Raw genomic sequence first — 56,827 nt, 5'->3', positions numbered from 1 at the left:
GCTGCACCCGCTTGGCGGCGACCTGTACGGCATCGTCAACACCCTCAGCGGTCTCGGCATCACGGACGGCGGTCCGCACCCGGCTGCACTCGTCCAGCAGCCGTTCACCGGCGCCGCGACCCAGCAGTTCCAGCTGCGCCCGGTCACCGTGGCCAACGGCATCTACCGAATCCGCTCCGAGCTCGGCAAGGACCTGGACGTCGTCAACTGCCAGAGCCAGAACGGCGCCGACGTCCGCATGTGGGACCGCGTCGCAGGTAGCCCCTGCCAGCGCTGGCAGTTCACCGCGCTGGACGGCAACCTGTTCAAAGTCATCGACGGCAACACCGGCAAGGCCCTCGAGGTAGCCGGCTGTGTCACCACCAACGCCCAACCGGTGCAGCTCTGGGACTACCTGGGCACCGGATGCCAGCAGTGGCGCATCAACGCGCTCTCCAACGGTGCCTACCAGCTACTGGGCGCCGCCAGCGGCAAGTCCCTCGACGTAGCCGGCTGCAACCCGGCAGCAGGCGCCGACGTGATCATCTGGCCCTTCCACGGCGGCGCCTGCCAGCGCTGGTACTTCGATCCGGTCTAGGAGTTCGCAGCGACGTACGCGTCGATTTCTGCCGTCAGGGTGTTCTTCAGCGCGTCATCGGCGAAGGACACCCGGACGGCGGTCTTCGCCAGCTCGCCGGCGCCGGCGGCGTCGAGCTTGAGCAGTTCGGCGGCGACGGCGTACTCGTTGTTCAGGTCGGTGCCGAACATGGGCGGGTCGTCGGAGTTGATGGTGACGACCAGACCGGCGTCGACCATCGCGGGCAGCGGGTGGACGTCGTACGACGCGACTGCCTGCGTAGCCAAGTTGGAGGTGGGGCTGACCTCGAGCGGGATGCGGTGCTCGCCGAGGTAGTCGACCAGAGCCGGGTCCTGCATGGCGGAGATGCCGTGGCCGATCCGCTCGGCGCGCAGGACGCGCAGCGCGTCCCAGATGGTCTCCGGGCCGGTGGTCTCGCCGGCGTGCGGGACGCTGTGCAGGCCTTCGGCGATCGCCGCGTCGAAGAACGGCTTGAACTGCGGCCGCGGGACGCCGATCTCCGGCCCGCCGAGGCCGAACCCGACCAGACCCTCGGGCCGGATCTTCGTGGCGATCCGCAGTGTCTCCTCGGCCGCGGGCAGGCCGGACTCGCCGGGGATGTCGAAGATCCAGCGCAGCGTGATGCCGAGCTCCTTCTCGGCCGCCGTCCGGGCGTCCTCGATCGCCTCGCAGAACGCCTCGGCCGCCATCCCGCGCAGCACCGAGGTGTACGGCGTCACGGTCAGCTCGGCGTACCGCAGGTTCTGCGGCCCGGCCATCTCGCGGGCGATCTCGTAGGTGAGCAGGCGGACGTCGTCCGGTGTCCGGACCAGGTCCACGACGGTCAGATAGATCTCGATGAACTTCGCGAAATCGGTGAACTGGAAGTACGCCGCCAGCGCGGCCGGGTCGGCCGGCACCGGCGAGCCCGGGTGCCGGGCGGCCAGCTCGGCGACGATCCGCGGCGAGGCGGACCCGACGTGGTGGACGTGCAACTCGGCTTTCGGCAGTCCGGCGAGGAACTCACGCGTCACGGTCATGGCCGGGATCCTAGGGAGTCGGCGGCCGGAGTGGGAGGAAAGCTGACAATTCGCTGTCAGTTTGAGGCTGAGTGGAGCCCGATTGACGCGAAGGGCCGCGTGAGTGGCACGATTCGGTGCGTGAGTGAGCGCTTCGACTTCACCGGTGACGAACTGGCCCCCGCGTACCGCGCGGCCGTGGACGCGATCGAGGCCGGTGACCTGGTCGTCCTGCCGACCGACACGGTCTACGGCATCGCCGCGGACGCCTTCAAGGCGGACGCCGTGCAGCGGTTGCTGGATGCCAAGGGGCGCGGCCGGGACATGCCGCCGCCGGTGCTGATCTCGGTCGTCGAGTCGCTGGACGCGCTGGCCACCGACGTCCCCGAAGCCGGCCGCAAACTGTGTGAGAAGTTCTGGCCGGGGCCGCTGACGGTGATCTGCCACGCGCAGGGCTCGCTGATGTGGGACCTGGGGGAGACCCTGGGCACGGTCGCGCTGCGGGTGCCCGACCACGAGAACACCCGGGAGCTGCTGTCGCGCACCGGCCCGCTCGCGGTCAGCTCCGCGAACAAGAGCGGCAGAACCGCCGCCCTGGATGTGTACGACGCCGAGGAGCAACTCGGCGACTCGGTCGCCGTCTACCTCGACGGCGACGCGGTCACCGGCGGCGAGACGTCGACGATCGTCGACATCACCACCGACACGCCCCGCGTCGTCCGCCTCGGAGCCATCACCCTGGCCCAGCTCCGCGAGGTCGTCCCCGAGGTCGCCGCCGACGACGAGAAACCGGCCGAGGAGAAACCGGCCGATGAGAAGCCGGCCGACGAGAAGCCAACCGAAGCCGTCGCCGAAGCGTCCAAAGAAGAGCCGCCCAAAGCTGACGAGAAGCCGACCGATCCTGATGTGAGGCCTGCGGACCAAGGCCATGACTCCTAACCCCGCGCCTACTGCGCTGTACTCGGCACGGCACCTCGCCGCACGGGTACGAAGGGCACGATGCTCCGCATCGAACCCTCCGCCCCCGCACACCGATGCACCGCACCGAGCACATGCTCGCTACGGCGCGGAGTCAGGAGACATGGCCTAGTGCGCGAGTACCTGCTGGTCCTGTTCGTGGCGATGGCCACGACCTTCCTGCTGACCGGCGTGGCCCGGAAAGTCGCTCTTCGGTACGGCGCCGTGGCGCGGGTCCGGGCCCGGGACGTGCACAAGGTGCCGATCCCGTACTTCGGCGGGGTGTCCATCCTCGGCGGGCTGATCGCCGCGTTCGCGGTCGCCTCCAGCCTGCCGTTCCTCGGCGACAGCCTGCAGGTCGCGCACGACGGCCGGGCGATCCTGATCGGCGGCGCGGTGATCTGCGCGGTCGGCGTGATCGACGACCTGTACGAGCTGGACGCGATCACCAAGCTGGCCGGGGAGGTGCTCGCGGTCGGCGTGATGGTTGTCCAGGGCATCCAGTTGTACTGGTTGCCGCTGCCCGGCGGCGTGGTCTCGCCGTCCGCGGCGCTGCTCGCCGTGCTCACCGCGGGCATCCTGCTGGTCTCCTGCAACGCGGTGAACTTCGTCGACGGGCTCGACGGCCTGGCCGCCGGCGTCACCGCGATCGGCGCGCTCGCGTTCTTCACCTACTCGTACCTGCTGAACGTCGAGCAGGACCTCGACCGGGCGACGACGTCCACCCTGATCACGGTCGCGCTGGCCGGCGCCTGCCTCGGCTTCCTGCCGCACAACTTCTTCCCCGCAAGGGTTTTCATGGGGGACTCCGGCGCCTTGCTGATCGGTCTGATGCTGGCCGCGTCGACGATCAGCCTGACCGGCCAGATGGACCCGAACGCCGTCCCGTACGAGGTCGGCGGTTCGAGCCTGCTGCCCGCGCTGCTCCCGCTGGTGCTGCCGATCGCCGTCCTCGCGATCCCCGCGCTCGACCTGACGCTGGCCTACATCCGCCGGACCAAGGCCGGCCAGTCGCCGTTCGCTGCCGACAAACTGCACCTGCACCACCGGCTCATGCAGCGCGGGCACTCGCACCGCCGGGCCGTGCTGCTGATGTACCTGTGGACGATCCTGATCGCCTTCGGTGTCGTGGTCCTCGGCCTGGTCCTGACCTGGTGGACGGCGCTGATCGTGCTGGCCATCGCCGTCGCCGCGGTCCTGCTCACCACCGGCTCGCCGCGCGGTCTTCGGAAACCGCTCGCCAAGGTCTGATCCGGTCCGTCCGGGGACCAGACCACTGGGTCGTGTGGCCTACCGATAGTGTGTGCCTGTACAGCGGCAGGGGCCTCGTTTTGCTGACCACGCAGACTTTGTGCTAGTTTTCACAAGCACCAGCAAACAACAGCGATACCCCTGACCCCGCCCAACCCGACGACCTGGCCGCGAGACCTGGTCGCCAGCAGGACGGAACCACCAGATGGCTCCCTCGGCCCACAGCCCGGACGTCGCCGGCCAAGCTACCAAGCACCCGGCGCTCGCGATGCTGCGCGGCGCGCTGATCGCCGCCGTGGTCGTTGGTGTCAACGCGATCGCGATCTCCGCGATCGCCGTCGGGACGCCGGGCCTGCTCGGCGCGCTGCTCGGATTGCTGATGGTGATCGTCTTCTCCGGCGCCGGCCTGTTCGCGATGCACCTGTCCCGTAAGGCCGATCCGACCATGCAGCTGGCGGTCGCGATGGCGTCGTACACCGGCCGGATCGCGATCTTCGGCGGTCTGCTCGCGCTCGCGCTGAGCTCGGACAGCCTGGAGCGGCACGTGAATCTGACCGTGCTGGGGATCGTCGCGCTGGTCGTGATCATGGGCTGGATGGCCGGCGAGATCTGGTCCTGGTCCCGGCTGCGGGTGCCGATCTACGACCTCGACAACGAGGTCAACCGATGACCACGTCCAGTAACGGTTTTCGGGCTGTGACGGAGGTCGCCGGTACCGATGTGACCCGGCGTGTCGCGGGCTGGTACCTTTCGGGTGCCAATGAGCGAGCACAAGGATCCGAAGCCGACACCGGACACCTCCGGCGACGGCTGGCGGGTCCTGTCCTACTTGATCGGCGGTGTCCTGGTCTACGGGGGCATCGGGTTCGGGCTGGATCGCTTGTTCGGCACCCAGTTCCTGGTCGTGATCGGCATCGTGCTCGGTGCCGGGCTGACCATCTTGTTGTTGAACTTCCGGTACGGGTCGAAATCCTGATCCCTGCCGGGTCTGACGTTGTTGACCGCCATGCCCTGAGCCGCCCTGCCCTTTGCCACAAGGCGTCCGACTTGAGCACGACGCGAGAGGAGACCCGGTGATTGCCGGCGTTCCGACCGAATTCACCCCGCCCGGTCCCGGGAGCTTCGAGACCCCGCCGATCATCCACGGCGTGGAATGGTTCACCAAGCCTGTGCTGGTGGCCGCGCTGAGCGTTGTCGTGATCATCTGGTTCTTCTGGGGCGCGTCCCGTAAGGCCGCCGTGGTCCCGAGCAAACTGCAGTTCGCCGGCGAGCTGGGCTACAACTTCGTCCGCAACTCGATCGCGCGCGACGCGATCGGCAGCAAGGACTACATGAAGTACGTGCCCTATCTGACCGGGCTGTTCTTCTTCATCCTGCTGAACAACGTCGCGGCGACGATCCCGCTGATCCAGTTCCCGACCTTCAGCCACATCGGCTGGGCGTACGTGGCCGCGATCATGAGCTGGGTCATCTACAACGCGGTCGGCATCAAGAAGAAGGGCCTGTTCGGCTACTTCAAGCACCAGACGATGCCCGCCGGCGTGCCGGCCTGGCTGATGCCGCTGATGATCCCGATCGAGTTCATCTCGAACATCATCGTGCGGCCGGTCTCGCTGAGCCTGCGGCTGTTCGCGAACATGTTCGCCGGTCACATCCTGCTGCTGGTGTTCGTCCTCGGCGGCGAGTACATGGTCTTCGAGTCCGGCAGCATCGCCCTCGGCGGCGTCGGCATCCTGACCTTCCTGATGGGTATCGCGATCGCCGGGCTGGAGCTGTTCGTCCAGTGCATCCAGGCCTACATCTTCGTCGTGCTCACCGCGCAGTACATCGGCAGCGCCATCGCCGACGAGCACTGATCAGCACCACCCCACAGACCCGTAGTAAACGGAAACCCGGATAGCCCCTATCCGTACTGAAAGGAAACACCGGAACCATGGTTACTCAGCTGGCCCTCGAACTGGGCGGCAACATCGCGGTCCTCGGTTACGGCCTTGCGGCCATCGGCCCCGGCGTCGGCGTCGGTCTGATCTTCGCCGCTGTCATCAACGGCACCGCGCGGCAGCCGGAGGCCCAGGCCAAGCTCCAGTCCATCGCCTGGATCGGCTTCGGTGTCACCGAGGTTCTGGCGATCATCGGTATCGCTCTGGCGTTCGTCTTCCGCGCCAGCGGCAACTGATCCACTCCTCTGACTGACAGGACCTAGACATGACGACGTTGGTGCTACCGCTGGCCGGAGCGGGCGAGGAAGTCAACCCGCTGCTGCCCCACACCGCGGAGATCATCTTCGGTTTCGTCTTCCTGATCCTGCTGGCCATCGCCTTCGCCAAGGTTGTCGTTCCGAAGTTCGAGAAGGCGTACGCCGATCGGACCGCGGCGATCGAAGGCGGGATGAACGAGGCCAAGCAGGCCCAGGCCGAGGCGAAGGCGGCTTTGGAGAAGTACAACGCGCAGCTGGCCGAGGCCCGCTCGGAGGCTGCGAAGATCCGTGAGGACGCGCGTGAGCAGGGTGCGCAGATCATCGCGCAGATGCGGGAGCAGGCGAACGCCGAAGCCGAGCGGATCGTCACGCACGCCCGCACGCAGATCGACGCCGAGCGGTCGCAGGCGGTCGCCGCCCTGCGTAGCGAGGTCGGCACGATGGCGACCACGCTGGCCGGTCGCATCGTCGGGGAGTCGCTGGAGGACGAGGCCCGGCAGCGCCGGACCGTCGAGCGCTTCCTGGCCGACCTCGAGGCGTCGGAGTCGGCCCGCGCGGCCGTCGGAACGGACGGCTGATGCGCGGCGCATCGAACGAGTCACTCGCCCGGGCCCAGGAGGCCCTGGCGAGTGCCGCCGTCACCGAGGGGCTGGGCGCCGAGCTGTTCGCGGTCGCCCGGCTGCTGGACGGAACGGGCTCGCTCCGGCGGGCGCTGACCGATCCGGCCCGCTCGCGGGACCAGCGCGGCGCGCTCGTCCAGCAGCTGTTCGGCGGCAAGATCTCCGCCCAGGCGCAGGAGATCCTGACCGTCGCCGTGGCCGGCCGCTGGGTCAGCGGCCGCGATCTCGGCAACGCGCTGGACCAGCTGGGCGTCGAGGCCGAGGTGGCCTACGCCGACGGCCGGCGCAAGCTGGACGACGTCGAGGACGAGCTGTTCCGGCTGGAGCGGATCGTCGCGTCCGAGCGTGGTCTGAGCGACAAGCTCAGCGACCGCAACATCCCGGTCGCCGCTCGTCAGGAGCTGCTGGCCGGTCTGCTGCGCGGTAAGGCCGACGCCGTCACGGTGCGGCTGGCCGAGCGGGCGGTCGACGGCCGGGGCCGCGGTTTCGCGGCGTCCCTGCGTTCGTACCAGGTCGCGGCAGCCGCCCGGCGCAGCGCGAGTATCGCCACCGTCCGGGTCGCCACCGACCTGTCCGAGGCCGACCGCACGCGGCTGTCCGCGGCGCTGGCCCGGCAGTACGGCCGGGAGATCCAGCTGAACGTGATCGTCGACCCCAAGGTCGTCGGCGGCGTCCGGGTGGACATCGGTGACGAAGTGATCGACGGAACCATCGCGGCCAGGCTCGACGAGGCGCAGCGGCGCATCGCGGGCTGAACCCCCTTAACGACACAACAGCGGCGCTAAGGGCGGGCAAGCCACTTAGAGCCACAACAGGCCAGCAAGGGTCAAGGAAGCAGGAAACGCACAATGGCTGAGCTCACGATCAGGCCGGAGGAGATCCGGGACGCCCTGGATCGGTTCGTCACCGACTACCAGCCGGCCGAAGCGGCCCGCGAAGAGGTCGGCACCGTTATCGACGCCGGTGACGGTATCGCGCACGTCGAGGGTCTGCCCTCGGCGATGACCAACGAGCTGCTCGAGTTCGAGGACGGCACCCAGGGCATCGCGCTGAACCTCGATGTCCGCGACATCGGTGTCGTCGTGCTCGGTGAGTTCGGCGGGATCGAGGAGGGCCAGCAGGTCCGCCGGACCGGCTCGGTCCTGTCGGTCCCGGTCGGCGAGGGCTACCTGGGTCGCGTCGTCGACCCGCTGGGCAAGCCGATCGACGGCCTCGGCGAGATCACCGGGATCGAGGGCACCCGTGCGCTCGAGCTCCAGGCGGCCGGCGTCATGGACCGCCAGGAGGTCCGCGAGCCGCTGCAGACCGGTATCAAGGCGATCGACGGCATGATCCCGGTCGGCCGCGGTCAGCGCCAGCTGATCATCGGCGACCGCAAGACCGGTAAGACGGCGATCGCGGTCGACACGATCATCAACCAGAAGGCCAACTGGGAGTCCGGCGACCCGAAGAAGCAGGTTCGCTGCATCTACGTCGCGATCGGCCAGAAGGGCTCGACGATCGCCGCCGTCCGCGGCGCGCTCGAAGAGGCCGGCGCGATGGAGTACACCACCATCGTCGCCTCCCCGGCGTCCGACGCGGCCGGCTTCAAGTACGTCGCGCCGTACACCGGCTCGGCCATCGGCCAGCACTGGATGTACCAGGGCAAGCACGTCCTGATCGTCTTCGACGACCTGACCAAGCAGGCCGAGGCCTACCGCTCGATGTCGCTGCTGCTGCGCCGCCCGCCGGGTCGTGAGGCCTACCCGGGTGACGTCTTCTACCTGCACAGCCGCCTGCTCGAGCGTTGCGCGAAGCTGAGCGACGAGCTCGGCGCCGGCTCGATGACGGGGCTGCCGGTCATCGAGACCAAGGCCAACGACGTCTCGGCCTTCATCCCGACCAACGTCATCTCGATCACCGACGGCCAGATCTTCCTGCAGTCGGACCTGTTCAACGCCAACATCCGCCCCGCGATCGACGTCGGTATCTCGGTGTCCCGGGTCGGCGGCGCCGCGCAGGTCAAGGCGATGAAGAAGGTCTCCGGCTCGCTGAAGCTCGACCTCGCGCAGTTCCGCGCGATGGAGGCCTTCGCGATGTTCGCCTCCGACCTGGACGCCACGTCGCGCCGGCAGCTGGACCGCGGTCAGCGACTGGTCGAGCTGCTGCGTCAGCCGCAGTACTCGCCGTACGCCGTCGAGGACCAGGTCGTCTCGATCTGGGCCGGCACCACCGGCAAGTTCGACGACGTCCCGGTGAACGACGTGCTGCGCTTCGAGCGTGAGTTCCTGGACTACCTGCGCCGCGACAGCAAGGTGCTCGACGGTATCCGGGAGTCCAACCTGTTCGAGGACGACGCCCAGCAGGCCGTGACGGACGCGCTGGCGACGTTCAAGTCGACCTTCCAGACCTCCGACGGGCAGCTGCTCGTGGGCCGCGAAGAGGCCGAGGCGCTGGACGAGGGCGATGTCGAGCAGGAGCAGATCGTCCGGCAGAAGCGGGGCTGATCGTCCATGCCAGCGACCCAACGCGAGCTGAAGGATCGGCGGAACTCCGTTTCGACGATCAAGAAGCTCACGCGCGCGATGGAGCTGATCGCGGCGTCCCGGATCGTCAAGGCGCAGCAACGCGCCCAGGCGGCCGGGCCGTACGCGCGGGAGCTCACCCGCGCCGTGTCCGCGGTGGCGACGTTCTCGAACGTCGACCACCCGCTGACCACCGAGAAGCCGAACCCGAAGCGTGCCGCGGTGCTGTTGATCACCTCGGACCGCGGCCAGGCCGGCGCCTACTCGTCCTCGGTCATCCGTGAGGGGGAGCGGCTGAACCAGCTGCTCCGCGAGGACGAGAAAGAGATCGTTCCGTACCTGACCGGCCGCAAGGGCATCGCCTACTACACCTTCCGGCAGCGCGAGATCGCGCAGTCGTGGAGCGGCGAGTCCGACGCGCCGACGTTCGCCCGCGCCCGCGAGGTCGCGGACGCGCTGATCGAGGCCTTCCTGACCCCGACCGAGGAGGGCGGCGTGGACGAGATCCACATCGTCTTCACCCGGTTCGTGTCGATGCTGACGCAGAAGCCGGACGTCATCCGGTTGCTGCCGTTGGAGGTCGTCGAGGGCGAGGAGGCCCCGGCCGCGGACGACGTCCTGCCGCTGTACGAGTTCGAGCCGTCCGCCGAGGACGTCCTCGACGGGCTGCTGCCGAAGTACGTCGCGAGCCGGATCCACTTCTGCATGCTGCAGGCGGCGGCCTCCGAGCTGGCCAGCCGGCAGCGGGCGATGAAGTCCGCGACGGACAACGCGCAAGATCTGATCGAACGACTGACCCGCGAGTACAACCAGGTGCGGCAGTCGGCCATTACCCAGGAAATCAGCGAGATCGTCGGTGGCGCCAACGCGCTGGCTGACGCCAACGCCGGGAGCGAGTGAGAGAGATGACTGCCACGGTTACCGAGAAAGACAACAGCGGCGCGGCGAACGCCGTTGGTCGCGTTGCCCGGGTCATCGGCCCGGTCGTCGACATCGAGTTCCCCGCGGACGCGATGCCCGATATCTACAACGCGCTCGAGGTGGACATCACCTTGGCCGACGTCACCGCCACGATCACCCTCGAGGTCGCGCTGCACGTCGGCGACAACATCGTCCGGGCGATCTCGATGAAGCCCACCGACGGCCTGGTCCGCGGCGCCGAGGTGCGGAACACCGGCGCGGCGATCTCCGTCCCGGTCGGCGACGTCACCAAGGGCCGCGTGTGGTCCGTGACCGGCAAGTGCCTGAACCAGGACGAGTCCGAGTTCGAGATCACCGAGCGCTGGCCGATCCACCGCAAGGCGCCGGCCTTCGACCAGCTCGAGTCCAAGACCGAGATGCTCGAGACCGGGATCAAGGTCCTCGACCTGCTCACCCCGTACGTCCAGGGCGGCAAGATCGGCCTGTTCGGCGGTGCGGGTGTCGGCAAGACCGTCATGATCCAGGAGATGATCTACCGGATCGCCCACAACTTCGGTGGCACCTCGGTGTTCGCCGGCGTCGGTGAGCGGACCCGTGAGGGCAACGACCTGATCGGTGAGATGGAGGACGCGGGCGTCTTCAAGGACACCGCGCTCGTCTTCGGCCAGATGGACGAGCCGCCGGGCACCCGGCTGCGCGTCGCCCTGTCGGCGCTCACGATGGCGGAGTACTTCCGCGACGTGAAGGAGCAGGACGTACTGCTCTTCATCGACAACATCTTCCGGTTCACCCAGGCCGGTTCCGAGGTCTCCACGCTGCTCGGCCGGATGCCGTCGGCCGTTGGTTACCAGCCGAACCTGGCCGACGAGATGGGTGTGCTGCAGGAGCGGATCACCTCGACGCGCGGTCACTCGATCACCTCGATGCAGGCGATCTACGTACCCGCCGACGACTACACCGACCCGGCGCCGGCGACGACGTTCGCCCACCTGGACGCGACCACCGAGCTCTCGCGTGACATCGCGTCGCGTGGTCTGTACCCGGCCGTCGACCCGCTGACCTCCACGTCGCGGATCCTCGACCCGCAGTACATCGGCCAGGAGCACTACGACGTCGCCGTCCGCGTGAAGCAGATCCTGCAGAAGAACAAGGAACTGCAGGACATCATCGCGATCCTCGGTGTCGACGAGCTCTCCGAAGAGGACAAGATCACCGTCGCCCGCGCGCGCCGGATCGAGCAGTTCCTCTCGCAGAACACCTACATGGCGGAGAAGTTCACCAACACGCCGGGTTCGACGGTTCCGCTCAAGGACACCATCGAGTCGTTCAAGAAGATCACCGAGGGCGAGTGCGACCACATCGCCGAGCAGGCCTTCTTCAACGTCGGTTCGCTCGACGACGTCGAGCGGCGTTGGGCCGAGCTCCAGAAGGAGCTGTAAATGGCCGACGAGTCCGGTAAGCACCTCGAGGTCGCGCTGGTCGCGGCCGAGCGGGTGGTCTGGGAGGGGCAGGCGACGATCGTCATCGCCCGCACCACCGACGGCGACGTCGGTATCCTCCCCGGCCACGCGCCGCTGCTGGGCCTGCTCCAGGGCGGCACCGTCCAGGTGCGGACCGTCGACGGGGACTTCCTCGTCGCCGCCGCGCCGGACGGGTTCATCTCGGTGGCGAACGACCGGGTCTCGATCCTGGCCGAGAACGCCGAGATGGGTCACGACATCGACCTCGAAGAGGCCCGTCGTGAGCTCGAGCTGGCGCTCAAGACGGGGACGGCGAGCGAGGCCGACGCGGACGAGGTCCGCCTGGCCGAGGCGCGCGTCCGGGCTGCCGAAACAGCTTCCTGAAACGCCGTGGGTGGGGTGGGGCCGATCCTGGTTCCACCCCACCTGCCATAATCGAACAACGTCACTGACAGCACGGTTCTCCGGCGGTGCCGGACGGTTGGCACCGGAAATGGGGTCGCAAGGTATGAGGACAGTCCTCGATGTCGTCGGGGTCTGTCTGGCTGCCGCCGTACTGCTGATCATCGCTTTCGCGTGCCGTCGTCGCTGGTTGTCCAGGGACGGCGGCACGTTCGATTGCAGCCTGCAACTGGCCGAGAAGGACCACGGCCGCGGCTGGGCCCTCGGCCTGGCCCGCTACGTCGGCGACGACCTGCAGTGGTTCCGCGTCTTCAGCCTCGCCTGGTGGCCCAAGCTGACCGTCAACCGCCGCCAGCTCGAAGGCATCACCACCCGCCGCCCGATGGGTAACGAACCCCTCGTCACCTACGCCGGCCACGTCATAGTCGACGCCCAGCTCCGCGACAAAACCGTCCACTTCGCCATGACCGAAGAAGCCCTCACCGGCGTCCTGGCCTGGATGGAATCCGCACCCCCGAGCACCCAGACGTACCTCTAGCCGCCACACCCCCGACCCGAATTCGGGAGGCGGCGGCGCGCGGTCTTGGGGAGGATGGGGGCATGCTCTTGGTGCCTGGGGATCCGTTGGACCCGCGTCGGGTCGATCCGCATTTTGCTGCGCAGGCGGCGGCGGCGCGGGAGCTGGGGGTGCCGGTGGGGCGGATCGATCATGATGCGCTGACGGTTGGGGGTGTGCCGGCGGCGGCGGATGCCGTGTATCGCGGGTGGATGATGTCGGCGGCGGAGTACGCCGGGGTTGCGGCGGCGCTGGGGGAGCGTGGGGTGTCGTTGCGGACGGGGGCCGACAGCTATCGGACGGCGCACGAGTTGCCGGGCTGGTACGACGGGTTGCGGTCGGTGACGCCGGAGTCGGCGTGGACCGTTGGCGATGACGTCGGCAAGTTGGTGGCGGCCGCGCGGGAGTTGTCGGGGGCCGCTGTGCTGCGGGACTACGTTAAGTCGATGAAGCATTACTGGGGTGAGGCGGCGTACATTCCGGACGTCGCGGACGCGGCTGGGGTCGAGCGGGTCGCGCGGCGCTTCCTGGAGCTGCGCGGGGATTCGTTCGCGGGCGGGTTCGTCCTGCGGCGGTTCGAGGAGTTCACCGGGGCCGAGGCCCGGACGTGGTGGGTCGGCGGCCGGTGCGTGCTGGTGACGCCGCATCCGGACACCCCGGACGAGCTGCCCGAAGGCCTCGATCTGATCGAGGTCGAGCCGCTGGTGGCCGACTTGGCGTTGCCGTTCGTGACGGTGGATCTGGTGCGTCGGGCGGACGGCGCCTGGCGCGTGGTCGAGCTGGGCGACGGGCAGGTCAGCGACTGGCCGGCGTCGCGCGACCCGGCCGAGCTGATCAGGGCGTTGTTCGCCGAAAACCAGTAGGGGACGGCGTACTGGGCGTGTGATCATGCCGGGCATGTACGCGTTCTTCTTCCCGGCCGCCTGACGAGCCGCCGGCCGGACCTGAGGCATGAGCCCGTGGTCGGCGATGCGGGAGTGACCAGTCGGTCGCTCCCGATTGCTCACCGGGAGTTTTCGCATGCCCTTGGTGCTGGTACGCACTGTGTCAGGTCTGGAGCGGTTGACGGCTGAGGAGCTCGCCGCCGCCGGACATCACCTGGTCGAGGTGTCCAAACGCCAACTGATCGTCGAGCTCTCCGCTGAGCTCCTCCAGACGCCGCCAAGGCTGGCCGACGACCTGTTCGTCGTACGCGCTGTGGTCGCCGACCCAGGCCGTACGAAGGCCGGTCTCCAGGCTGCCGTCGCCGAGGTCGACGCGGCAGCGGACGGGGTGTTCGCCGTCTCGGCCTCCTTCAACGGCTCCCGAAACTTCAGTCGCTTCGACATCGAGGACCTGATCGGCGCGGGGCTCGGGCCCGGCTACTGCTCACGGCGAGCCGGCATCCGTCCACCGACCGACCGTACCGACTGGCGCGTCGTCCTCGACGGAAAGGCCATGTGGGTGGCTGAGCGCCCGTACTTCGTTCCGCTGCACCGGCGTCCCTGGCGTCAACAGACCGTCGTCGGAAGCCTGCACCCGCCGGTAGCCGCCGCCATGGCCCGCCTGGCCGGGATCACCCCTGATCTGGACGTCTTGGACCCGTTCTGCGGTGCCGGAACGCTGCTGCTGGAGGCACACGCCGTCGAGCCCGCAGCGAACTATCTGGGCATAGACCGGGAACTGGCGGCGACCAAGGCAGCTCAGGCGAATGGCGACTGGATTACCTGGCGGCGGGGGCATGCTGCGGGGGTGAGTGGGGAGTGGGATCGGGTGTTGACGAATCCGCCCTGGAATGTGCGGGTCGGGATCGGGGCGTTGGCGCCTTATGCGCAGGCGTGGGGGCGGGTGTTGCGGGGCGGTGGGGTGGTGGTGGCGCTGCTGGCGGCGGAGCAGGTGGCGGAGCTGGCGGGATGGGAGGTGAAAGAGGTGGTCGAGGTTGCGGCGGGTGGGCGGCATCCGCGGATCGTGGTGCTGGGACAATGGGGGTGATGACGCTGACCGAGAAGTTGCCGGGGACTGTTGAGCCCGACGCGTTGTACGACGCGTTCGCCACCTGGGTGGGTGAGCAGGGGATCACGTTGTACCCGGCGCAGGAGGAGGCGCTGATCGAGGTGATGACGGGGTCGAACGTGATCCTGTCGACGCCGACCGGCTCCGGGAAGAGCCTGGTCGCCACCGGGTCGCATTTCGCGGCGCTCGCGAACGGGAAGCGGACGTTCTACACGGCGCCGATCAAGGCGCTGGTGTCGGAGAAGTTCTTCGCGTTGTGCGACGTGTTCGGCGCGGAGAAGGTCGGCATGCTGACCGGTGACGCCTCGGTGAACGCGGGCGCGCCGATCATCTGCTGTACGGCGGAGGTGCTGGCGAACGTCGCGCTCCGCGAGGGCAGCGCGGCCGACGTCGGCCAGGTCGTGATGGACGAGTTCCACTTCTACTCCGAGCCGGATCGCGGCTGGGCCTGGCAGGTGCCGCTGCTCGAGCTGCCGCACACGCAGTTCATCCTGATGTCGGCGACCCTCGGCGATGTCGAGCGGTTCAAGATCGACCTCTCCCGCCGGACAGGGCAGCCGACCGCGATCATCTCCTCGGGCGAGCGCCCGGTGCCGCTGATCTACAAGTACGTCACCACACCGCTGCACGAGACGCTGACCGAGCTGCTGGTCACGCATCAGGCACCGGTGTACGTCGTCCACTTCACGCAGGCTTCGGCGCTGGAGCGCGCGCAGGCGCTGACCAGCATCAACGTCTGCACGAAGGAGGAGAAGGACAAGATCAAGGAGCTGATCGGGCATTTCCGGTTCAGTTCCGGGTTCGGCCGGACGCTGCAGCGGCTGATCATGCACGGTATCGGCGTCCACCACGCCGGCATGCTGCCGAAGTACCGGCGGCTGGTCGAGCAGCTCGCGCAGGCGGGTCTGTTGAAGGTCATCTGCGGCACCGACACCCTCGGCGTCGGCATCAACGTCCCGATCCGCACGGTGCTGTTGACCGCGCTGAGCAAGTACGACGGTCGTCGCCAGCGAATCCTGAAGGCGCGTGAGTTCCACCAGATCGCGGGCCGGGCGGGCCGCGCCGGTTACGACACCTCGGGGACGGTCGTCGTCCAGGCGCCGGATCACGTCGTGGAGAACGTCAAACTGCTCGCCAAGGCCGGTGACGACCCGAAGAAGCAGCGGCGCGTCCAGCGTAAGAAGCCGCCCGAGGGGTTCGTCACCTGGGGCGAGGAGACTTTCGAGCGACTCGTCGCCGCCGAGCCCGAGCCGCTGCAGTCGCGGATGCGGGTCAACCACGCGATGCTGCTGAACGTGATCGCCCGCGACGGCGACGCCTTCAACAGCATGCGGCACCTGCTGCAGGACAACCACGAGGACACGAAGGCGCAGCGCCGGCTGATCCGCCGGGCGATCCAGATCTACCGCACGCTGCTGACCGCGGGCGTCGTCGAGCGGCTGCCCGAGCCCGACGAGTTCGGCCGGTCGCTGCGGCTGACGGTCGACCTGCAGAAGGACTTCAGCCTCAACCAGCCGCTGTCGACCTTCGCGCTCGCCGCGCTCGATCTGCTCGACCCGGAGGATCCGGTCTACGCGCTCGACGTGGTCTCGGTCGTCGAGGCCACGCTGGAGGATCCGCGCGCGATCCTGATGGCGCAGTTGCATCACGCCAAGGGTGAAGCGGTCAGCTCGATGAAGGCCGACGGGATCGAGTACGAGGAGCGGATGGAGCTGCTCGACGAGATCAGCTGGCCGAAACCGCTCGAAGAGTTGCTCGAGGCAACATTGGAGATGTACCGGCAGACGCATCCGTGGATCGCCGAGGCCGGGTTGTCGCCGAAGTCCGTCGTCCGGGACATGTTCGAGCGGGCGATGACGTTCGGCGAGTACATCCAGTACTACGGTCTCTCGCGCTCCGAGGGCATCGTGCTGCGGTACCTGAGCGACGCCTACAAGGCGCTGCGGCAGACCGTCCCGCCGGACAAGGTGAACGAGGATCTGACCGACCTGATCGAGTGGCTCGGCGAGGTCGTCCGGCAGACCGACTCCAGCCTGCTCGACGAGTGGGAGGAGCTGACCAACCCGGTCACCGAGGAGGTCGAGGTCACCCCGGTCGGCCCGCGCCGTATCACGCTGAACTCGCGCGCCTTCCGCGTCCTGGTCCGGAACGCGGTCTTCCGCCGGGTCGAGCTGGTCGCCCGGCACCGCTGGGCCGAGCTCGGCCAACTCGACACCGACGCCGGCTGGGACGCCGGTCGCTGGGCCGAGGCCGGGACGGCGTACTACGCCGAACACGAAACCCTCAACACCGGCCCGGCCGCCCGCGGTCCAGCCCTGTTCCTGGTCGAGGAGCACCCGGGCTACTGGGAGGTCCAGCAGATCATCGACGACCCCGAGGGCAACCACGACTGGCGAATCACCGCCTCCGTCGACCTCGCGGCGTCCGATGAGGCAGGCGATCTGGTCCTCGAAATGGTGTCCTTCAAGCCGCTCTAAAGTCCGTGGCGGACGTCGAGCGGTCTGTTTACGCTCGACGGATGGCTGAACTCGTGTCGCAACGCGCCCAGGTCGCGCGGATCCGCCGGAGCGCGACCCGCGCCCTGGCGGAGTTCGCGATCGAGGAGCCGCGGTTGACCTTCATCACCCACGGCGAGAACACGACGTTCCGCGTCGACTCCGCCGACGGCCGCTTCCTGTTGCGGGTCCACCGCCCCAATCGGCACGGTCCGGACGTCGACTCCTGCCTGGCGGTCGGCTCGGAGCTGGACTGGCTGGCCGCGCTCCAAGCCGACACCGACTTGAGCGTCCCGACCCCGATCCGAACCCGCGACGGCCAGTGGACCGCGGTGGCCGACGGCCTGGTCTGCTCCCTCCTCGGCTGGCAGCCCGGCCGGATGCAAGCGACCAACCCGCGCCCGATCCACTTCCACCGTTTGGGAGCCGTGCTCGCCACGCTGCACGATCAGGCAGCCAATTGGACACTCCCAGCCGGCTTCGTGCGCATGCGCTGGGACTGGGAAACCTACTTCGGCAACACGATGGAGTACGGCGGCCGCTCCGCCGCCGACTGCTGGGATCTCCTATCGCCGCCGCTCCGCACCCAGTTCGACGAAGTCGCCCGCCGCATGCAGACCGTGATGTCCGACCTCGGCACCGACCCCGACGTCTTCACGCTCATCCACGCCGACCTCCACCTCGAGAACGCCCTCTTCGACGGTCCCGCCGTCCGCCTGATCGACTTCGACGACTGCGGCCTCGGCTACCACCTCTACGACCTGGCCGTCCCCCTCTGGGAGTACCTCGACCACCCCAACTACCCCGCCTACCGAGCCGCGCTCCTCGCCGCCTACGGCCCGGTCGCTCACCTCGGCCACCTCGAAGACTTCCTCGCCACCCGCTTCGTAGCCTTCGGCCTCTGGTACACCGGCCAAGCCCAACTCAACCCGGCCTTCGCCGCCGACCTCGACCGGACGACCAGCTGGATCCACCGCTCGCTAGAGCGGCTACTCGGCTAGTTGGCGGGCCAGGCGACGTCGACCTCGACCTCGGCTTCGTAGTCGACGCCGGGGACGTCGAAGCCGTAGAGGCGGCGGACTTCGGTGTAGAACCAGTCGGTGTCGGCGACGTCGGCGAGGTTGTCCTGGGTGGCGGACTGCCAGGCCTGGTGGACGGTGGCCTGGGTTTCGGGGGTGAGCTCCCAGCGGTCGAGGCGGATGCGGCCGTCGTCGTCGAGGTCCTTGGGTTTGCCGGTGAGCTGGCTCCAGAGGTTGACCGACTGCTGGATCGGCGTCTGCATGTCGGCGCCGAGGGTCTTGTGCAGCAGGCTGGTGTAGAGGCCGATGCCGGGGATGGCGGAGGAGGCCTGGGTGACGGCGGCGCCGTTGACCGAGGTGTAGGCGCGGATGCCGTTCTTGGCCAGGGTGAGCGCGGTCTGCTCGAGGTCGGCCTTGGCGGCGCCGATGGAGCCTTGGCGGTAGATCGGGCCGGTGATGTCGGAGCCGATGTAGGTCAGGGCGACGGTGTTGAAGTACTCGCTGACCAGGTCGCGCTCCTGGAGCGCGGTGACCCAGCGGGCCCAGTCTTCGCCGCCCATCACCTTCACGGTCTGGGCGAGGTCGTCGTCGGTGGCCGGGTCGACCGTGACCTCGGTCAGCTGCGGCTCGGCGCCGTCGTACGCGAGGGATTTGGTGGTGTAGGGCTCGCCGATCGTCTTCAGCGCGGACTGGTAGGTCTCGCCGGTGCGCGGATCGGTGCGGCGCGGGGCGGCGACGCTGTAGATCAGGTGGTCGATCTTGCCGAACTTCTCGGCGATCAGATCGAGCACCTCCGCCTTGGTGGTGTCCGCGAAGGCATCCGCGTTCACGAACGAGAAGCGCGAGCGCCGCTCCCGGGCGAGTTTCGCGGTCTCCGCCGTCCGGTACCAGCCGGCGGACGCCGTCCGCCGGGCGTTGGCCGGTTTCTCGAAGGAGACCCCGACCCCGGTGATGTCGAACGCCGTCAGCCCGGCGATCGTTGTCGCCAGCCCGTAGCCCGAGCTGGAGCCGATCACCAGCGCGACCGGCGCGTCCTCCGGCACACGGGGCTCGACGATCGGCGGCACCACGGAGGCGGCCAGGTCGCGGACGATCTGGGCGCATCCCGCCGGATGCGAGTCCAGGAACAGGAAACCACGGCCTACCGGCTTGACCACGCGCTCACTCATGGCACGACCCTAACCCGCAACGCCGTTCGGGGTGGCGGGGCGTTTGAAGAATGCGTAGGCGCCGGTGCCGAGGGCGGCGATGGCGAGGACTGCTGCGCTGAGGGCCAGGGACCAGGTGATGCCGATCGCGGTGCCGGCCAGGCCGACGGTGAAGCCGCTGCCGATGCGGAGGCCGCCGGAGGAGGTGTTGTAGAGGCCGACGATGCGGCCGCGGTCGGCAGCGGGAGCCTCGAGTTGGACGACGGTCTGGGAGACGGACATCGAGACGAAGTTCGCGACGCCGCTGATCATCAGGGCGATCAGGGCGAGGACGTAGTAACCGGTCAGGGCGAAGACGACGATGCTCAGGCCGTAGCACACCGTCGCGACGACTGCGGTTCGCACGGTCGGGCGCAGCCAGCCGGTGGCTTCGATGGCCAGGCCGCCGGCCACTCCGCCGAATCCGGCCGCGAACAGCAGGGCGCCGTACGTCAGGCCGGTGGCGCCGGCCCCGAGGGATTCGGCGAACTCCGGCATCGCGGTCTGGATCGAGGCGCCGACGAAGAACGAGCCCAGGCCGGCCAGGATGATCATGCTGCCGATGGTCGGGCTGATCGCCAGCCCGCGGGCCGCACGCAGCGCGGCGAGCGGCCCGACGCGGGGCCGGGCGCCGACCCCTTCGCGGACGTGGCCGGTGAAGCGGGTGCGGAAGAGCAGGATCGTCAGCGGCAGGTAGATGGCGATGTTCGCGAAGATGCCGCCGGTCGGGCCGAGCAGGAGCAGCAGCGCCGAGCCGACGACCGGGCCGCACAGCACGCCCAGGCTGCGGAAGGTCGCGTTCAGGCGGACGGCGCTGGGCAGGTCGTCGCGGCCGACGAAGTCGTGCAGCATCATTTGTTCGGCGGGACCCCACAGTGCGCCGGCGCAGCCGTGCAGAACGAGCAGGACACATGCGTGCCAGACCTGGAGCGAGTCGGTCAGGAAAAGCAGCCCCCAGCACAGGGACACGACCATGAACAGCGCCTGCGCGGACTGGATGACGCGCCGGCAGTCGTACCGGTCGGCCAGCGATCCGGACAGCACGGAGAACAGCAGGAACGGCAGCCAGTGACTGATCACCTGGAATCCGGCCAGCGCAGGCGAATGGAACTCCCGCCACAGCACCCAGTACGTGATGACGTGCTCGATGTTGTCGCCCATCATCGCCAGGCCGGTCCCGAACAGGTACGGCCGCGCGTCCCGGTTCCGGAGCGCGGCGAAGCGCGGCGCCCGGGCGGGTTCGGGCCGGTGGTCGATCGAGCCGCAGGCTCGGCACATACAGCTGCCTCCAATTTACGAGGCACTGTGCCTCGGAAATGAAGATTAACAGATCCAAGGCACGATGTCTCGGTATGGTGCTCCGATGAACCGGTCCCCAGGACGCCCGCGCAGCGAGGAGGCGCGCCGCGCGGTGCTCAATGCGGTCGACGACCTGCTGGTCGAGATCGGGTACGGCGCCATGACGATCAAGGGCATCGCGGAGCGGGCCGGGGTCGGCCGGCAGACGGTGTACCGCTGGTGGTCGACGAAGGCCGAGATCCTGCTCGAGGCAAGTGTCATCGACGGCCGGCAGGAGCTCGGGACGCCGCCCCGCTCCGATCCCGCGAGTGATCTGGTCGCCTACCTGACGGCCTTGACCGCCTTCCTCACGACCTCGCCGGCGGGGCTGAGTTATCGGGCGCTGATCGGCGAGGCCCAGCACGATCCCGCCGTGCTGGGCCTGGTTCGGCAGGCGGATCTGCTGGGCGCGAGCGCCGGCGACGTCCTCGAGCGCGTTCGGCCGGTCGCGCCGGAGATGCCGGACGCCGCGCTCGCCACCGCCCAGTTGATCGGGCCGGTTGTCTCCGCTGTTCTGACCAGTCCGTCGCCGCTACCGCCGAAAGCGTTGCGCCTGCACGTGACGACGCTTCTCAAGGCCTGGCGGTAGCAGGCCGGCTCAGTTCCAGTAGACGTCCGAGTCGTCCGGCTCGACCGTGACATCGGCGCCGAGGCGGCGCAGGTTCCCGGCGAAGTCGGTGTAGCCGCGGTGCACGTGGTGAGCGGCCGAGACCAGCGTCTCGCCCTCGGCGGCCAGGCCGGCCAGGACGAGCGCCGCGCCGGCGCGGATGTCGGAGGCGACCACCGGGGCGCCGGACAGTCGAGGGACGCCGCGGACGACGGCGTGGTGGCCGTCGGTCTGGATCTGCGCGCCCAGCCGGGTCAGCTCCTGCGCGAACGTGAACCGGCCCTCGAAGAGGTTCTCGGTGACCATCGCGGCGCCGTCGCTGATCGCGTTCAGCGCGATCACAAAGGCCTGCAGGTCGGTCGCGAACCCCGGGTAGGGCAGCGTGACGACGTCGACGGGTTTCGGCCGGTCGTTCATCCGGACCCGGAACCCCGGGTTCAGCACCTCGATCTCGGCGCCGGCCTTGTGCAGCTTGTCCAGCGGCAGCTCGAGATGCTCAGCGTGACCATTGGTGATGGTCACGTCACCACGAGTGATCGCCGCCGCGAACGCCCAGCTGCCGCTGACGATCCGGTCCGGGACGACGACGTGGTCGACCGGCTTCAGCAGCCCGCTGACCCCGGTGATCTCGATCCGCGGCGACCCGGCGCCCTCGATCTGCGCGCCCATCTCGCCGAGCATGATCGCGATGTCCTGGATCTCCGGCTCGCGGGCCGCGTTCTCGATCACGGTCGTCCCGCGGGCCAGCACGGCCGCCATCATGATCGTCTCGGTCGCCCCGACGCTCGGGAAGTCCAGCCAGACCTCGGCGCCGTGCAGCCCCTGCGGGGCCTCGGCGATCACGAAGCCGTGCTCGATGTGCACCTTCGCGCCCATCGCCTCCAGCCCGGCCACGTGCATGTTCAGCCCGCGGGAGCCGATGTTGTCCCCGCCGGGCAGCGCGACCTCCGCGCGGCCGCAGCGGCCCAGCAGCGGGCCCAGCACCGAGATGGAGGCCCGCAGCTTGCGCACCAGGTCGTAGTCGCACTGGTAGCCGATCTCACCGGGGACGGCGATCGTCGCCAGCCCGGCGTCCGCCTCGACGGTTACCGAACAGCCCAGGGTGTCCAGCAGCTGGGCCATGAAGGTGACGTCGAGGATGCCGGGCACCTGCCGCAGCGTCGTCGTCCCTTCGGCCAGCAGTGCTGCGGCCATCAGCTTGAGCACGCTGTTCTTCGCGCCCGCCACCTCCACGGCTCCCTCGAGCCGTGCCTCACCTGCGATCCGAAACCGTTCCACTGGTCGACTGTAGCGTTTAGACGTATCCACCTTTGCGTAGAGTCCCTGCCATGGCTGTGAACTTGACGCGGATCTACACCCGCACCGGTGACGCTGGCGAGACCCGCCTGGGCGACAACTCGACGACTTCGAAGACGGACCCGCGACTGGCGGCGTACGGCGATGTCGACGAAGCCAACTCGGCGATCGGGGTCGCGATCGCGGCCGGCCACCTGAACAGCGCGCTGGTGGTGCTGCTGACCAGGATCCAGAACGACCTGTTCGATGTCGGCGCGGACCTTTGCAACCCGATCACGCCGAACCCGGAGTACCCGCCGCTGCGGATCACGCAGGAGTACATCGACCGGCTGGAAGGCTGGTGCGACGAGTACAACAGCCGCCTGTCCAAGCTGCGCTCGTTCATCCTCCCGGGCGGCACGGTCGGTGCGGCCTACCTGAACGTCGCTCGGACCGTCGTACGCCGCTCCGAGCGCACAGCCTGGGCTGCGGTCGAGGCCCACGGCCCGTCGGTCAACCTGCTCGCCATCACCTATCTGAACCGGCTGTCGGACCTGCTCTTCATCCTGGGCCGGGTCGCCAACCTGTCGTCGGGTGGCGACGTCCTCTGGGTTCCTGGCGGCGAGCGGACCTCCTGACTATCCGAGCTGCCAGTTGAGCGGCATCCGCAGCAGACCGGCCGGCGGCAGGCCCAGCGCGCTGTAAAGCCCGCTGGTCAGGCCGTCCAGCGTCAGCGGCTGCGAGGTCACGGCCAGATCGTCGGTAGTGGTCGGCGGGCGTAGCTGGTCGAGCAGGTTGCGGTGCGGGATGGTCGCGACGCGGATGTCGTCCCTGTCCAGCCCGGCGCGGTCGCAGGCCAGCTGCAACGCGTGCTGGAAGCCGCCGAGCTCGTCGACCAGCTTGCGTTCGTGGGCGTCCGCTCCGGTCCACACGCGGCCGCGCGCGAGCCGCTCCAGTTGCTCCTCCGGCAGGCCACGGTCCTGAGCGGCCTTGGCCACGAAGTCCTGGTAGATGCGGTCGAGCGTCTCCTCCAGTCGCGACCACTGCTCGTCGGTGAACTCCTCCTGGGCGGAGAACATCCGGGCGTTCGCGCCCTCGGAGACGGCCTGCTGGGAGATGCCGATCCGCGCCAGCGCGTCCCGGACGACGCCCTTCCCGGTCAGGACGCCGATCGAACCGGTGATAGTCCCCGGCTGCGCCACGATCACGTCAGCCGGCATTGCGACGAAGTAGCCACCGGAGGCGGCCACGCTGCCCATCGAGGCGATCACCGGCCGGCCGGTGGACCGCAGCCGCAGCACCTCGTTGCGGATGGCATCCGACGCGACATACGAGCCGCCCGGGCTGTCGATCCGCAGTACGACGGCTTTGACCTTCGCCTCATCCGCAACCGCGCGGAGCGCCGCACCGACCGTGTCCGAGCCGGAGCCGGGCCCGCCAAGCGGACTGGCCGAGTTGCGGCCGACCGTGATCCCGCCGGAGACCCGAACCACTGCGACCACCGGCTTCTCCGGCCAGGGGAGGCGGCGCTGGAACTCCGCGAACGTGCGCGGGCCGCGCCGTACGTAGCGCTCCGCCAGCAGCCGCTCGGTCTCGCCGAGCCTCTTCTTCAGCTCGTCGTACACGTCGGAGCGGTAGCCGAGCCGATCGACCAACCCGGCGTCCAGAGCCGCCTTGGCGGGCAGCGGCGCGTTGTCCACCAGCTCGCGCACCTGCTCCGGCGTCAACCGGCGGCGGACGGCGATGCCGTCGGCAATCTGCTCGTACGCCGACTCCGCGAGCCGGGCCGCCATCTCACGGGCCGGGCCGGTCATCTCCTTCTCGGTGAAGGTGTCCGCGGCGGTCTTGTACTCACGCCGCTTACCGAACTGCGGAATCACTCCGGCCTTGTCCAGCGCGCTCCGCAGGAACACTGCCTGGACTGCGACGCCGGTGATCCCCAGCTCGCCCGAAGGCTGCACCCAGATCTCGTCGAACGCGGTGGCCAGGTAGTAGGGCACAGTGCCGCTACCGGTCTCACCGAAGGATTCGGTCCACGCGACAGCTGGCTTTCCGGAGGTGCGGAAGTCGGCCACGGCATCCCGCAGGTCCTGCACCTGGGACAGCGACAGCGCCGGCCCGCCCACGTGCGCCACCACCCCGACGACCGACTCGTCGCGTGCGGCCTTGCGCAGTGCGGCGACCAGCTCCCGCAGGGTCGGCAGATGCCGCGCCCGGAAGGCAGCCACCGGCGAGGCCGGCGGCGTCTCGATCACACCACGGGTCAGATCCAGCTCGAGCAGAGTCGCCATACACCGACACTAGTCACTGCTCCGGATTTCCCAAGGCCTGGCGGCTCGAAGCCCCTCAACCGCGAGCCGCCAGGTGCTCCTGGGATTACTTCACTTCGTAGGCCCGCTTGATGGTCTGGTCGACCTTGTTACCGGCCGCATCCCGGGCCTGCGCCCGCAGCGTGACGTAACCGGCGGACGAGTGGTCGAGCGCCGCCGTCCAGGTTGCGGTGCCGGTACGGCGTACTGACACCTGCTGCCAGGTCTTGCCGTCGTCGAACGACGTCGACAGCTCCAGCGCGACGATCGGTCGCTTGGGTGCCAGGAACGCCGTCTGCACGGTGACCGGGAACTGGAACCGGCCCTGCGGTGCGTAGTTCCGCTCATCGAGCTCTGGCGTGTAGCGGACGTTCAGCAGCGGTAGTGCGGTGTTCACGCCGTCCGGGGTGCGCTGCGAGCGGAAGGTCCACTTCGAGGAGATCTCCGGCGACAACCTGGTCCAGTCGTCGGCCCGCTTGGTCACCTTCGTCAGTTCGTACGTCGCCGCACCCGGCGGGACGGCGAACGTCTGGATGGATGGTGAATCGGTGGAACCGATCTCCTGCCCGTCGCGGGCCAGCGTCGTCCGCTCCGACGCCAGACCGGTGTCACCGAGCCGGTCCGGGTGACCGTCGGCGAACGACGGCACATAGATGCTCAGACTGTCGCCATCCCGCGACGACCACGGCTGAGCGTCTCGGCCGGGGTTTCCGATCCGGGAGTCGGCCAGGCTCGGTCCGAAGACGCCGCGCTGCCAGTCTTCCTTGGTCGTCCGCCCAGCGGGGTACGACCGTGCGGGGGAGTCCAGCACGGTCAGGTACTCGAAGCCCGCCTCCTCGCTGTACCGGTAGACCTCGTTGGAAGAGCCCCACAACACGTTCTTCGCGGTGTAGTACTCGTTGCGCCGGAACGGCAGCGTCATCCCGACTGATGGGGTGAAGACGAACGCGGGCACCCAGGTGCCGTCGCCGTTGCGCTGCGGCAGAGTCGGGTAGCTGTAGTTGTTGGCGCGGTATCCCGGCTCTCCGGCGTACGAAGCGTCCACGTGCGCGTAGTCGGCCGGATCAGTGATCAACGACGGCGCAGCGGGGATGCGGCCGCCCGGCCAGACAGTGGAGTCGTGGTAGAAGTACGGGCTGTCCAGGAAGAGCTCCCCGCTCGGGTCCGGCCCGTCGGGCGTGCCCACCCAGACCGCGTGGGCGTAGCTGGTGAACCGCTTGTCCGGACCGGTCTTGCTCGGGACGACATACAGCTTGGGCGCGTAGTTCGCGTTGCCGCCGTTGATGACGCCGACACCGCCGGTGTACGACCAGTCGCCGATCTGGCGCGCGATGCCGATACCTGCCGACGCCGTGGTCGCATCGGTGACCGGAGGCTTCATCGCGACCTCGCGGGCAGTGCGGCCGTCGAGAGTGATCGGTCCGCCCTTGTCGAGGACCACCTCCGGCTCGGAGTAGTAGGTGCCTTCCTGATAGCCGTAGCCGTAGCCGTTGTCGTTGAACTTCGCCGCGAGGCCGTCGACGATGTAGCGGCCGGCCGGCAGCTCGACCTTCTCGCCGGCCGGGACGAAGTGCCAGAGCAGGCGCTCGGTATCGACCAGGTAGGCGCCTGCGATGTACTGCTCGTCATTGCGGGCCGGTGCGCCGGTCCGGTCCAGCATGTTCAACGTGTACTCGTGAGTGGTCACCTCTTTACCCACTCCGACCGTGGTGCGGACGGTCGACCCGTTGCTGGTGGCAACGATCCAGGCCGCGTACGCGCCTTCGGCCTCCGGGCCAGAGGTGTCAGCAGTGACGTCGACGGTCGCACTGCCATTGGCCGGCACCAGAAGGGACGTCGTACTCAGCTGGAACAGCTTGGGGCCATCGACCCGCAGCGACAGCCGGACCGGGTGCGCACTGGTGTTGTAGTACGTAACCGGCTTCGTAACCGGCTTGTCGTCGTCGTGCGGCGCTTTCTGCAGCCCAAGGCTCAGATTGCTCGGAATGGCCAGCACCGGCTGCTTCAGCGCGCTGGCGACATCCACCCGGCCGGCGCCTTGGCTGTAGATGCCCTGGTCGCGCAGTTGCAGCGAAGAGCCCATCAACGCGGACTTCAGCTGCGGAGCCTTCCAATCCGGGTGTGCCTGTGCCACCAGCGCAGCCGCGCCGGCCACGTGCGGTGCAGCCATCGACGTGCCCGAGAGGTCGGCGTACGAGTCGTTGATCGCGAACGGCGCCAGCGGGGTGTTAGCGGCCCGCGCGGCGATGATCCGGCTGCCCGGCGCGGCGATCTCGGGCTTGACCATGAGGTCGCCGAACCGCGGTCCCTGACTGGAGAACTCGCTGCGGGTGTCGGATTTCGTCACCGACGCGACCGCCAGAGCGGCGTCCGCCGCGGCCGGTGTGGACACTGTGGTGTCCAGGCCGAAGTTGCCTGCCGAGATGACGAACAGCGCACCGGTGCTCGCGGTCAGCTCGTTGACCGTCTGGGACAGGATGTCCGTGCCGTCGGTCGGACCGGCGCCGAGACTCATGTTGATCACGCGGGCGCCGGACTTCGCGGCCCACTCCATCCCGGCGATCATCGCCGAGGTCTCACAGTTGCGGAAGCCGCAGACGCGGCCGATCATCAGGTCCGCCTCCGGTGCGACGCCGCGGTACTGGCCGGCCGAGGCGGCGCCGGTGCCGGCGACCGTCGAGGCGACGTGCGTCCCGTGGCCGACCTTGTCGACGGGTGATTCGTCGTCCGCGACGAAGCTCTTGGTGGCCACGACGCGGTCCTTGAGGTCGGGGTGACCCGGATCCCAGCCGGTGTCGAGGACGGCGACCTTGACACCCTTGCCGGTCAGACCGGCCTTCCAGGCCGTCGGTGCGCCGATCTGCGGGACGCTGCGATCGAGGAGCGGGGTGGCGCCGCCGTCCAGCCAGAGCTTCTGCACAGTGCCGGCCAGGCCGGTGCGGCGCTTCGCCTGGGTGCTGTTCAGCCAGTTCCACCACAGGTCGCCGGCCTGCTTGCGGTCCTGGCCGATGGCGACCGCGTCGATGCTCGGTAGTTCGCGCTTGACCTCGGTCCCCTCCGGCAGCGCGGACCGGACTGCGCGGGTCGTGCCGTTGCTGGCGTGCTGGACCAGCAGCGGTAGCTGCGGAGCGGACTTGTCGTCCAGACCGAGCTTGTCGAGCAGTGCGATATCGAACAGCCGAGAGTCGACCACACCGGCGTGTACGAGCGGCATGGCGTCCAACGGGACGACCAGTTGCTCGTTCTTGAGCGACAGCTTGTGGAAAGCCATCGGACCGCGGCCTGGGCCGGGACGGACGTCTACCGGCACAACGCCGGTCGAGGTTCGCCGGGCGATCACCTTGTCACCGGTGACCAGAGTGAATGTCAGCGACGACAGGTTGCTCGACACGGACGTCGCCGTACCGGGGGCGCCGGCGCCGACAGCGGGCGGGACAGCGGCAGTGAGGCCGACCAGAGCGACGGCTGTCGCCGCGGCCACGGCCTTGTGCGGGCGGAATCTGGGCAAGGGTTCACCTCTCGGGGAAGGGCAGTTTCCGGGCAGGGTGAAGCGCGGTACCGGCCAGACGGCCGGTACCGGGTCCTAGGGGTGGGTCAGCGGATGCTGGTCGAGGGCGGCGTCGGCCGCTCGTTCGTCCAGCCCGACTCGAGCACGATGTCGGCGCCGCTCTTCGGACCGTAGGTCTGCGAGGCGAGCAGGCGCCCGTGCACCGGGTCGATGATGTAGTCGATGCGGCCGTCGCTGAACAGCGTCGGGGTCGGTCCGGGCTTGATGCGGTCGAAGTCCGTCTTGAGCGACACCTTGGTGCCGGTCCGGCCGAGCGGATCCTTGATGTCGCGCTCGATCGTCACGCCTGGGAGTGCGGACAGCACGCGGAGCGCCGCGCCGCGCAGCTTCGGCGGGGACGGAGCCTCGAACAGCAGGCGGCCGGCCGAGTTGTACACCTGGTAGTCCACCAGGGAGGGGCTGCTCGGGTCGGCGCCGCGCGCCAGGACCGCACGCAGTTTGACCGGGTCGGTGGGCAGCGCGGCGATCTGCTGGGCGGTGAGGGGTTTGTCACCGGACAGGTAGTAGCCCGGTGGCACGTCCTCGAAGGACATCTCGTTCACCACGGGCTCGGTGGGTTCGTGGGTGATGTGCCGGTCGAGTTCGCTCTGGTCCCAGGAGGTGGGCGAGCCCTGCGCGCGCCACTTGGCCTCGTCGGCGGGCGTGGCGGGCTTGTAGCCGAGCTCGACCCAGCCGAACCAGGATTTCACCCCGCTGCGCGCCGGCATCCAGCGCTCCGCGATGGTCTGCCGCCTGAGCGTGTAGCGCGGCCGCCCGACGCGCACTCCGGTCATGGCGTGTAAGGTCCGGACCCGGAAGTACTTGCCGGCGACCTTCTCGTCCTTCTCCTGCTGGACTGCGGCTGCGATCAGCGTCTCGCTCGCACTGGCCAGTTTGGGCGGGGTGAGTGTTGCCGGGGCCACACCGACGTCGCCACTGGTGTCGCCGTCCAGCAGCGGTACGCCGAGGGCAACCACGGTGACCACTGCGGTCGCGGCGGTGACTGCGCTGCCGATCCAGCCGACCCGAGCCAGTGTCGAGCGGCTGCGGTTGCGCTCCTCGTAGATGAGGTTCTGCAGCTTCCGCCGGGCGGCGGCGGACGCCTCGGGCGTCGGACCGTCCTGCTCCGGGTAGGCGTTGCGAATGGACTCGAGCTCGTTCATCAGGAGTCACCTGCTGTCGGATCGGTGTGGCCGAGGGACTCGCGGATGACGCGCCGGGCCCGGGACAGTCGCGAGCAGACAGTCCCGTAGGCGATTCCGAGCGCGGCCGCGACCTCGTCGTACGTGAGCTGGCCGAGCGCCACCAGCAGTAGCACCTCACGGTCCTTGGCGGAGACCTTGGCCAGTGCGGCGGCCAGCTCCCGGCTGACGCCCTGTGCGGTCACCTGGGCGGCGACGCGCTCCTCGTGCCCAGTGGTCGGCTCCGGCAGCGGGAGCTTCGCCGTGGCCCGCCAGGCCCGCACCTCGTTCCGGCGGTGCCGCCGGATCAGATTGGTCGCGATGCCGTACAGCCAGGCCCGGACGACGCCGTTGCGGCTGTTGAACCGCTCCCGCTGCCGGAACGCGATCAGGAACGTCTCCGCGGCCAGGTCGTCGGCGATGTCGGTGCCGAGCCGGCGTGCGACGTACGAGTGCACCTGGCCGAAGTAGGTGTCGAAGATCTGCGTGAACCGGTCCGGCTCGCGCACCGACGCCTCCAGGGCGCGGCTGTCCTCGTCCGCGGTCTCCACCGGTGCGGCGGAGACCCGCCCGGGGAAGACTATGGCCGCCAGGGCCACGTCGGGCGTCATCGCACTCCTCGTGTCTGCTGGGTCGCCGCCGAGCGGCTCGCCCTGTTCTTGCCCGATGTCCCCTGGACCCTTCTCGTGACCCCGATCACACCTGCCCGGCGTCCGGGCATGCCTGCGGGTAGACGCGCGAGCACGCCGTTCGGAGGACAGCGAACGGTCAGGAAACTGCCAGGAACGGGCTCAGCGGGTGTCCAGCAGGCCGCGCGCGGCCTGCTCGTCCTTCGGCCAGACGTAGACCGTCCAGCCCTCCCGGGTGCGGGCGGTGGTCGCCTTGATCCCGAAGTCCTTCAGTTTCGACACCGCGATCCGGGCCTCGTTGTGACTGCGTTCGGTCCGGACGTCGATCAGCAGGCCGAACGAGTCCCGCGTGGCGGGACCGTGGTCGACCCGGCGGACCAGCGACCCGCCCTTGGCCTTGGAGAACGCCCACCGGCACAGCAGCACCATGACCACCGCGAACGCGATGGCCACCACCGGGAACAGGAAGTACCGCTCGGCGAACACATCACCATTCTCCTCCTGTCCGAAAACAAAATGTGCCGACCCCTTGGCAACCATCCGTGTCCCCGGGGAGTCTTTACCAACACACGCTGCCACAGCGGCCGAGGACTCGGGGGCCGCCGAAAGAGCGGAGGGCACGGACATGCACGCACCGACCCATGACAACGTCGTACATCTGACCGGCATCCTGGACGTGCGCACTGTGGGCGACGTCCGGCAGACACTCAACCATCTGATCGACACCTCCGAGGGTGACGTGATCGTCGACCTCGAAGCCGTGGACGCGGTCGACGCGACCGGTCTGGGTCTGCTGGTGGCGACCCACCGCCGGACGCAACTGCTCGGCCGGCAACTCGTCCTGTGGCACCCACTGCCGTCGGTGGTGCGGATCCTGGCGGTCACCCGCCTGCACCGCATCCTGCACGTCGAACGGACGCCGCTCCCGATCAGCGCCTAGGCAGGCCCCAATGTGATGCAGCCCCCTCGTGACACGAGTCACGAGGGGGCGACTCACAAGGGCACACAGTCCTACTCTCGGGTACATGGCGAGCCTTGAGCGGGATCGGCCGTGGGTGATGCGGACGTATGCGGGGCATTCGTCGGCGGCCGAGTCGAATGCGCTGTTCCGGCGGAACCTGGCCAAGGGCCAGACCGGGCTGTCGGTCGCGTTCGACCTGCCGACGCAGACCGGGTACGACGCGGACCACCCGCTGGCCAAGGGCGAGGTGGGCAAGGTCGGGGTGCCGGTGGCGCATCTGGGCGATGTGCGTGCGCTGTTCGACCAGATCCCGCTGGCGCAGATGAACACCTCGATGACAATCAACGCGCCGGCCATGTGGCTGCTGGCGCTCTACCAGGTCGCCGCGCAGGAGCAGGGCGCGCTGCCGTCCGAGCTGACCGGCACGACCCAGAACGACATCGTCAAGGAGTACCTGTCCCGCGGTACGTACGCCTTCCCGCCGGATGCCTCGCTGCGGCTGACGACCGACCTGATCGCCTACACGGTCGCCAACGTCCCGAAGTGGAATCCGATCAACATCTGCAGCTACCACCTGCAGGAGGCCGGGGCTACGCCTGTCCAGGAGTTGGCGTTCGCGCTGTCCACGGCCATCGCGGTCCTGGACCGGGTCCGGGACGGCGGCCAGGTGCCGCCGGAGCGGTTCGGCGACGTCGTCCAGCGCATCTCCTTCTTCGTGAACTCGGGTGTCCGGTTCATCGAGGAGATGTGCAAGATGCGCGCGTTCGTCCAGCTGTGGGACGAGCTGACGCTGGAGCGGTACGGCGTCACTGATGCGAAGGCGCGGCGGCTGCGGTACGGCGTCCAGGTCAACTCGCTTGGGCTGACCGAAGCGCAGCCGGAGAACAACGTGCAGCGCATCGTGCTCGAGATGCTCGGTGTGACGCTGTCGAAGAACGCTCGCGCCCGTGCGGTCCAGCTGCCGGCGTGGAACGAGGCGCTCGGCCTGCCGCGGCCGTGGGATCAGCAGTGGTCGCTGCGCATGCAGCAGGTGCTCGCGTACGAGTCCGACCTGCTGGAGTACGCCGACATCTTCGACGGCTCTCACGTCATCGAGGCCAAGGTGGCTGAGCTGGTCGAGGGCGCCCGGGAGGAGATCGATCGGGTGCAGGCGATGGGCGGTGCGGTCGCTGCGGTCGAGAGTGGCTATCTGAAGCAGGCGCTGGTCGCGTCACATGCCGAACGCTGGCAGCGGATCGAGTCCGGTGAGCAGGTCGTCGTGGGCGTCAACAAGTTCGAGAACACCGAGCCGTCGCCGTTGACCGCCGATCTGGACACAGCGATCCAGACTGTCGACCCTGCCGCCGAACAAGCCGCTCTGGCGTCGCTACGCGAGTGGCGGGCGCAGCGGGACGCCAAGGCGGTTGAAACCGCGCTGACGAAGCTACGCGCGACGGCGAAGGGCAGTGACAATCTGATGCCCGCAACGCTGGAGTGCGTGCGTGCTGGTGTCACCACTGGTGAGTGGGCTGGTGTGCTGCGGGAGATGTTCGGCGAGTACCGCGCCCCGACGGGTGTGTCGGGGTCGGTCGGCGTCTCGGCTGGTGGTGAGGCCATCGCCGCGGTGCGGGAGAAGGTCGCGAGCACGTCCACCGAGCTTGGCGGACGGCTGCGGTTCCTGGTCGGCAAGCCGGGTCTGGACGGTCACTCGAACGGCGCCGAGCAGGTCGCCGTCCGTGCCCGTGACGTCGGTTTCGAGGTGATCTACCAAGGCATCCGGCTGACACCGGAGCAGATCGTCGCCGCCGCGGTCGCCGAGGACGTGCACTGTGTCGGCCTGTCGATCCTGTCCGGCTCCCACATGGAGCTGGTCCCGGCCGTCGTGGCCGGCCTGCGAGAGGCCGGCCTCGAGGATGTCCCCGTCGTCGTCGGTGGCATCGTCCCGGACGCCGACGCCAGAGCCCTGCTGGCCTCCGGAGTAGCCGCGGTCTACACCCCGAAGGACTACGACCTGACGGGAATGATGTCCGACATGGTCGACGTCATCCGCCGGGCCAACAAGATCTAGGCGCTCTTGGCCCGGATGACGTCCTCGACGGACTTCGGCAGTGTGGTCTCGAAGTCGAGCAGCTTGACCCAGGTCGGCGTGACGGTGATGAGGACCATCTCGGTGTAGAGCGCCTTCACTCCGGCCTCCCAGTCCGGGTACTGCTCGTCGGTCATCACCTTGTGGCCGGCGTGCAGGTAGCCCGCCGGGATGCCCTGGACCAGCTCCAGTTCGGCCGTGCCGCGGACCAGCAGCACCTTGGGCGGGAACGAGCCCTTGTCGATGGTCAGCGCGACCTTGGGGTTCTTCTTCAGCGCGGCGACCTTGGCGGACTTCGGCAGCGTCGCGATCTGCAGCTGGTCGCCGTGCACCCAGAACCCGATCGGGATCACCCGCGGGGCGCCGTCCAGGCCGTCGTAGGCGAACCGGGCCGGCTCCGGGCCGTAGAGCAGCTGCTGCGCGTAGGGCTTGGCGAGGATCTCGGAGATCTGTTCGGGGGTCATGTCGGTTCCTTCCGCTGGGTTGCTGTCATCAGTGAGACGGAGCCGTCGCACGGTCCTCGACATCGTTAGGTTGGGGAATTGTGGAGAATTTCGGATTCGGTCCCGGAACGGTCCAGGTCGCCGACGACGGCACCGTAGCGGCGGTGACAAATCCCGACGGCCGCCAGATGCTTCTGGACGACGAACAGCACGCCTGGGGCACGGGCTTCGTGGTCTCCGACCGCGGCAGCCACCGCTTCGGTACTCCGGCGCTGGTGCGCTGGCGACAGACCGGGCTCGACCTGCTCTACCAGCTGGGTGACCTCGAGCTCCGCGTCGGCCGCCGCTTCGGTGCGCAGTGGACGGAGACGTACGAGCTCCGCAACACCACCACCGAGCCGGTCGAGATCGGCTCACTTGCGGTCAGTACGCCGTACCGGGACATTTACCGCTCCAGCCAGGAGAGCCTCACCGGTGCGGTTCACGCACACGTCTGGGCCGGGGGAGCCGACGCCTGGGTCTGGGCTGTGCCCATGTCCGGTGCTGGGCCCGGTCTGGGTCTGCAGCTCAAAGAAGGTGAGCTCTGGGCGTACTCCGTCGAGTCACGCAACCCGGAGACCAGCAGCAACATCCGCGGGCACATCTACCTGCACGTCACCGACCACGCCCGGGCTCCGCACGCCATGGGCGGGCAGCCGGTCATCACACTCGCGCCGGGAGCGTCGTACCGCTGGACGTGGCAGCTCGGTTGGTACGCCGACCTGCCCGCCTTCCACGCCGACCGGCAGCCCCTACTCGACGCCGACCAGCTGACAGTCGAGGTGGGCGAGACGATCCAACTCCGCGGCCACGAGCCGGTCACCGCGGACAGCCCCGGCCTGAAGTACGTCGAAACGCCCGACGGCCGTGCACGGATCGCATTGCTCTTCCACGAGCCGCTACAGGTCATCGCCGAACGCCGAGTGCGGTTCGTCCTCGATCACCAGCGCCGACCAGAGCTGTCGGACAGCCGCCGGCACGCCTTCGTCCCGTACGACGTCGAAAGCGGCCTCACCGTCGTTTCCGACACCTGGCGTGACTGGTCAGACGGCCGGGAGCGGGTCGGGATGGCCCTCCTGCTCCAGGAGGTCCGTGCCCAGGGCTGGGGTGACCGCAGCGAGCTCGACGAGGCACTGGCCGGGTACGAGCGGTTCGTCCGCGACTATCTGGTGGACGCAGACGGCACAGTCCAGGAGGACAGTGCCAACCGTGGCCACATCCGGCTCTACAACTTCCCCTGGTTCGCCCGCTTCCTCCTCGGCCAAGGCGACCGCGAGGGCGCCACTAGGGTGCTCAACCGCTATTACGAGCTCGGCGGCGACCACTTCCTCGCCTTCGACCTCGGCCCGCTGCTGACCGAGCTGGGCCTGCACGACCACCTCATCCGGCACGCACGCACGTTCGTCGAGTACGGCGACGCCCTGCCACCCCATGAGGTCAACTACGAGCAGTCGATGGTCGCTCCGCTGCTGGAGCTACTGGTGTGGGCCCATCGCGCCGCACCGGACCAGATCGACGCTTCCGAGCTCACCCGGCGACTGCCCTGGCTCACCGCCTTCGCAGCTGACCAGCCCGACGTACGCCTGCGGCACGTCCCCATTCGGCACTGGGATGGCTACTGGTTCGGGCGGCTCCGGCTCTGGGGTGATGTGTTCCCGCACTACTGGTCCATCCTCAGCGCCGCCGTGTACGCCGCTTGGCCACGCGAGCTGGTCACCGAAGACCAGGCGGCCTGGCTGGACACCGCGGCGGACGCCGTTCTGCGGGCGAACCTGATCAACTTCGCACCGGACGGCTCGGCGACCTGTGCGTTCGTCTACCCGAGCTGTGTGAACGGTCAACCTGCGCACGTGGCCGACCCCCTCGCCAACGACCAGGACTGGGCGCTCGTCTACGCACTCCGGGCTGTTAAGAAGACCACAAGTGAGTGAGATGACACCGGCAGCTTAGGAAAGATAGCTACCTAACCAGGGGTCGCCGATGGTAATTTCGCGACATCGACCGCCACCGCCCGGGTGGCCGATCTTGGTGGGGGATGTCGCGTGGTTGCCAATGTCACCGCCGGCCTCGGCCGGCAGCCGCAGAGTCTGTCCGAACACGAGAAACTCGTCCGCGAACTACTACCGGTCGACGTCGCCGAGGCCTACCTCGAGCTGACCCACACCGGCGCCCGGGTGACGCACCTGGGCGACCCGACCGACCAGGAGTTGCTGAACCGGCAGCTCGCCTATGTGCAGCCCGGCCGGAACACTCCGGTCATCCGGGCTGTCGACCCACTGATCGCCGTGACCGGCCTGCTGACCCAGGTCCATCACGAGCTCACCAAACAGCACGGCCGGCTCCTCCAGGGGTACGTCGCCGCCGCCGAGATGCACCAGCTGCAGTTGCATGACCGCCGGTCGGACCACGTGCCCTCGGTACTCGCCCAGGTCATCACCGACCCCGACGAGCTGACCGCGCGCTGGACGACGTCCATCCAGACCGTCCAGTGCACGTACCGCTCGATCGTCACCGGCGAAGGCCCGGAGCCTGTGCTGCCGGCGCCGATCAACGGCCAGTGCGACACCATGACGTTCCGCGAGCTCTGTACGCCGGAGTACCTCGCCGACCGCGGCGTACAGACCGCTCTGGATGCAGGTGTCGACGTCCGGACGACGCATGAACTGCCGACGCGCCTGGTGATCGTCGACGACCATTTCGCGCTGATCGGGCTTGCGGGTGGCGGTAGTACTGGCGCGGTGCTGGTGCGGTCGGCCGCAATGGTCGCCGCGCTGACGCAGTACTACGACCAGCTCTGGGAAACGGCCACTCCGGTCATCCAGAACCAGACGAAGGGTCTGAGTGGCACGGAGCGTGAGGTGCTCCGGCTGCTCGTCCACGGGCTCAAGGACGACGCGATCGCCCGGCATCTCCAGCTCAGCGTGCGCACGGTCCGCCGGCACATTGCAGCGATCATGGAGTTCGTCAGCGCACCGACTCGGTTCGCCGCCGGCGCGGCGGCGCAGCGGCTGGGTTTGCTGGACTGAAACGGTGGGCCGCTGCAACGGCCCACCGTTCGCTCAGTGCAGGCTCGGTAGCAAGCCCTCCAGTGCCGACATCAAGTGGCTGTGCACGCTGGTCCCGTAGGACACGCGACGTGCGCCTGCGGCGATCAGCTCGGCCGGTGTCGGCCCGGCCGGTGCGGCGTGCGCGTTGATCGGCCCACCGATCTCGGCGACCAGCTCTGGCAGGACGTCGACCGGCGCGAAGATCGGGTAGACGCAGTCCGCCCCGGCGCGGCGGTAGGTGCGGCCGCGCGTGACTGCATCGGCCACGGTGCCTTGGAACAGGAAGACGTCGACCCGGGCGTTGATCACGAGGTCAGCGCCCGCGGTCGCGCGTACCTCAGCGAGGTAGTCGGCGAACTGAGCAAGGTCGGTCAGACCGCCGCTGCCGGAGTCCTCCAGGTTGCAGCCGACCACACCGGTCTCCAGTAGGCGCTCGGTGAATTCCTTGGCCGCCAGGCCGTAGCCGGCCTCCATGTCCGCGGTCACCGGGACGTCGACCGCCTGGACGACCCGGGCGACAGCGGTCAGCATTTCCGCCGCCGGAGTCAGCTCGCCGTCGTCGTACCCAAGGACGCGGGCCATTGCGCCGCTGCTGGTTGCCACGGCCGGTGCGCCGCTCGCGGCGATGATCTTGGCGCTGACCGGATCCCAGGCGTTCGGCAGGATCAGTGCGGGCCCGGAGTGGTGCCGGGCCCGGAAGGCTTCCGCAGTCATCGCCGGCTCAGCTCGGGTGGTAGTGGCCAGGAGCCATCTTGCCGGTCACGCCGATCCGGTTCCACGCGTTGATCGTGATGATCAGGGCGATCAGCTGCGCCAGGTCCTTCTCCTCGAACTGCGCGGCCGCCGCGTCGTACGCCGAGTCCGGCACGTGGCCGTCGTGGACGAGCGTGACCGCCTCGGTCAGCTCAAAGGCCGCCAGCTCCTGCGCGGTGAACAGGTTGGCGGACTCCCGCCAGACCGGCAGCACGTTCAGCTTCTGCTGCTTGCCGCCCTCGTGCAGGTAGTCCAGCGTGTGCATGTCGGTGCAGTAGGCGCAGCCGTTCAGCTGGGAGGCGCGGGCGCGGACCAGGTGCGCGAGCAGCGGGTCCAGGCCGACGCCGGCGGTCGCGTCGAGGGCGATCATCGCCTGGTAGAACTCGGGGGCCAGGTTGGCCAGCTTCACTCGTCGGGTTGTCATATGACCAACTTAGGCCTGGATCGGCCCAGGTGTATGGTCCACTTCCATGGAGGAATCAGGGGCCAATTCCGGTGCGGACCTGCATCTCGACCTGGCTGCGTCCCGTGGCCGGAGCGACCTGGTCAGCGCGCTGCACGCGTCGATCCGGAGCGGCCGGCTGCCCGCGGGCACCCGGTTGCCGTCGTCCCGATCACTCGCCAAGGACCTGGGCATCGCGCGGAACACGGTCGCCGACGCCTATGGGCAGCTCGTCGCCGAAGGCTGGCTGACCGCCCGCCAAGGCTCCGGGACTGTGGTCGCGAGCCGCGCGACGATCGCCCCGAAACCCGCCACCGCGCTGCCGTCGGAGACGACGTACCGGTACGACCTGCGGCCGGGCTCACCTGACGTGTCGACGTTCCCGCGTGGCGAGTGGCTGGCCGCGGCGCGCAAGTCCTGGACGGCGGCGCCCAACGAGGCCTTCGCGCTCGGCGACCCCCGCGGCCGGATCGAGCTGCGCCGGACGCTCGCCGACTACCTGGCCCGGGCCCGCGGCGTCCGCGCCGACCCGGAGCGGATCCTGATCTGCTCCGGCTACGTCCAGGCCCTCAGCCTGCTGTGCGAGACCGTCAAGAACCTCGGCGGAACGACGATCGGTACCGAGGAGTTCGGCTACGCGCTGCACCGCGACGTGATCCGCGCCCGCGGTCTGCAGCCGGTTCCGATCCCGCTCGATGCGGACGGCGCCGACGTGGCGCATCTGGCCGGGCAGGCCGTTCTGCTGACCCCGGCGCACCAGATGCCGACCGGCGTCCCACTGGCGCCGGAGCGCCGGGCCGCGGCGGTCGAGTGGGCTGCCGAGACCGGAGCGGTGCTGATCGAGGACGACTACGACGGCGAGTTCCGCTACGACCGGCAGGCCGTCGGCGCCTTGCAGGCGCTCGACCCCGAGCGCGTCGTCTACACCGGCACCGCCAGCAAGAGCCTCGCCCCCGGCGTCCGCCTGGCCTGGATGGTCCTCCCACAGCATCTGCTGGAGCCGGTCGTCGCCGCCAAACGCGTCAGCGATTACCAGACCGCCACCCTCGAACAACTCGTCCTGGCCGAATTCATTGCCTCCGGCCACTACGACCGGCACGTCCGCCGCTCCCGCCTGCACTACCGGCGGCGCCGCGACCGCCTGGTCGAACTGCTCGCCGTCCGCGCCCCCAAGGTCGAGGTCGCCGGGATCGCCGCGGGTATGCACGTCCTCCTCGACGTCCCCGCCGACGCCGACGACATCGTCGCCCGCGCCGCCCGCCAGGGCCTCGGCCTGGCCTCGATGTCCACCTACCACCACGCTCCGGCGCCCACCACCCGCCAAGCCGTCATCGTCGGCTACGGCACCCCACCCGATCACGCCTACCCGGGCGCCCTCGACCTACTTTGCCAGGTGCTGGGCGTCTAAGGCTTTCGCCAACTCGCTGATCTGAGCCGGCCCGACCTGGCAGCAGCCGCCGACGTACGCCGCGCCGGAGGCGACCCAGGCCGGGGCGAGGGTGGCGAAGTCGGCGGGCTCGCCGGCCCAGGCGCGGGCCTCCGCGTTCCAGACCGCGCCACTGTTGGGGTAGGCGACGGCGGGGCGCCAGGTGACCGCGACGGCGGTGGCGACGGCGGTCCGGACGTCGTCCGGATCGCAGCAGTTGATGCCAACAGCAACTACTTGGGGGATCGCCGTGACGGCGAAGGCGTCGGCGAGGGGCTGGCCGGCGCGGGTCTTGCCGTCGGCGGCGGAGTACGCGAACCAGGCCGGGAAGTCGAGCTCGCGCAGGAGCTCGACGAGGACTTCGGCCTCGTCGACGTCCGGGACGGTCTCGATCGCGAGCAGATCGGGAGCGGCGTCGATGAGCAGTTCGAGGCGTGGGCCGTGGAAGTCGCGCAAGGTGGACGCCGGGACGCCGTACCGGCCGCGGTACTCCGAGCCGTCCGCGAGGAACGCGCCGTACGGACCGACCGACGCGGCGACCAGCCGGCCGTCGCCGAACTCGTCCCGGACGTCGCGTGCGATGCGCACACTGGAACTGATCAACCGCTCCGCCTCCCGCTCCGGGACGCCGGCCTGCGCGAACCCACGCACACTCGCCTGGTAGCTCGCGGTGGTCGCCACCATCGCGCCGGCTGCGAAGTAGGTGCGATGGACGGCGGCGATCTCCGCCGGCGCATCCCGCAGCAGCCGAGCCGACCAGAGCGCGTCGGACAGGTCGTGGCCGCGATCCTCCAGGGCGTTCGACAGGCCGCCGTCGAGGATGATCGGACGCTCAGCGCCCATTGGCCAGCGCAAGCACTTCGTCGGCACAGCCCCACGAGAGCGTGACGCCCGCGCCGCCATGGCCGTAGCAGTGGATCACATCGGCAACCAGCTCACACCGAACCTCCGGGCGGACCGGCCGCAGACCGACTCGCTCCCGCAATACCGTTGCCGCCCGCAACTGTGGCACGAACGTCGCGGCCCGCTCCAGAATCGCCTTGCTGCTGGCGGGATCCGGAGCCAGTGTCCAGTCGCCGGCCTCGCTCGTCCCACCGACGATCACGTCGTTCGACCGGGGCACCACCACGGTGTCACCCGCGATCAGCCACTCGGTCAGCCCGCATTGCGCCACACTCAGCACCTGCCCGCGCACCGGCGTGACCGTCGAATCCGAGGCCGTCAGCCGCGCGCCCAGACCGGCGCAGTTCACCACCAGATCGGCCGTACTCGGCAGGCCGGACAGCGCGGCCCGCGTCAGCGTCCCGCCCGCGGCCTCCAGCCGTTTCACCAACGCCGGCAGATACAGCGGCATCTCGACGACCGGCGCGGTGAACGCCAGCCCGTCCGCGTAGCCAACCGGCGGCGACGCCACGCGCGTCAGATCCGGCAGCACATCCGCCCAGGCCGGCTCCGGCGTCCGCTCGACGTAGACCTCCCGCCCGTGCCGTAGCTGCACCGACGACTCCTGCTCGGCCAGCTTCACGAACTCGTCGTACGACGCCCGCGCCCAGCCGGCCACCCGCTCGACCGGCCCGGCCAGGTATGGCGACCAGATCGCCCCGGCCACCGCCGACGTCGTCTCCAACGGCAGATCCCGCGCGAACACCGCGACCTCGTACCCGCTCTCGGCCAGCCGCACCGCGCAACTCAACCCGACAACGCCCGCACCCACCACGATCACGCGCATTCACACATTGTCACGTGATCGTGGCGGTTACGCCATGGCGACCTCAGTACAGATCGACGGCCAGCGAGTAGAACCGGGTCGTCTGCGCCGGGTTGATGTTGTCGTCGGACAGCAGGTACAGCTGTCGCCGTCCGCCCGGCAGGTGGCCGCCCAGCGCGAGCGCTTCCACGTTGTCCAGCAACGGGTTCGGCTGCGGTTGGTTGGCGACGGCACCGGACGGCGGGCAGTTCACCAGGTCGAACAAGAGCTTCTTCTGCAGGAACACCTTCGCCGGCGCATCGGCCAGCGAAGCGCGAGTCGTGACGTCGGTCGCGTGCCGCAGCGAGACGCTGAACACGCGGATCGTGTTGCCGACACCCGCGACGAACGTCCGCTCCATCGAGACCAGCTGCTGCGGGTTCACCCAGGCCAGCTCGACCAGCGACAGACCGGCGTCGGTCTTGTAGGCGTACTGCGCGGCCGGCCGGTAGTCGTGACCCGAGCGGCCGGTGTAGCGGATGATCCGGTTCGCATCAGCGCCGTCCGGCGCGAGCGGCGCCTCCATCCCCGCGAACAGCGATCGGCCGTCCCGGCTTACGGTGAGCGACTCGAACGTCCCGTTCGACGCGGCCTCGCCGGCCGGGGCAACCTGGAAACGCGCCGGGACCGGCAGCGATGCGATCTCCTTGCCGTCCGAGAGCCGGAAGCGCCGGATCGACGGCTCCCGCTCGGACGTTGCCAGGATCGTCCGGTCGCCGCGCTCGACCACGAGCCCTTCGCCGTCGAAGTCCTGCCCGTTGTACGGCGTACCGTCCGGCCGGGTCAGGATCGTCATGCCGGTCACGCTCACGGCCGGCTTGCTGCTGACCTTCAGCTGGAAGACGCGGGCCGGGGTGCTGAGCACGTTGTCGACCAGCGCGGTCGCGGTGTGCGGGCCGGTGACGTTCAGCGCCGACAACCCGGCGACCGGCTGGCCGTCGTACGTCGTCTTGTTCAGCGCGTCACTGAACCCGAGGAACCGGGCGTGGGGTGAGCACGCGCCGCCGACCGGCGGCGGGGTGGCGGTTGCGGTGAGAGTGGTGGTCAGAGTGGTGAGAACGACAGCAGTGGCGAGCGGCTTCTGCCAACGCATGCAAGCTCCTCGATCAACGACGGATGAACATCAGCGCACCAGACAGGGGCGCTTCGGATCGAAACTCCAGTCCTTGATCACATACTGCATGGCGACTGCGTCGTCGCGGGCACCGAGTCCGAATTCGAGATAGCGCTCGTGGGCCGCGGCCAGTGCTTCGCGGTTCAGGGTGATGCCGAGGCCGGGGGTGGTGGGGACGGCGATGCGGCCGTTGGCGATCTGGAGGGGGTCGGTGGTGAGGGCTTGGCCGTCCTGCCAGATCCAGTGGGTGTCGAGGGCGGTGATGGGGTCGGGTGCGGCGGCGCCGGTGTGGGTGAACATGGCCAGCGAGATGTCGAAGTGGTTGTTGGAGTGCGAGCCCCAGGTGAGGCCGAAGTCGGCGCAGAGCTGGGCGACACGGACGGAGCCGGCCATGGTCCAGAAGTGCGGGTCGGCGAGTGGGATGTCGACGGCTTGGGCGCGGATCGCATGTGCGAGCTCACGCCAGTCGGTGGCGATCATGTTCGTTGCCGTCCGCAACCCGGTGGCGCGGCGGAACTCGGCCATCGTCTCGCGGCCGGAGAAGCCGGGTTCGGCGCCGCACGGATCCTCGACGTACGCGAGGACGTCGTCCAGGCCGTTGCACAAGGCAATGGCCTCGTGGAGCGACCAGGCGCCGTTCGGGTCGACGGTGATCCGGGCCTGTGGGAAGCGCGCGGCCAGGGCGCGGACCGCCTCGATCTCGCGCGCGCCCGCGAAGACGCCGCCCTTGAGTTTGAAGTCGGCGAATCCGTAACGCTCCTGGGCAGCCTCGGCCAGGGCGACGACGGCCTCCGGGGTCAGCGCCGGTTGGCGGCGGAGCTGCGACCAGCGGTCGGAGCCGGCGTCGTCGACGAGGTACGGGAGATCGGTCTGCGCGGGGTCGCCGACGTAGAACAGGTAACCGAGGACCGGCACGTGATCGCGTTGCTGCCCGTCGCCGAGCAGCTCGGCGACCGGTACGCCGAGGTGCTGGCCGAAGAGGTCGAGGAGCGCGGATTCGAGCCCGGTGACGGCGTGCACCGTCGTCCGGAGGTCGAAGGTCTGCAGGCCGCGGCCACCGGCGTCCTGGTGGGCGAAGGTCGTCGAGACCGTGCGGAGCAGTTGGCGGTAGCGCGCGATTTCCTGGCCGGCCAGCAGCTCCGCGGCCGCCGTGATCGTGGCCGCGATCTTCGCGCCGCCGGGGACCTCGCCGAGCCCGGTGTTCCCCGAGCTGTCGGTGACGATGACGATGTTGCGGGTGAAGAACGGGCCGTGCGCACCGCTCAGGTTGAGCAGCATGCTGTCGTGGCCCGCGACCGGAACGACCTCGACCGAGGCAATCTTCGGCGTCATTTGGCGCGCCCGATCAGCTCGGTGAGCTGGGCGAACTCGTCATCGGTGAGGTCTTGCAGGGGTGGGCGGACCGGCCCGGCGTCGCGGCCGATCGCGCGGACGCCGGCCTTCACGATCGAGACGGCGTACCCCTTGGCGCGGTCGCGGATGTCGAGGTACGGGATGACGAAGTCGTTCAGCTTGCGGTAGACGGCGTCGCGGTCCTGGGCCAGGACGTCGGCGTAGAAGCCGAGGGCGAACTCGGGGACGAAGTTGAAGATCGCCGACGAGTACGTGCTGACGCCGAGCTGGAGTAGCGGCAGTGCGAAGGTCTCGGCGGTCGGCAGACCGCCGATGTAGGTGAGCCGGTCGCCGACGCGGGCGTACGTCCGCGTCATCTGCTCGATGTTGCCGACGCCGTCCTTCAGGCAGACCAGGTTTTCGTTGCGGTCGGCAAGCTCTGCGACCGCGACGTCGGTCAGGACGGCATTGGCCCGGCTGTACACGGCGATCCCGAGCGACGTACTGCGGCAGACGGCCGAGACGTGCTCGACCAGACCGCGCTGACCGGCCTCGGTCAGGTACGGCGGCAGCAGCAACAGCCCGTCGGCGCCCGCGGCCTCGGCGGCGCGCGCCTGCTCGATCGCGGCGGCCGTCCCGCCGGTGGCGGGCGCGATCACCGGCACCTTGCCGGCCACCTCGGAGACCGCGGCGCGGACGACGGTGTCGATCTCGGCCGGGGTGAGCGAGAAGCCCTCGCCGGTCCCGCCGGCGGCGAACAGGCCGGCGACGTCGTACTGGCTGAGCCAGGACAGGTGCTCGCGGTAGGCGGCCTCGTTGAAGGTCAGGTCGTCATGGAAGGGCGTGACGGGGAACGAGAGCAGTCCGGTCTTCAGCTGGGCGGCGAGTTCGGTGGGAGTCACCTGGTCAGCGTAGGAAGTCTGGTGGATACCTGTCCAAGACTGCTTTTGGATCTATTGATGCTCTGAGAGCATCGCCAAGACCCGGCGCAGCACCGGGCTGGTCGAGTCGCGCCGCCAGATCGCATGGAGCTCGACCGGCTCGCCCGGGAGCGCGATCTCGCGGTACGTCACCCCCGGTACGCCGAGATCGAGCGCGGACTCCGGGACGAGCGCGACCCCGCGACCGGCCGCGACCAGCAGCACCACGGTCAGGACCTGCTGCACGCGCTGGGTGATCCGGTGCTGGGATCCCGCGAGGAAGCGGACGGTCAGCTCGTGGAAGTAGCCCGCGCGGGCCGGGTCGTAGCTGATCACCTGCTCGTCGGCGAAATCCGCCGCGGTCAGCGTGCGGTAGAGCCCGGCGAGCCGGTGGTCGGCGGGCAGGACGGCGCACAGGGACTCGCGGACGACGATCCGGGAGTCCAGCAGCGTCGTGTCGAAGGGCGGGCGGCCGAGCGCGAGGTCGAGCTCGCCGTGCAGCAGGCCGTCGACCTGGGCCGGGGTGACCCGCTCGTGCAGGATCACGTCGACGTCCGGGAGCTCGTCGGAGATCTGCCGGAGGAACGGGCCGAGGGTGCGGATCGCGGTGACGGCGGTGAAACCGAGCCGGAGCGTCCCGGCGGCGCCGCTGTCGACGCGGCGGGCGAGATCGCCGGCGGTGTCGACCAGGGCGAGCATCCGGCGGGCCTCGGTCAGGAACGCCTGCCCGGCCTCGGTCAGCACGACGCGGCGGTTGTCGCGTTCGAGCAGCCGGACGCCGACGGCGCGCTCCAGTTTCTGGACCTGCCGGCTCAGCGGCGGCTGCGTCATGTTGAGCCGCTCGGCGGCGCGGCCGAAATGCAGCTCCTCGGCGACGGCGACGAACGCGCTCAGCTGGTCGAGCGAGAACATGATTCCCGAAAGGTATCACTCGATGCCGAAACAGCCTTGGACACGCATCGACGAGCGTTCCTACGCTCACGCAATGAAGCTCAACCGCCACGCAGTGCTGATCGCGGCCGCCGTCGTTTCGCTGACCGGCTGCGGTGGGGTGAAGACGACCGCCACTGGCGGCGCCGGTGAGTACCCGACCGGCAACATCCAGATGAGCGTCGGCAACGCGCCCGGCGGCAGCACCGACCTGATCACCCGGGCCCTTGCCGAGGGTATCGGCCGGGAGCTGGGCGTCGCCGTACCGGTGGTGAACAAACCCGGGGCGAACGGCGCGCTGAACGCGAAGGAGCTGGCGGCCGCGAAGCCGGACGGGTACCAGATCGCCGTCCAGAACGCGTCGCTGTTCACGATCACGCCGCTCGCGGTGTCGGGCGCCGAGGCGGTCTCGATCGACGACTTCGAGCTGATCGGCGGGATCTCGCAGGACGATTTCGTGCTGCTCGCGCCGGCGGCGTCCGGGGCGAAGACGATCGCGGATCTGCGCAAGGGCGGGAAGAGCCTCAAGTACGGCACCACCGGGGTCGGGACGGGCGCGCAGCTGGCGTCGGCGCTCACCTTCGAACAGGCGGGGATCCCGGCCGCCGACGTCCCGTTCGACGGCGGCGCCCCGGCGCTGACCGCGTTGCTGGGCAGTCAGATCGACGTCGCGACCATCCAGGTCGGCGACAGCATCGCGCAGATCAAGGCGAAGAAGGTCGTGCCGCTCGCGGTCTTCTCGGACGCCCGGATCAAGTTCCTCCCCGACGTGGCGACGGCCAAGGAGCAGGGCTTCGACGTCGTCGTCTCCCAGTACCGCTTCCTGACCGCGCCCAAGGGCACGCCGGACGCCGTCAAGACCAAGCTCGCCGACGCCGCCAAGAAGACCTTCGCCACCGACGCCTACCAGCAGTTCAACGACAACCACTGCCTGACCCCGATCGAGGTCACCCCCGGCGAAGTCCACAAGATCCTCGACCAGTACGCCACGAAGTACAAAGCCCAGATCGACCAGTACAAACTCACCCTGGGCGCCAACAAGTGAGCGAGGAGACGGACGGCTCGCCGGGCGGGACCGCCGGGGGAGCGGACGGGCCGCGGAGCGGCGGGGCGGACGGGCGGGCTGGGGCTCCGGAGCATGGGCCCGGGGCAACCGGCGCTGTCGACGGGGCTGTGCCGGGTGGGGCTTGGTATCAGGTGGGGGCTGCGGTTGTTGCGGGTGGGGTTGGGGTTGCGGGGCTGGTTGGGTCTTGGGGGCTTGGGGTGGGGCGGTTGACGGCGCCTGGGCCGGGGTTGTGGCCGTTTGCAGTGAGTTTGTTGATCACCGGGCTGGCTGTGGTGCTTGGGGTCAGTGGGCGTGGGGCGGCTGATACCGAGCGGTTTACCCGCGCGAGCCGGCGGGTGGCGGGGGTGGTGGTTGGGCTGGTGGGGTTTGCGGTGTTGTTGCCGTTGGTGGGGTTCGAGATTCCTTCGGTGGTGTTGTTGCTGGCTTGGATGCGGGTGCTGGGTAAGGAGGCTTGGGGGCTGTCGGTCGTGGTGAGCGTGGGGACGGTGGCGGCGTTCTACGGGGTGTTCGTGGTGCTGCTCGAGATTCCCTTGCCGCGGTTGATCTGATGGAGTTCCTGGAGCCGCTGAACCTGCTGTACTGCCTGATCGGCGTCGTGATCGGGATGCTGATCGGCGTCCTGCCCGGATTGGGGCCAGCGGCAACGATCGCGATCCTGCTACCGGTCACGTACGGGGTGGAGCCGGTGTCGGCGATCATCCTGCTGGCGGGCATCTTCTACGGCGCGCAGTACGGCGGCACGATCACGTCGGTGCTGCTCAAACTGCCCGGTGAGGCCTCGTCGGTGGTCACCGTGTTCGACGGCCATGCGCTGGCCAGACAAGGAAAAGCCGGTACGGCGCTGGGGATCGCCGCGATCGGATCGTTCATCGGCGGAACCGTGTCGATCGTCGGGCTCACCCTGCTCGCGCCGGTGGTGGCTGCGGTCGCGCTCGACTTCGGGCCGCCCGAGTACGCGGCGCTGGCGCTGTTCGGCGTCCTGCTGGTGGCGACCGTCGGCAACGGCGGCCGGACGAAGGCCGTCATCGCCGCGGGCCTCGGGTTGCTGCTGGCAACCGTCGGCCGGGACACCTTCACCGGCGCGAGCCGATTCACCTTCGACACCCTGAACCTTGCCGACGGCATCGACTTCGTGCCGATCGCGATGGGGCTGTTCGGGCTCGGCGAGATCCTCTACAACCTGGAGCAGCGGCATCGCACCGCCGCACCGCCGGCCGCGGTCGCCAACGTCTGGCCGTCCCGCGCGGACCTCAGAAAATCCGGCGGCGCGATCGGCCGCGGCTCGGTGATCGGTTTCGCGCTCGGCGTCCTGCCCGGCGGCGGCGCGACCCTGTCGTCCCTGGTCGCGTACGCCGTCGAGAAGCGCCGCGCCAAGCACCCGGGGCGGTTCGGCCAAGGCGCGGTCGAGGGCGTCGCCGCGCCGGAGACCGCCAACAACGCGGCCGCCACCTCGTCGTTCATCCCGCTGCTCACCCTCGGCATCCCCGCCAACGCCACGATGGCGCTGCTGTTCGGCGCCCTGCTCATCCACGGCATCCCGCCCGGCCCGCAGCTGATCACCGACCACCCCGACCTGTTCTGGGGCGTCGTGAACTCGATGTACGTCGGCAACGTCCTGCTGCTGATCATGAGCATCCCGATGGTCGGCCTGTTCGTGAAGATCCTCCGCGTCCGTCCCGCGGTCCTCGCGCCGATCACCGTCCTGATCACCCTGATCGGCGTCTACACCGTGGCCAACCAGGTCTTCGACATCTTCCTCGTCGTCGCCTTCGGCGTGCTCGGCTACCTGATGAAGAAGTTCGGCTTCGAACCCGGCCCGCTCGTCCTCGCCTTCGTCCTCGGCTCCCTCCTCGAAACCGCCGTCCGCCAGTCCCTCCTGCTCTTCGACGGCAACCCGGCCGGCTTCCTCACCCGCCCCATCTCCGGCACTGTCCTCGCCGTCCTGCTCCTGGTCCTCCTGCTCCCCGCCTTCGGCAAACTCCGCCGGAGGAAGCCCTAACCCTTCTTCTTCCGCGCGAAGATCTTGGTGTCGGGATCCTGGGCGATCCCGGCGCCGAGGTCGAAGTGCATGAGGTCGCCGGTCTCCTTGCCGAAGTCCGCGCCGCCCCAGCGCATCGCCGGGTCGGCCTGCTTCAGCGCCTCGACGATTTCCTTGCGAATGCTCAGGTAGCCGCCGCTCGGATCGGAGTGCCCCTTCTTCGGATCGAACGGCGAGTCCATCGTCTGCGGTTTGCCGTCCTTCAGCGGTAGCGCCGGGTTCACCTCGGGTGCCGCCGTCAGCTGGTCGTGATCCTTGTCGATGAGCTCGCGTAGCGTGGCCGCGTCCGGGGGCAGGTCGCCGAACACGCCCTTCAGGACGGCGGCCTCGCGCCCCTCGACCCGCGCCCGCAGCGCCGCCGGATCGTTGCGGAGGGCAAAGTAGTCGCGCATCGCCTGGGACTCCGCGGCATGTGCGTCGTACGTCCACGGCCCCGCGGGGATCGTCGACTTCCGGCCGAGCATCAGCCAGGCGATCCGGTGGTAGATCAGCTGAAGCCGGTCGTCGAGTGGCTTCTCCCGCTTGGATCCGGCGCCTTCGTTCATCAGGTACGGCATGGTCGCGTAGTTGAGATCGACGGCCAGCCCGAACGTGTGGAAGCCGCGGCCCGGCCCGCCCAGGCCGAGCATGCCGGTGACGCCCCAGTCGGCGGACTCCATCGGGCGGCCCTCGGTGGCGGCGATCTGCTGCCGGGCGATCGCGTCCGCCCGCTGCAGGACCAGCGCGAGCTGCGGGTGCACCGTCGCTTTGACTCCGAAGGCGTGGACGTCCTGCATGGTGCCGAGCAGCTCGGCGTAGGTCTGGCCGAAGAGGTTCTGGCAGCTCTGCTCCAGCGCCGGGGAGGGCTTGGTGAACTCCTTCGGCTCCTTCGCGAAGTTCCGGCTGGTCGGCTCGGCGGAGGCTTCGGGGATGGCGGGGGCGGGGAGGCCGAGGTAGTCGCGGATCGCGGCACGCTGGTCCGATGGCAGACCGGCCAGGGAGGCCTCGACCCGGGCGGCTTGGTCGGGGGCGACGTCGGGTCCGAGGCGGCGGACTTGGCCGGCGGTGAGCATGGCTTGGAGGCGGTCGGTGCGGACGGCACCGGCAGTGGCGAGTTTGCGGAGCATGAAGGTGAGGCGGTCGTCGGGCTGGTCGGCAGCCCAAGCGGCGCCGGTGGCGGCGTCCTGGCCGTTGAGCCAGGTGTACGACGTCATGGTGGCGGTGACCGGGGCGCCGCGGACGCCGCCGAGCAGCGTGCCGAGCCATGGGGCGTCGACGCCGGTGGCTTTGTCGAGGCCGTTGGCCAGGGTGTTCCAGTGGGCCTTGTCGAGGACGTTCAGCGCTCGCTCCTGGTCGGCGACGGCCAGGCCGTTCAGGAGTTCGTACGCGCTTTGCACGTCGCCGCCGCGGATCAGGTCGTGCAGCCGGCTCGCGCGGGCCGCGGCCGCGCCGGGGTTGTTGGCCATCTTGACGGCGAGGGCGAAGCGGGGGACGTCGACGGCGGGCAGTTGCTCGGTGGCGAGGCGGGTGCCGAGTTCGGTGCGCTTCTTGGCGCTCGCGGCCCGGAAGACCTTCACGATGTCGTCGGTCGAGAACCGATTCAGCGTCGTCAGGACGGTCGGCAGGTCGATGGGGTTCGCGGCCAGGGCGTCGAGAGCGGGCTGGGTCTCCGCGCGCAGCCAGGGGCCGAGGGTGGCGAAGGCGCTGTTCGGGGTCTTCGCGGTGGAGGCCGGCTGTGCGGTGGCCTGTTTCGGTGCGGCCGCCTCGGCGACGGCGTGCTCGGTGCCGCTCACCACTCCAGGCTAGGTAAGCGAAAGCCCGCGTCCCTGCCTGATCGGGCAGGGACGCGGGCAGAGCCGTGGAGCTATTACTCGACGGTGACCGACTTGGCCAGGTTCCGCGGCTTGTCGACGTCGTGGCCGAGAGCGACGGCGGCGTAGTACGCGAGGATCTGGAGCGGGATCGTGAGCAGGATCGGGTCCAGCTCGGGCTCGTTCTTCGGGACGACGATCTGCGCGGCGACGCCGTCCGGGACGTCGACGTCCGGGTGGGTGACGACGTACAGCGGGCCGGAGCGAGCGGCGATCTCGTGCAGGGCGCCGATGTTGCGGTCGAGCAGCTCGTCCTGCGGGACGATCGCGACACTCGGGACGTCCGGCGAGATCAGCGCGAGCGGGCCGTGCTTGAGCTCGGAGGTCTGGTACGCCTCGGCGTGCCGGTAGGAGATCTCCTTGAGCTTCTGCGCGCCTTCGCGGGCGACCGGGTAGCCGCGGGTGCGGCCGACGAAGAACAGGCTCTCGTGCTGGGCGAGGCGGCCGGCGATCTCGGCCAGCTGCTCCTCCTGGGCGACGATCGAGGCGATGTGCTCGGGGAGCTTCTTCAGGCCGTCGATGAGACGGCGGCCGTCGGCCGGGGAGACGTCGCGGATCCGGCCGAGGTGGATGCCGAGCATCGCGAACGCGACGGCCATGTTGGTCAGCGCCTTGGTCGAGGCGACCGAGACCTCCGGGCCGGCGTGCAGGTAGACGCCGCCGTCGACGGCGCGGGCGATGCTGGAGCCGACCGCGTTCACCAGGCCGATCACCCGGCCGCCCTTGCGCTTCAGCTCCTGGACGGCGACCAGCGTGTCCAGCGTCTCGCCGGACTGGCTGACCGCGATGTACAGCGTGTCCCGCTCGACCACCGGGTTGCGGTAGCGGAACTCCGACGCCGGCTCGGCGTCGGCGGGGATCCGGGCCACCTCCTCGATGAACTGGGCGCCCATCTGACCGGCGTAGTACGCCGAGCCGCAGCCGAGGATCTTGACCCGCTTGATCTCGCGCGCCTCGCGGGCGTCCATGTTCAGGCCGCCCAGGTGGACGGTGTGGAAGCGCTCGTCCAGGCGACCGCGGAGCGCGCGGCCGACGGCGTCCGGCTGCTCGTGGATCTCCTTCATCATGAAGTGCTCGTGCAGGCCGCGCTCGTACTCGTCGGCCTCCCAGTCGACCGTCTTGGCGGTCTTGGTGGTCGGCGAGGCGTCCTGGGTGAAGGTGCGGTAGCCGTCGGCCTTGACGGTCGCCATCTCGCCGTCGTCCAGGTAGACGACCTGGCGGGTGTAGCGGATCAGCGCGGCCGCGTCGGAGGCGACGTGCATCTCGCCGTCGCCGATACCGAGGATCAGCGGGCTGCCGTTACGGGCGACGACGATCCGGTCCGGGAAGTCGAGGTCGACCACGGCGATGCCGTAGGTGCCCTCGATCCGGCGCAGCGCGGCCATCACCTTCTCCTCGAGGGTGGCGCCGTCGGACTGCTCGATCAGGTGCGCCAGGACCTCGGTGTCGGTCTCGGAGCGCAGCTTGACACCGGCGTCCTCGAGCTGGCTGCGCAGCGCGCCCGCGTTGTCGAAGATGCCGTTGTGGACGACGGCGATCCGCTCGTTACCGCTGGCGTGCGGGTGCGCGTTGTCCTTGCTCGGGCCGCCGTGGGTCGCCCAGCGGGTGTGGCCGATGCCGAGCTTGCCGCCGAACCGCTTCGGCAGCGACGCCTCCAGCTCACGGACCCGGCCGGCGTCCTTGTGCACCTTCAGCTCGCTGGATCCGAGGACGGCGACTCCTGCCGAGTCGTAGCCGCGGTACTCCAGCCGGGCCAGTCCGTCCACCAGGATGGGCGCGGCCGGCTTGGTGCCGACGTACCCGACGATTCCGCACATGTGTTGGTGCCTTTCGAAGGTCGTTTGCTTGCTGTCAGCCGTAGACGATCCGTCGCAGCTGACGGGCGGAGAGTTCGGGCGAGCGCACGGGCCAGTGCCGCAGCTCGCTGCCTACCCGCGCGAAGATCTCGTCGTTGCGGGCGCCGTAGGTCTGCAACTCACGATGCCGGCGCCGGACGTACTCCTCGGCGGTCTCGGTGAAGTACGCCAGCACGTCCGCGACCACTCGTCGCGCGTCGTCCGCGGACAGCCCGGTCGTCCGGCTGACCTGCTCGGCCAGCTCGTCCACCGGCGCTGCCGCCGCCTCACTGATCACCCGACAACTCTGCAACCCCAGAATCCGAAAAGCCAACATCCTGCCCGAAATCGGGCAAAAATCTTGAGAAGTCAGCGTTGTGGGAACTGCGGCGGGTAGGGCCGGCGGCGGTTGCGCTGCGATCGGACAACCAGGAGCACGATCACGACGGCAGCCACGGCTACCAGTGGCAGCGCGAGCCAGACAGCCCAGCTCAGCGCCGTTTCGAAGGGGTTGGCCGGTTCCGGTGGCATGCGGGCTCCTGGGGTCAGAACAGCCGCAGTACGTCGGACTCCATGCCGCGGAGGGCGTCGTAGTCGACCGTCACGCACTCGAGACCGCGGTCGGCCGCCAGGAACTGCGCCTGCGGTTTGATCAGTTGTGCCGCGAAAATACCGCGCACCGGGGCCAGTAGGGGGTCGCGGTTGAGGAGTTCGAGGTAGCGGGTGAGCTGCTCGACGCCGTCGATCTCGCCGCGGCGCTTGATCTCGACGGCGACGTGGTTGCCGTCGGCGTCGCGGCAGAGCAGGTCGACCGGGCCGATCGCGGTCGGGTACTCGCGGCGGACGAGCGTCCAGCCCTCCCCGAACGTGGTCACATGCTCGGCGAGCAGCTCCTGCAGGTGCGCCTCGACGCCGTCCTTGATCAGCCCGGGGTCGGTGCCGAGCTCGTACGCCGTGTCGCTGTGCACCTCCTCGAGCGTGATCCGCAGCTCCTCACCGGCCTTGTTCGTCACACTCCACACGTTCTCGTCCTCGACGAGCTTGCAGGGCGGCGACATCCAGTTCAGCGGTTTGTACGAGCCGCCGTCCGCATGGATCAGCACCGACCCGTCCGCCTTCACCATCAGCAGCCGCGGAGCCATCGGCAGATGAGCAGTCAGCCGGCCGGAGTAGTCAACGGAACACGTAGCAATCACCAAGCGCACGAGGAGTGACGCTACCGCACTTCGCCGTGCCAATGTGGTCGGCATGAACCTCATGTGCCCCGCACGCATCCTGCTGCTCCCGGGCGATGTCGTGGAGGTCAGTGAGCGAGTGGCTCACGTGTACGCGGCGACGTTCGACGCCGCCGCCGGTGCGCGGCTGGCAGAACGCCTAGGCGTCCGCCTAACCCTCCTGCCGGACCTGACCGGCGATCCGGAACACGAGCTCCAGGCAATCTCCGACCAACACCGCGGCGAGACCGTGGTGGTGCTGGGCCTCGACCTCGGGCTCCGGCTGCCGGCGCTGGTCGAGCACACCGGCGACGGCTGGACGCGGGTTCCGACGAGCAACGAGCGCACGCTGGCGACGTACGAGCAGGCGGCGGAGCAGTTCCGTGAGCTGATCCCGGCCGAGCCCAACCACCAGCTGATCGGTCTGCTGGAGCTCAAGCCCGGTGCGCGTGTTCTGGAGCTCGGCAGCGGCACTGGGCGGGATGCGGTCGAGCTCGAGCGCCGAGGGTTCGCAGTACGGCGAACCGACGCGACTGAGGCGTTCCTGGAGATGATCCGCGCCGACGGGTACCAGGCTGATCGCCTCAACGCGCTCAACGACGACTTCGGTGGCCCGTACGACGCGGTCTTCGCCGATGCGGTCTTCCTGCACTTCGATCGGGCGCTGCTGCCCGGCGTGCTGCGTAAGGCAGCGCATGCGGCGCCGGTGCTCGCCTTCAGTACGATGGAGGGCCAGGGCGAGGAGTGGTCCAACCGCCTGATGGATCTGCCCCGGCACTTCGTGCAGTGGACGGAGGAGGCACTCCGGGACGTTCTGACCGCAACTGGCTGGTCGGTGGAGCGGTTGGAGCGGGGCGCCGGCAATTTCAGCAGCTGGATGCAGGTGCTGGCGGTCCGTGCGTGATGCGCGCCGGAGTGCTGGTGACTCGCTAATTGGACTCGCCGGTAATTTCGACGAGTTGGGGTGACTTGGCTCATGGGCGGACCAGTGGGGGACTGGCATAGTGCCTGCATGGGTCGCGAACTGCAGACGGTGGGTGTGGTCGGTCTCGGCACGATGGGCGCCGGTATCGCGGAGGTGTTCGCGCGGCACGGGCTGAGCGTGGTGGGCGTGGAGCGGGACGAGGATGCGGTGGCGCGCGGGCGCGGACACATCCAGCACTCGACCGATCGGGCGGTGAAGCGCGGGAAGCTGTCCGTCGAGGATCAGCAGGCGCTGTTCGACCGGGTGACCTTCGCGACGTCGCTGGAGGCGTTGGCCGACTGCGATCTGGTGATCGAGGCCGTGGTCGAGCGGCTCGAGCTGAAGCGGGAGATCTTCTCGGCGCTCGACAAGATCGTGCGCGAGGACGCGATCCTGGCCACCAACACGTCGTCGTTGTCGGTCACCGAGATCTCGGTCGCGACCCAGCGGCCGCGGCGCGTGGTCGGGATGCACTTCTTCAACCCGGCGCCGGTGCAGGAGTTCGTCGAGGTGATCAAGACCGTCGTCACCGAGCCGGATGTGGTCGAGGACGTCCAGGCGCTGGCCCGCCGGCTCGACAAGGTGCCGGTGGTCGCGGCCGACCGGGCCGGGTTCATCGCGAACGCGCTGCTGTTCGGCTACCTGAACCACGCCGTCTCGATGGTCGAGTCGCACTACGCCACCCGCGAGGACGTCGACGCCGCGATGCGGCTCGGCTGCGGCTACCCGATGGGTCCGCTGGCGCTGCTCGACCTGATCGGCCTCGACACGGCGTACGAGATCCTCGACACGATGTACAAACAGGGCCGGAACCGGCTGCACGCCCCGGCCCCGATCCTCAAGCAGATGGTCACCGCCGGCCTGCTCGGCCGCAAGACCGGCCGCGGCTTCTACACCTACGAGGCGCCGGACTCGCCGGTCGTCGTCGACGACGAGCAGACCCCGAAGCCGAACGGCGCCGAGACGGCGATCCGCCCGATCCAGCAGATCGGCGTGGTCGGCTCCGGCACGATGGCGGTCGGCATCATCGAGGTCTGCGCCAAGGCCGGGTACGACGTCCGGTACGTCGCCCGCGGCACCGAGAAGGTGGACAAGGTCCGCGCCGGGCTGGAGCGCTCGCTGGAGAAGGGCGTCCAGCGCGGCAAGCTGTCGGAGGAGGAGCGGGACGCCGCGCTGCGCCGCATCACCGGCACCGCCCGGCTCGACGACCTGGCCGCCGCCGACCTGGTGATCGAGGCCGTCGTCGAGGAGTTGAGCGTCAAGCAGGCGCTGTTCGAGACCTTCGACGAGATCTGCAAGCCGACCGCGATCCTCGCCACCACGACGTCCAGTCTGCCGGTCATCGACCTGGCGATGGCGACCAAGCGCCCGGCCGCGGTCGTCGGCCTGCACTTCTTCAACCCGGCCCCGGTGATGAAACTGGTCGAGGTGGTCAGCACGGTCGCCACCGCGCCGGACGTCGCCGACACCGTCGCCGCCCTGGCTGTTGCTGCCGGCAAGCACCCGGTCCGCTGCGGCGATCGGGCCGGCTTCATCGTCAACGCGCTGCTGTTCCCGTACCTGAACGACGCCGTCCGGATGCTGGAGGCGCACTACGCCGGCGTCGACGACATCGACGCCGCGATGAAACTCGGCTGCCGCCTCCCGATGGGCCCGTTCGAGCTCCTCGACGTGGTCGGTCTCGACGTCTCACTCGCCATCCAGCGCACCCTTTACCTGGAGTTCCGCGAGCCCGGCTTCGCCCCCGCCCCACTGCTCGAGCACCTCGTCACCGCCGGCTACCTCGGCCGCAAAACGGCGCGCGGCTTCCGGGACTACGCGAAGGCCTGACGGCCCGCGCACCTGGCAGACTGCCGCGGGTGCGAGAAAAGGTCGCGGGGTATGTGGTCGCCGGCTGCATGCTGTTCCTGCACTTCACGCTGACCCTCGGGCTGATGTTCATGCCTGGTCAGGTCGGCGCCGACTGGCCGGGCTGGCAGTCGACGATGTTCCTGGTCGGGATCACGGTGGTTCCGGCGGCGATGTGGCTGATCATCATGTCGTCCGGCGGGCTGGCAACCGCCCGCTGGATCTCGGCTGTCGCGGTCGGCGGTGTTCTGCTACGCGTGCTGTGGACGGCGTACGACGGCGGCTGGTCCGCGACGGTCGCCGTACTGCCGGTGCTGTTGTTCCTGCTGGGCATCGCGGTCTGGCTGGTCTACACCTGGCCCCGGTCGTCCCGCCCGCTCCGCGACCTCGCCGCGCGACACGGCTGGCAGCTGGAGGAAGCCCGCAAGCTGAACCTGCCTGAGCTGCCGGCCCCGGTCGGCCGGGCTTGGAGCGTCCGGGACGCCGTCCGGACGCCGAGCGGCGGTGTCGCCTTCGAGGTGCGCTGGCTGCAGTGGCACTGGCTGATCGCTCACCGGCGCCGGTTGAGCGTCTTCGTCCGCATCCTCGACGTCGCGCTCCCGCCGTTCGAAGTCCGGCCCGGTGGACTGGCGCGCTCCGACCTGGAGCTGGAGAGCGGTGAGTTCAACCGCAGCTTCGACGTCCTCGGCGACAACCCGCGCTACCTGATGGCGACCCTGCACCCCCGGAACCTGCAAACGCTCCTCGACGCCCGCCCGATCAGCCTGGCCG

Annotated in this window: 54 protein-coding genes (2 of these 54 cut by a window edge); 31 read left to right on the top strand and 23 right to left on the bottom strand. The window is 69.2% G+C overall.

Annotated features, from left to right (window positions below):
- Positions 1-577: the 3' end of an RICIN domain-containing protein gene (locus HPO96_RS27480; RefSeq protein WP_171677231.1), read on the top strand. 1,256 nt of this gene lie to the left of the window's left edge; 577 of the gene's 1,833 nt are visible here — the last part of the coding sequence; the start codon falls outside the window, past its left edge; it ends in the stop codon at positions 575-577.
- On the opposite strand, the gene HPO96_RS27475 is transcribed toward HPO96_RS27480, so the two are convergent.
- Positions 574-1,596 carry an adenosine deaminase gene (locus HPO96_RS27475; protein ID WP_171677230.1) on the bottom strand — a complete coding sequence of 341 codons (1,023 nt, stop codon included), beginning with the start codon at positions 1,594-1,596 and terminating at the stop codon, positions 574-576. The two genes, HPO96_RS27480 and HPO96_RS27475, sit on opposite strands and share 4 nt — an antisense overlap.
- Positions 1,597-1,716: 120 nt before the next feature.
- Between HPO96_RS27475 and HPO96_RS27470 the strand changes: the two genes are divergently transcribed.
- From HPO96_RS27470 to HPO96_RS27390, 17 genes are all read left to right on the top strand, one after another.
- The gene (locus HPO96_RS27470; protein WP_337796833.1) at positions 1,717-2,514 is read left to right on the top strand and encodes an L-threonylcarbamoyladenylate synthase; all 798 of its coding nucleotides are present in this window, start codon (positions 1,717-1,719) and stop codon (positions 2,512-2,514) included.
- A 150-nt stretch (positions 2,515-2,664) separates the two neighbouring features.
- The gene (locus HPO96_RS27465; RefSeq protein WP_171677229.1) at positions 2,665-3,783 is read left to right on the top strand and encodes an undecaprenyl/decaprenyl-phosphate alpha-N-acetylglucosaminyl 1-phosphate transferase; all 1,119 of its coding nucleotides are present in this window, start codon (positions 2,665-2,667) and stop codon (positions 3,781-3,783) included.
- 205 nt (positions 3,784-3,988) lie between these two features.
- Entirely contained in the window at positions 3,989-4,453 is a 465-nt protein-coding gene (locus HPO96_RS27460) for a Cg1360 family ATP-synthase-associated protein (protein ID WP_171677228.1), read from the top strand.
- 90 nt (positions 4,454-4,543) lie between these two features.
- Positions 4,544-4,759: an AtpZ/AtpI family protein gene (locus tag HPO96_RS27455; protein WP_171677227.1), complete on the top strand. Its 216-nt coding sequence runs from the start codon at positions 4,544-4,546 to the stop codon at positions 4,757-4,759.
- 97 nt (positions 4,760-4,856) lie between these two features.
- Positions 4,857-5,639 (top strand): F0F1 ATP synthase subunit A, encoded by a 783-nt coding sequence (atpB, locus tag HPO96_RS27450; RefSeq protein ID WP_171677226.1) that lies wholly within the window; start codon positions 4,857-4,859, stop codon positions 5,637-5,639.
- A 77-nt stretch (positions 5,640-5,716) separates the two neighbouring features.
- A complete protein-coding gene (gene atpE, locus HPO96_RS27445) occupies positions 5,717-5,959 on the top strand; it encodes an ATP synthase F0 subunit C (protein ID WP_171677225.1) in 243 nt (80 codons plus the stop codon).
- 29 nt (positions 5,960-5,988) lie between these two features.
- Entirely contained in the window at positions 5,989-6,558 is a 570-nt protein-coding gene (locus tag HPO96_RS27440) for a F0F1 ATP synthase subunit B (protein ID WP_171677224.1), read from the top strand.
- On the top strand, positions 6,558-7,355 hold the full coding sequence (locus HPO96_RS27435; protein WP_171677223.1) for a F0F1 ATP synthase subunit delta: 798 nt from the start codon (positions 6,558-6,560) through the stop codon (positions 7,353-7,355). The genes HPO96_RS27440 and HPO96_RS27435 overlap by 1 nt, the downstream gene beginning before the upstream one ends.
- Positions 7,356-7,448: 93 nt before the next feature.
- Complete coding sequence (gene atpA / locus HPO96_RS27430; RefSeq protein ID WP_171677222.1) at positions 7,449-9,086, top strand: F0F1 ATP synthase subunit alpha; 1,638 nt, start codon at positions 7,449-7,451, stop codon at positions 9,084-9,086.
- Between the two features lie 6 nt (positions 9,087-9,092).
- On the top strand, positions 9,093-10,004 hold the full coding sequence (locus HPO96_RS27425) for a F0F1 ATP synthase subunit gamma (RefSeq protein WP_171677221.1): 912 nt from the start codon (positions 9,093-9,095) through the stop codon (positions 10,002-10,004).
- 5 nt (positions 10,005-10,009) lie between these two features.
- Positions 10,010-11,464, top strand: coding sequence for a F0F1 ATP synthase subunit beta (gene atpD / locus HPO96_RS27420; protein WP_171677220.1), 1,455 nt, complete (start codon positions 10,010-10,012; stop codon positions 11,462-11,464).
- Positions 11,465-11,869 carry a F0F1 ATP synthase subunit epsilon gene (locus HPO96_RS27415; protein ID WP_171677219.1) on the top strand — a complete coding sequence of 135 codons (405 nt, stop codon included), beginning with the start codon at positions 11,465-11,467 and terminating at the stop codon, positions 11,867-11,869.
- 124 nt (positions 11,870-11,993) lie between these two features.
- A complete protein-coding gene (locus HPO96_RS27410) occupies positions 11,994-12,425 on the top strand; it encodes a DUF2550 domain-containing protein (protein ID WP_171677218.1) in 432 nt (143 codons plus the stop codon).
- Between the two features lie 62 nt (positions 12,426-12,487).
- Positions 12,488-13,306, top strand: coding sequence for an ATP-grasp domain-containing protein (locus HPO96_RS27405; RefSeq protein ID WP_171677217.1), 819 nt, complete (start codon positions 12,488-12,490; stop codon positions 13,304-13,306).
- 157 nt (positions 13,307-13,463) lie between these two features.
- A complete protein-coding gene (locus HPO96_RS27400) occupies positions 13,464-14,414 on the top strand; it encodes a hypothetical protein (RefSeq protein ID WP_171677216.1) in 951 nt (316 codons plus the stop codon).
- Positions 14,414-16,912, top strand: a complete 2,499-nt coding sequence (locus tag HPO96_RS27395; protein WP_171677215.1) for a DEAD/DEAH box helicase — start codon at positions 14,414-14,416, stop codon at positions 16,910-16,912. The genes HPO96_RS27400 and HPO96_RS27395 overlap by 1 nt, the downstream gene beginning before the upstream one ends.
- A gap of 41 nt (positions 16,913-16,953) precedes the next feature.
- A complete protein-coding gene (locus HPO96_RS27390; protein ID WP_171677214.1) occupies positions 16,954-17,931 on the top strand; it encodes a phosphotransferase enzyme family protein in 978 nt (325 codons plus the stop codon).
- Here HPO96_RS27390 and fabV read toward each other — a convergent pair.
- Together fabV and HPO96_RS27380 are read right to left on the bottom strand one after the other, a co-directional pair.
- Entirely contained in the window at positions 17,928-19,118 is a 1,191-nt protein-coding gene (gene fabV, locus HPO96_RS27385) for an enoyl-[acyl-carrier-protein] reductase FabV (RefSeq protein WP_171677213.1), read from the bottom strand. The genes HPO96_RS27390 and fabV overlap by 4 nt on opposite strands.
- Positions 19,119-19,127: 9 nt before the next feature.
- Positions 19,128-20,414 (bottom strand): MFS transporter, encoded by a 1,287-nt coding sequence (locus HPO96_RS27380; RefSeq protein ID WP_171677212.1) that lies wholly within the window; start codon positions 20,412-20,414, stop codon positions 19,128-19,130.
- 85 nt (positions 20,415-20,499) lie between these two features.
- Between HPO96_RS27380 and HPO96_RS27375 the strand changes: the two genes are divergently transcribed.
- Positions 20,500-21,063, top strand: coding sequence for a TetR/AcrR family transcriptional regulator (locus HPO96_RS27375; RefSeq protein ID WP_171677211.1), 564 nt, complete (start codon positions 20,500-20,502; stop codon positions 21,061-21,063).
- Positions 21,064-21,072: 9 nt separating this feature from the next.
- Here the strand turns inward: HPO96_RS27375 and murA are convergent, their stop codons facing one another.
- A complete protein-coding gene (murA, locus tag HPO96_RS27370; protein ID WP_171677210.1) occupies positions 21,073-22,359 on the bottom strand; it encodes a UDP-N-acetylglucosamine 1-carboxyvinyltransferase in 1,287 nt (428 codons plus the stop codon).
- Between the two features lie 50 nt (positions 22,360-22,409).
- On the opposite strand from murA, the gene HPO96_RS27365 reads away from it, so the two are divergent.
- Positions 22,410-22,994: a cob(I)yrinic acid a,c-diamide adenosyltransferase gene (locus tag HPO96_RS27365; protein ID WP_171677209.1), complete on the top strand. Its 585-nt coding sequence runs from the start codon at positions 22,410-22,412 to the stop codon at positions 22,992-22,994.
- On the opposite strand, the gene sppA is transcribed toward HPO96_RS27365, so the two are convergent.
- From sppA to HPO96_RS27340, 5 genes are all read right to left on the bottom strand, one after another.
- The gene (gene sppA, locus HPO96_RS27360; RefSeq protein WP_171677208.1) at positions 22,995-24,647 is read right to left on the bottom strand and encodes a signal peptide peptidase SppA; all 1,653 of its coding nucleotides are present in this window, start codon (positions 24,645-24,647) and stop codon (positions 22,995-22,997) included.
- An 85-nt stretch (positions 24,648-24,732) separates the two neighbouring features.
- Entirely contained in the window at positions 24,733-28,173 is a 3,441-nt protein-coding gene (locus HPO96_RS27355; protein ID WP_171677207.1) for a S8 family serine peptidase, read from the bottom strand.
- An 86-nt stretch (positions 28,174-28,259) separates the two neighbouring features.
- Positions 28,260-29,375 carry a CU044_5270 family protein gene (locus HPO96_RS27350; RefSeq protein ID WP_171677206.1) on the bottom strand — a complete coding sequence of 372 codons (1,116 nt, stop codon included), beginning with the start codon at positions 29,373-29,375 and terminating at the stop codon, positions 28,260-28,262.
- The gene (locus HPO96_RS27345) at positions 29,375-30,004 is read right to left on the bottom strand and encodes an RNA polymerase sigma factor (protein WP_171677205.1); all 630 of its coding nucleotides are present in this window, start codon (positions 30,002-30,004) and stop codon (positions 29,375-29,377) included. Before HPO96_RS27345 ends, HPO96_RS27350 begins: the two co-directional genes overlap by 1 nt.
- A 180-nt stretch (positions 30,005-30,184) precedes the next feature.
- Positions 30,185-30,508, bottom strand: coding sequence for a hypothetical protein (locus HPO96_RS27340; RefSeq protein WP_337796832.1), 324 nt, complete (start codon positions 30,506-30,508; stop codon positions 30,185-30,187).
- A 139-nt stretch (positions 30,509-30,647) separates the two neighbouring features.
- On the opposite strand from HPO96_RS27340, the gene HPO96_RS27335 reads away from it, so the two are divergent.
- Entirely contained in the window at positions 30,648-30,962 is a 315-nt protein-coding gene (locus tag HPO96_RS27335; protein ID WP_171677203.1) for an STAS domain-containing protein, read from the top strand.
- Between the two features lie 85 nt (positions 30,963-31,047).
- Positions 31,048-33,030 (top strand): protein meaA, encoded by a 1,983-nt coding sequence (locus tag HPO96_RS27330; protein ID WP_171677202.1) that lies wholly within the window; start codon positions 31,048-31,050, stop codon positions 33,028-33,030.
- On the opposite strand, the gene HPO96_RS27325 is transcribed toward HPO96_RS27330, so the two are convergent.
- Positions 33,027-33,512, bottom strand: a complete 486-nt coding sequence (locus HPO96_RS27325) for a pyridoxamine 5'-phosphate oxidase family protein (protein ID WP_171677201.1) — start codon at positions 33,510-33,512, stop codon at positions 33,027-33,029. The genes HPO96_RS27330 and HPO96_RS27325 overlap by 4 nt on opposite strands.
- 143 nt (positions 33,513-33,655) lie before the next feature.
- On the opposite strand from HPO96_RS27325, the gene HPO96_RS27320 reads away from it, so the two are divergent.
- Together HPO96_RS27320 and HPO96_RS39735 are read left to right on the top strand one after the other, a co-directional pair.
- Positions 33,656-35,461 (top strand): hypothetical protein, encoded by a 1,806-nt coding sequence (locus HPO96_RS27320; protein WP_202886459.1) that lies wholly within the window; start codon positions 33,656-33,658, stop codon positions 35,459-35,461.
- A 111-nt stretch (positions 35,462-35,572) separates the two neighbouring features.
- Positions 35,573-36,556: a LuxR C-terminal-related transcriptional regulator gene (locus HPO96_RS39735; protein WP_171677200.1), complete on the top strand. Its 984-nt coding sequence runs from the start codon at positions 35,573-35,575 to the stop codon at positions 36,554-36,556.
- A gap of 33 nt (positions 36,557-36,589) precedes the next feature.
- Here the strand turns inward: HPO96_RS39735 and HPO96_RS27310 are convergent, their stop codons facing one another.
- Entirely contained in the window at positions 36,590-37,291 is a 702-nt protein-coding gene (locus tag HPO96_RS27310) for an isocitrate lyase/PEP mutase family protein (protein ID WP_171677199.1), read from the bottom strand.
- Between the two features lie 7 nt (positions 37,292-37,298).
- Positions 37,299-37,754: a carboxymuconolactone decarboxylase family protein gene (locus tag HPO96_RS27305; RefSeq protein WP_171677198.1), complete on the bottom strand. Its 456-nt coding sequence runs from the start codon at positions 37,752-37,754 to the stop codon at positions 37,299-37,301.
- A gap of 46 nt (positions 37,755-37,800) precedes the next feature.
- Between HPO96_RS27305 and pdxR the strand changes: the two genes are divergently transcribed.
- Positions 37,801-39,180 (top strand): MocR-like pyridoxine biosynthesis transcription factor PdxR, encoded by a 1,380-nt coding sequence (gene pdxR / locus HPO96_RS27300; protein ID WP_171677197.1) that lies wholly within the window; start codon positions 37,801-37,803, stop codon positions 39,178-39,180.
- On the opposite strand, the gene mmuM is transcribed toward pdxR, so the two are convergent.
- Genes mmuM through HPO96_RS27270 form a run of 6 tightly spaced genes read right to left on the bottom strand, consistent with a single transcriptional unit; the run spans position 39,154 to position 45,223 of the window.
- On the bottom strand, positions 39,154-40,041 hold the full coding sequence (mmuM, locus tag HPO96_RS27295; protein ID WP_202886458.1) for a homocysteine S-methyltransferase: 888 nt from the start codon (positions 40,039-40,041) through the stop codon (positions 39,154-39,156). The two genes, pdxR and mmuM, sit on opposite strands and share 27 nt — an antisense overlap.
- Positions 40,031-40,927, bottom strand: coding sequence for an FAD-dependent oxidoreductase (locus HPO96_RS27290; protein ID WP_171677195.1), 897 nt, complete (start codon positions 40,925-40,927; stop codon positions 40,031-40,033). Before HPO96_RS27290 ends, mmuM begins: the two co-directional genes overlap by 11 nt.
- A gap of 43 nt (positions 40,928-40,970) precedes the next feature.
- Positions 40,971-42,038: an esterase-like activity of phytase family protein gene (locus HPO96_RS27285; RefSeq protein ID WP_171677194.1), complete on the bottom strand. Its 1,068-nt coding sequence runs from the start codon at positions 42,036-42,038 to the stop codon at positions 40,971-40,973.
- Between the two features lie 30 nt (positions 42,039-42,068).
- Positions 42,069-43,391 (bottom strand): enolase C-terminal domain-like protein, encoded by a 1,323-nt coding sequence (locus HPO96_RS27280; protein WP_171677193.1) that lies wholly within the window; start codon positions 43,389-43,391, stop codon positions 42,069-42,071.
- Complete coding sequence (gene kdgD, locus HPO96_RS27275) at positions 43,388-44,293, bottom strand: 5-dehydro-4-deoxyglucarate dehydratase (protein WP_337796831.1); 906 nt, start codon at positions 44,291-44,293, stop codon at positions 43,388-43,390. The genes HPO96_RS27280 and kdgD overlap by 4 nt, the downstream gene beginning before the upstream one ends.
- Before the next feature lie 51 nt (positions 44,294-44,344).
- A complete protein-coding gene (locus tag HPO96_RS27270; RefSeq protein WP_171677192.1) occupies positions 44,345-45,223 on the bottom strand; it encodes a LysR substrate-binding domain-containing protein in 879 nt (292 codons plus the stop codon).
- A gap of 73 nt (positions 45,224-45,296) precedes the next feature.
- Here HPO96_RS27270 and HPO96_RS27265 point away from each other — a divergent pair, with 73 nt between their 5' ends.
- The 3 genes from HPO96_RS27265 to HPO96_RS27255 are packed head-to-tail and all read left to right on the top strand — an operon-like array spanning position 45,297 to position 48,306.
- Entirely contained in the window at positions 45,297-46,286 is a 990-nt protein-coding gene (locus HPO96_RS27265) for a Bug family tripartite tricarboxylate transporter substrate binding protein (protein WP_171677191.1), read from the top strand.
- The gene (locus HPO96_RS39265) at positions 46,283-46,855 is read left to right on the top strand and encodes a tripartite tricarboxylate transporter TctB family protein (RefSeq protein WP_171677190.1); all 573 of its coding nucleotides are present in this window, start codon (positions 46,283-46,285) and stop codon (positions 46,853-46,855) included. Before HPO96_RS27265 ends, HPO96_RS39265 begins: the two co-directional genes overlap by 4 nt.
- Entirely contained in the window at positions 46,855-48,306 is a 1,452-nt protein-coding gene (locus HPO96_RS27255) for a tripartite tricarboxylate transporter permease (RefSeq protein ID WP_171677189.1), read from the top strand. The genes HPO96_RS39265 and HPO96_RS27255 overlap by 1 nt, the downstream gene beginning before the upstream one ends.
- Here HPO96_RS27255 and HPO96_RS27250 read toward each other — a convergent pair.
- The 5 genes from HPO96_RS27250 to nucS all read right to left on the bottom strand — a co-directional run bounded on the left by HPO96_RS27250 (position 48,303) and on the right by nucS (position 53,280).
- Complete coding sequence (locus HPO96_RS27250; RefSeq protein WP_171677188.1) at positions 48,303-50,117, bottom strand: hypothetical protein; 1,815 nt, start codon at positions 50,115-50,117, stop codon at positions 48,303-48,305. The genes HPO96_RS27255 and HPO96_RS27250 overlap by 4 nt on opposite strands.
- 74 nt (positions 50,118-50,191) lie before the next feature.
- Positions 50,192-52,012 (bottom strand): glutamine--fructose-6-phosphate transaminase (isomerizing), encoded by a 1,821-nt coding sequence (glmS, locus tag HPO96_RS27245; RefSeq protein WP_171677187.1) that lies wholly within the window; start codon positions 52,010-52,012, stop codon positions 50,192-50,194.
- A 34-nt stretch (positions 52,013-52,046) separates the two neighbouring features.
- Positions 52,047-52,328, bottom strand: a complete 282-nt coding sequence (locus tag HPO96_RS27240; RefSeq protein ID WP_238175947.1) for a hypothetical protein — start codon at positions 52,326-52,328, stop codon at positions 52,047-52,049.
- Positions 52,329-52,399: 71 nt separating this feature from the next.
- Positions 52,400-52,561 carry a hypothetical protein gene (locus tag HPO96_RS27235; RefSeq protein ID WP_171677186.1) on the bottom strand — a complete coding sequence of 54 codons (162 nt, stop codon included), beginning with the start codon at positions 52,559-52,561 and terminating at the stop codon, positions 52,400-52,402.
- A 14-nt stretch (positions 52,562-52,575) separates the two neighbouring features.
- Positions 52,576-53,280, bottom strand: a complete 705-nt coding sequence (gene nucS / locus HPO96_RS27230; protein WP_202886456.1) for an endonuclease NucS — start codon at positions 53,278-53,280, stop codon at positions 52,576-52,578.
- Here nucS and HPO96_RS27225 point away from each other — a divergent pair.
- The 3 genes from HPO96_RS27225 to HPO96_RS27215 all read left to right on the top strand — a co-directional run.
- Positions 53,279-54,148: a methyltransferase domain-containing protein gene (locus HPO96_RS27225; protein ID WP_171677184.1), complete on the top strand. Its 870-nt coding sequence runs from the start codon at positions 53,279-53,281 to the stop codon at positions 54,146-54,148. The genes nucS and HPO96_RS27225 overlap by 2 nt on opposite strands.
- Positions 54,149-54,256: 108 nt before the next feature.
- The gene (locus tag HPO96_RS27220; protein ID WP_171677183.1) at positions 54,257-56,038 is read left to right on the top strand and encodes a 3-hydroxyacyl-CoA dehydrogenase family protein; all 1,782 of its coding nucleotides are present in this window, start codon (positions 54,257-54,259) and stop codon (positions 56,036-56,038) included.
- A 29-nt stretch (positions 56,039-56,067) separates the two neighbouring features.
- Positions 56,068-56,827, top strand: the 5' portion of a protein-coding gene (locus tag HPO96_RS27215) for a hypothetical protein (protein WP_171677182.1). It continues 272 nt past the right edge of the window; the window shows 760 of its 1,032 coding nt (coding positions 1-760); it begins with the start codon at positions 56,068-56,070; the stop codon falls past the right edge of the window.

Source organism: Kribbella sandramycini (assembly GCF_013131805.1).
GTDB lineage: Bacteria > Actinomycetota > Actinomycetes > Propionibacteriales > Kribbellaceae > Kribbella > Kribbella sandramycini.
This window is presented reverse-complemented; position numbering and strand designations above follow the sequence as displayed.

Coding starts and splice junctions, on each gene's coding strand:
- HPO96_RS27365 (WP_171677209.1), top strand. CDS start 22,410: ATGGCTGTGAACTTGACGCGGATCTACACCCGCACCGGTGACGCTGGC.
- HPO96_RS27435 (WP_171677223.1), top strand. CDS start 6,558: ATGCGCGGCGCATCGAACGAGTCACTCGCCCGGGCCCAGGAGGCCCTG.
- HPO96_RS27390 (WP_171677214.1), top strand. CDS start 16,954: ATGGCTGAACTCGTGTCGCAACGCGCCCAGGTCGCGCGGATCCGCCGG.
- atpE (WP_171677225.1), top strand. CDS start 5,717: ATGGTTACTCAGCTGGCCCTCGAACTGGGCGGCAACATCGCGGTCCTC.
- HPO96_RS27475 (WP_171677230.1), bottom strand. CDS start 1,596: ATGACCGTGACGCGTGAGTTCCTCGCCGGACTGCCGAAAGCCGAGTTG.
- HPO96_RS27335 (WP_171677203.1), top strand. CDS start 30,648: ATGCACGCACCGACCCATGACAACGTCGTACATCTGACCGGCATCCTG.
- HPO96_RS27405 (WP_171677217.1), top strand. CDS start 12,488: ATGCTCTTGGTGCCTGGGGATCCGTTGGACCCGCGTCGGGTCGATCCG.
- HPO96_RS27290 (WP_171677195.1), bottom strand. CDS start 40,927: ATGCGCGTGATCGTGGTGGGTGCGGGCGTTGTCGGGTTGAGTTGCGCG.
- HPO96_RS27305 (WP_171677198.1), bottom strand. CDS start 37,754: ATGACAACCCGACGAGTGAAGCTGGCCAACCTGGCCCCCGAGTTCTAC.
- HPO96_RS27330 (WP_171677202.1), top strand. CDS start 31,048: ATGGCGAGCCTTGAGCGGGATCGGCCGTGGGTGATGCGGACGTATGCG.
- HPO96_RS27225 (WP_171677184.1), top strand. CDS start 53,279: ATGAACCTCATGTGCCCCGCACGCATCCTGCTGCTCCCGGGCGATGTC.
- HPO96_RS27440 (WP_171677224.1), top strand. CDS start 5,989: ATGACGACGTTGGTGCTACCGCTGGCCGGAGCGGGCGAGGAAGTCAAC.
- HPO96_RS27345 (WP_171677205.1), bottom strand. CDS start 30,004: ATGACGCCCGACGTGGCCCTGGCGGCCATAGTCTTCCCCGGGCGGGTC.
- HPO96_RS27350 (WP_171677206.1), bottom strand. CDS start 29,375: ATGAACGAGCTCGAGTCCATTCGCAACGCCTACCCGGAGCAGGACGGT.
- pdxR (WP_171677197.1), top strand. CDS start 37,801: ATGGAGGAATCAGGGGCCAATTCCGGTGCGGACCTGCATCTCGACCTG.
- HPO96_RS27380 (WP_171677212.1), bottom strand. CDS start 20,414: ATGTGCCGAGCCTGCGGCTCGATCGACCACCGGCCCGAACCCGCCCGG.
- atpD (WP_171677220.1), top strand. CDS start 10,010: ATGACTGCCACGGTTACCGAGAAAGACAACAGCGGCGCGGCGAACGCC.
- nucS (WP_202886456.1), bottom strand. CDS start 53,280: ATGCCGACCACATTGGCACGGCGAAGTGCGGTAGCGTCACTCCTCGTG.
- HPO96_RS27235 (WP_171677186.1), bottom strand. CDS start 52,561: ATGCCACCGGAACCGGCCAACCCCTTCGAAACGGCGCTGAGCTGGGCT.
- fabV (WP_171677213.1), bottom strand. CDS start 19,118: ATGAGTGAGCGCGTGGTCAAGCCGGTAGGCCGTGGTTTCCTGTTCCTG.
- HPO96_RS27255 (WP_171677189.1), top strand. CDS start 46,855: ATGGAGTTCCTGGAGCCGCTGAACCTGCTGTACTGCCTGATCGGCGTC.
- HPO96_RS27265 (WP_171677191.1), top strand. CDS start 45,297: ATGAAGCTCAACCGCCACGCAGTGCTGATCGCGGCCGCCGTCGTTTCG.
- HPO96_RS27310 (WP_171677199.1), bottom strand. CDS start 37,291: ATGACTGCGGAAGCCTTCCGGGCCCGGCACCACTCCGGGCCCGCACTG.
- HPO96_RS27455 (WP_171677227.1), top strand. CDS start 4,544: ATGAGCGAGCACAAGGATCCGAAGCCGACACCGGACACCTCCGGCGAC.
- HPO96_RS27270 (WP_171677192.1), bottom strand. CDS start 45,223: ATGTTCTCGCTCGACCAGCTGAGCGCGTTCGTCGCCGTCGCCGAGGAG.
- HPO96_RS27280 (WP_171677193.1), bottom strand. CDS start 43,391: ATGACGCCGAAGATTGCCTCGGTCGAGGTCGTTCCGGTCGCGGGCCAC.
- HPO96_RS27325 (WP_171677201.1), bottom strand. CDS start 33,512: ATGACCCCCGAACAGATCTCCGAGATCCTCGCCAAGCCCTACGCGCAG.
- HPO96_RS27460 (WP_171677228.1), top strand. CDS start 3,989: ATGGCTCCCTCGGCCCACAGCCCGGACGTCGCCGGCCAAGCTACCAAG.
- mmuM (WP_202886458.1), bottom strand. CDS start 40,041: ATGGGCGCTGAGCGTCCGATCATCCTCGACGGCGGCCTGTCGAACGCC.
- HPO96_RS27220 (WP_171677183.1), top strand. CDS start 54,257: ATGGGTCGCGAACTGCAGACGGTGGGTGTGGTCGGTCTCGGCACGATG.
- HPO96_RS27395 (WP_171677215.1), top strand. CDS start 14,414: ATGACGCTGACCGAGAAGTTGCCGGGGACTGTTGAGCCCGACGCGTTG.
- atpA (WP_171677222.1), top strand. CDS start 7,449: ATGGCTGAGCTCACGATCAGGCCGGAGGAGATCCGGGACGCCCTGGAT.
- glmS (WP_171677187.1), bottom strand. CDS start 52,012: ATGTGCGGAATCGTCGGGTACGTCGGCACCAAGCCGGCCGCGCCCATC.
- HPO96_RS27415 (WP_171677219.1), top strand. CDS start 11,465: ATGGCCGACGAGTCCGGTAAGCACCTCGAGGTCGCGCTGGTCGCGGCC.
- HPO96_RS27400 (WP_171677216.1), top strand. CDS start 13,464: ATGCCCTTGGTGCTGGTACGCACTGTGTCAGGTCTGGAGCGGTTGACG.
- sppA (WP_171677208.1), bottom strand. CDS start 24,647: ATGGCGACTCTGCTCGAGCTGGATCTGACCCGTGGTGTGATCGAGACG.
- HPO96_RS27375 (WP_171677211.1), top strand. CDS start 20,500: ATGAACCGGTCCCCAGGACGCCCGCGCAGCGAGGAGGCGCGCCGCGCG.
- HPO96_RS27285 (WP_171677194.1), bottom strand. CDS start 42,038: ATGCGTTGGCAGAAGCCGCTCGCCACTGCTGTCGTTCTCACCACTCTG.
- HPO96_RS27425 (WP_171677221.1), top strand. CDS start 9,093: ATGCCAGCGACCCAACGCGAGCTGAAGGATCGGCGGAACTCCGTTTCG.
- HPO96_RS27410 (WP_171677218.1), top strand. CDS start 11,994: ATGAGGACAGTCCTCGATGTCGTCGGGGTCTGTCTGGCTGCCGCCGTA.